The 57,671-nt window shown below is 42.2% G+C and carries 42 protein-coding genes (2 of these 42 cut by a window edge); 15 read left to right on the forward strand and 27 right to left on the reverse strand.

Annotated features, from left to right (window positions below):
• From BIW53_RS04895 to map, 4 genes are all read left to right on the forward strand, one after another.
• On the forward strand, positions 1-591 hold the 3' end of the coding sequence (locus tag BIW53_RS04895) for an NAD(P)/FAD-dependent oxidoreductase (protein WP_070990738.1). 654 nt of this gene lie to the left of the window's left edge; 591 of the gene's 1,245 nt are visible here — the last part of the coding sequence; its start codon lies beyond the left edge, outside the window; the stop codon is at positions 589-591.
• 8 nt (positions 592-599) lie between these two features.
• Positions 600-1,817, forward strand: a complete 1,218-nt coding sequence (locus tag BIW53_RS04900; RefSeq protein WP_070990739.1) for a M24 family metallopeptidase — start codon at positions 600-602, stop codon at positions 1,815-1,817.
• Positions 1,818-1,917: 100 nt separating this feature from the next.
• Positions 1,918-2,148 (forward strand): ParD-like family protein, encoded by a 231-nt coding sequence (locus tag BIW53_RS04905; RefSeq protein WP_070990741.1) that lies wholly within the window; start codon positions 1,918-1,920, stop codon positions 2,146-2,148.
• Entirely contained in the window at positions 2,145-2,933 is a 789-nt protein-coding gene (gene map, locus BIW53_RS04910; RefSeq protein WP_070990743.1) for a type I methionyl aminopeptidase, read from the forward strand. Before BIW53_RS04905 ends, map begins: the two co-directional genes overlap by 4 nt.
• Positions 2,934-3,036: 103 nt before the next feature.
• Here the strand turns inward: map and BIW53_RS04915 are convergent, their stop codons facing one another.
• Both BIW53_RS04915 and BIW53_RS04920 read right to left on the reverse strand, forming a co-directional pair.
• Positions 3,037-5,700, reverse strand: coding sequence for a TonB-dependent receptor plug domain-containing protein (locus BIW53_RS04915; protein ID WP_070990744.1), 2,664 nt, complete (start codon positions 5,698-5,700; stop codon positions 3,037-3,039).
• A gap of 378 nt (positions 5,701-6,078) precedes the next feature.
• Positions 6,079-9,156, reverse strand: coding sequence for an error-prone DNA polymerase (locus tag BIW53_RS04920; RefSeq protein WP_070990746.1), 3,078 nt, complete (start codon positions 9,154-9,156; stop codon positions 6,079-6,081).
• A gap of 241 nt (positions 9,157-9,397) precedes the next feature.
• Between BIW53_RS04920 and BIW53_RS04925 the strand changes: the two genes are divergently transcribed.
• The 6 genes from BIW53_RS04925 to BIW53_RS04945 all read left to right on the forward strand — a co-directional run bounded on the left by BIW53_RS04925 (position 9,398) and on the right by BIW53_RS04945 (position 17,963).
• Positions 9,398-11,926: a TonB-dependent receptor plug domain-containing protein gene (locus BIW53_RS04925; protein WP_070990747.1), complete on the forward strand. Its 2,529-nt coding sequence runs from the start codon at positions 9,398-9,400 to the stop codon at positions 11,924-11,926.
• Positions 11,927-12,280: 354 nt separating this feature from the next.
• Entirely contained in the window at positions 12,281-12,442 is a 162-nt protein-coding gene (locus BIW53_RS20840) for a hypothetical protein (protein ID WP_175442092.1), read from the forward strand.
• A 183-nt stretch (positions 12,443-12,625) separates the two neighbouring features.
• Complete coding sequence (locus BIW53_RS04930; RefSeq protein WP_070990749.1) at positions 12,626-13,588, forward strand: ATP-grasp domain-containing protein; 963 nt, start codon at positions 12,626-12,628, stop codon at positions 13,586-13,588.
• A 126-nt stretch (positions 13,589-13,714) separates the two neighbouring features.
• Positions 13,715-14,731 (forward strand): hypothetical protein, encoded by a 1,017-nt coding sequence (locus BIW53_RS04935; protein ID WP_070990750.1) that lies wholly within the window; start codon positions 13,715-13,717, stop codon positions 14,729-14,731.
• A 13-nt stretch (positions 14,732-14,744) separates the two neighbouring features.
• Complete coding sequence (locus BIW53_RS04940; protein ID WP_070990751.1) at positions 14,745-15,911, forward strand: hypothetical protein; 1,167 nt, start codon at positions 14,745-14,747, stop codon at positions 15,909-15,911.
• A 189-nt stretch (positions 15,912-16,100) separates the two neighbouring features.
• Entirely contained in the window at positions 16,101-17,963 is a 1,863-nt protein-coding gene (locus tag BIW53_RS04945; RefSeq protein WP_070990752.1) for a hypothetical protein, read from the forward strand.
• Positions 17,964-18,000: 37 nt separating this feature from the next.
• On the opposite strand, the gene BIW53_RS04950 is transcribed toward BIW53_RS04945, so the two are convergent.
• From BIW53_RS04950 to sdhC, 10 genes are all read right to left on the reverse strand, one after another.
• A complete protein-coding gene (locus BIW53_RS04950) occupies positions 18,001-19,404 on the reverse strand; it encodes a Y-family DNA polymerase (protein ID WP_070990754.1) in 1,404 nt (467 codons plus the stop codon).
• Positions 19,401-20,084 (reverse strand): translesion DNA synthesis-associated protein ImuA, encoded by a 684-nt coding sequence (imuA, locus tag BIW53_RS04955; RefSeq protein WP_070990756.1) that lies wholly within the window; start codon positions 20,082-20,084, stop codon positions 19,401-19,403. Before imuA ends, BIW53_RS04950 begins: the two co-directional genes overlap by 4 nt.
• A gap of 238 nt (positions 20,085-20,322) precedes the next feature.
• On the reverse strand, positions 20,323-21,195 hold the full coding sequence (gene sucD, locus BIW53_RS04960; protein ID WP_070990757.1) for a succinate--CoA ligase subunit alpha: 873 nt from the start codon (positions 21,193-21,195) through the stop codon (positions 20,323-20,325).
• Positions 21,195-22,361, reverse strand: coding sequence for an ADP-forming succinate--CoA ligase subunit beta (sucC, locus tag BIW53_RS04965; RefSeq protein ID WP_070985316.1), 1,167 nt, complete (start codon positions 22,359-22,361; stop codon positions 21,195-21,197). The genes sucD and sucC overlap by 1 nt, the downstream gene beginning before the upstream one ends.
• Before the next feature lie 178 nt (positions 22,362-22,539).
• Positions 22,540-24,048, reverse strand: coding sequence for a 2-oxoglutarate dehydrogenase complex dihydrolipoyllysine-residue succinyltransferase (odhB, locus tag BIW53_RS04970; protein ID WP_070990759.1), 1,509 nt, complete (start codon positions 24,046-24,048; stop codon positions 22,540-22,542).
• A gap of 10 nt (positions 24,049-24,058) precedes the next feature.
• Entirely contained in the window at positions 24,059-26,872 is a 2,814-nt protein-coding gene (locus BIW53_RS04975; RefSeq protein ID WP_070990761.1) for a 2-oxoglutarate dehydrogenase E1 component, read from the reverse strand.
• A gap of 85 nt (positions 26,873-26,957) precedes the next feature.
• The gene (locus BIW53_RS04980) at positions 26,958-27,677 is read right to left on the reverse strand and encodes a succinate dehydrogenase iron-sulfur subunit (RefSeq protein ID WP_070990763.1); all 720 of its coding nucleotides are present in this window, start codon (positions 27,675-27,677) and stop codon (positions 26,958-26,960) included.
• A gap of 10 nt (positions 27,678-27,687) precedes the next feature.
• Entirely contained in the window at positions 27,688-29,460 is a 1,773-nt protein-coding gene (gene sdhA, locus BIW53_RS04985) for a succinate dehydrogenase flavoprotein subunit (protein ID WP_070990764.1), read from the reverse strand.
• Entirely contained in the window at positions 29,461-29,808 is a 348-nt protein-coding gene (gene sdhD / locus BIW53_RS04990; RefSeq protein ID WP_070990766.1) for a succinate dehydrogenase, hydrophobic membrane anchor protein, read from the reverse strand.
• The gene (sdhC, locus tag BIW53_RS04995) at positions 29,799-30,176 is read right to left on the reverse strand and encodes a succinate dehydrogenase, cytochrome b556 subunit (RefSeq protein ID WP_070990767.1); all 378 of its coding nucleotides are present in this window, start codon (positions 30,174-30,176) and stop codon (positions 29,799-29,801) included. Before sdhC ends, sdhD begins: the two co-directional genes overlap by 10 nt.
• A gap of 399 nt (positions 30,177-30,575) precedes the next feature.
• Between sdhC and BIW53_RS05000 the strand changes: the two genes are divergently transcribed.
• The 4 genes from BIW53_RS05000 to BIW53_RS05015 all read left to right on the forward strand — a co-directional run bounded on the left by BIW53_RS05000 (position 30,576) and on the right by BIW53_RS05015 (position 34,173).
• Positions 30,576-31,862, forward strand: a complete 1,287-nt coding sequence (locus BIW53_RS05000) for a citrate synthase (protein WP_070990769.1) — start codon at positions 30,576-30,578, stop codon at positions 31,860-31,862.
• A gap of 102 nt (positions 31,863-31,964) precedes the next feature.
• Positions 31,965-33,182: an aminotransferase class V-fold PLP-dependent enzyme gene (locus BIW53_RS05005; protein WP_070990771.1), complete on the forward strand. Its 1,218-nt coding sequence runs from the start codon at positions 31,965-31,967 to the stop codon at positions 33,180-33,182.
• A gap of 5 nt (positions 33,183-33,187) precedes the next feature.
• A complete protein-coding gene (locus BIW53_RS05010; protein WP_070990773.1) occupies positions 33,188-33,595 on the forward strand; it encodes a SufE family protein in 408 nt (135 codons plus the stop codon).
• A 350-nt stretch (positions 33,596-33,945) separates the two neighbouring features.
• Positions 33,946-34,173: a hypothetical protein gene (locus BIW53_RS05015; protein ID WP_070990774.1), complete on the forward strand. Its 228-nt coding sequence runs from the start codon at positions 33,946-33,948 to the stop codon at positions 34,171-34,173.
• A 49-nt stretch (positions 34,174-34,222) separates the two neighbouring features.
• Here BIW53_RS05015 and tcdA read toward each other — a convergent pair whose 3' ends face one another.
• The 6 genes from tcdA to BIW53_RS05045 form a co-directional block, all read right to left on the reverse strand.
• Positions 34,223-35,026 carry a tRNA cyclic N6-threonylcarbamoyladenosine(37) synthase TcdA gene (gene tcdA, locus BIW53_RS05020; RefSeq protein WP_070990775.1) on the reverse strand — a complete coding sequence of 268 codons (804 nt, stop codon included), beginning with the start codon at positions 35,024-35,026 and terminating at the stop codon, positions 34,223-34,225.
• A 1-nt stretch (position 35,027) separates the two neighbouring features.
• Positions 35,028-35,693, reverse strand: a complete 666-nt coding sequence (locus tag BIW53_RS05025) for a TIGR01621 family pseudouridine synthase (RefSeq protein WP_070990777.1) — start codon at positions 35,691-35,693, stop codon at positions 35,028-35,030.
• A 45-nt stretch (positions 35,694-35,738) separates the two neighbouring features.
• The gene (locus BIW53_RS05030) at positions 35,739-35,936 is read right to left on the reverse strand and encodes a Trm112 family protein (protein ID WP_070990779.1); all 198 of its coding nucleotides are present in this window, start codon (positions 35,934-35,936) and stop codon (positions 35,739-35,741) included.
• Entirely contained in the window at positions 35,926-36,906 is a 981-nt protein-coding gene (gene lpxK, locus BIW53_RS05035) for a tetraacyldisaccharide 4'-kinase (protein ID WP_070990780.1), read from the reverse strand. Before lpxK ends, BIW53_RS05030 begins: the two co-directional genes overlap by 11 nt.
• Positions 36,907-36,908: 2 nt before the next feature.
• Positions 36,909-38,645 carry a lipid A export permease/ATP-binding protein MsbA gene (gene msbA, locus BIW53_RS05040; RefSeq protein WP_070990782.1) on the reverse strand — a complete coding sequence of 579 codons (1,737 nt, stop codon included), beginning with the start codon at positions 38,643-38,645 and terminating at the stop codon, positions 36,909-36,911.
• 145 nt (positions 38,646-38,790) lie between these two features.
• Positions 38,791-40,980, reverse strand: coding sequence for a DNA internalization-related competence protein ComEC/Rec2 (locus BIW53_RS05045; protein WP_084228072.1), 2,190 nt, complete (start codon positions 40,978-40,980; stop codon positions 38,791-38,793).
• A 54-nt stretch (positions 40,981-41,034) separates the two neighbouring features.
• Between BIW53_RS05045 and BIW53_RS05050 the strand changes: the two genes are divergently transcribed.
• Complete coding sequence (locus tag BIW53_RS05050; protein WP_070990784.1) at positions 41,035-41,541, forward strand: DUF2062 domain-containing protein; 507 nt, start codon at positions 41,035-41,037, stop codon at positions 41,539-41,541.
• Positions 41,542-41,589: 48 nt separating this feature from the next.
• Here BIW53_RS05050 and BIW53_RS05055 read toward each other — a convergent pair whose 3' ends face one another.
• The 9 genes from BIW53_RS05055 to BIW53_RS05095 all read right to left on the reverse strand — a co-directional run.
• Positions 41,590-43,335 (reverse strand): DUF3466 family protein, encoded by a 1,746-nt coding sequence (locus BIW53_RS05055; protein ID WP_070990785.1) that lies wholly within the window; start codon positions 43,333-43,335, stop codon positions 41,590-41,592.
• A gap of 11 nt (positions 43,336-43,346) precedes the next feature.
• On the reverse strand, positions 43,347-45,257 hold the full coding sequence (gene uup, locus BIW53_RS05060; protein ID WP_070990786.1) for an ATP-binding cassette ATPase Uup: 1,911 nt from the start codon (positions 45,255-45,257) through the stop codon (positions 43,347-43,349).
• A gap of 1 nt (position 45,258) precedes the next feature.
• A complete protein-coding gene (locus BIW53_RS05065) occupies positions 45,259-45,489 on the reverse strand; it encodes a glutaredoxin family protein (protein WP_070990787.1) in 231 nt (76 codons plus the stop codon).
• Complete coding sequence (gene rlmKL / locus BIW53_RS05070) at positions 45,482-47,593, reverse strand: bifunctional 23S rRNA (guanine(2069)-N(7))-methyltransferase RlmK/23S rRNA (guanine(2445)-N(2))-methyltransferase RlmL (RefSeq protein WP_070990788.1); 2,112 nt, start codon at positions 47,591-47,593, stop codon at positions 45,482-45,484. Before rlmKL ends, BIW53_RS05065 begins: the two co-directional genes overlap by 8 nt.
• A 59-nt stretch (positions 47,594-47,652) precedes the next feature.
• The gene (locus BIW53_RS05075; RefSeq protein WP_070990789.1) at positions 47,653-48,183 is read right to left on the reverse strand and encodes a cell division protein ZapC domain-containing protein; all 531 of its coding nucleotides are present in this window, start codon (positions 48,181-48,183) and stop codon (positions 47,653-47,655) included.
• Between the two features lie 122 nt (positions 48,184-48,305).
• On the reverse strand, positions 48,306-49,316 hold the full coding sequence (gene pyrD / locus BIW53_RS05080; RefSeq protein WP_070990790.1) for a quinone-dependent dihydroorotate dehydrogenase: 1,011 nt from the start codon (positions 49,314-49,316) through the stop codon (positions 48,306-48,308).
• A gap of 97 nt (positions 49,317-49,413) precedes the next feature.
• Positions 49,414-54,252, reverse strand: coding sequence for an NAD-glutamate dehydrogenase (locus tag BIW53_RS05085; protein ID WP_070990791.1), 4,839 nt, complete (start codon positions 54,250-54,252; stop codon positions 49,414-49,416).
• A 201-nt stretch (positions 54,253-54,453) separates the two neighbouring features.
• On the reverse strand, positions 54,454-56,784 hold the full coding sequence (locus tag BIW53_RS05090) for an efflux RND transporter permease subunit (RefSeq protein ID WP_070990792.1): 2,331 nt from the start codon (positions 56,782-56,784) through the stop codon (positions 54,454-54,456).
• On the reverse strand, positions 56,784-57,671 hold the 3' portion of the coding sequence (locus BIW53_RS05095) for a WD40/YVTN/BNR-like repeat-containing protein (RefSeq protein ID WP_070990793.1). Its footprint extends 111 nt past the window's final position; only the last 888 of its 999 coding nucleotides appear in the window; the start codon falls outside the window, past its right edge; its stop codon occupies positions 56,784-56,786. Before BIW53_RS05095 ends, BIW53_RS05090 begins: the two co-directional genes overlap by 1 nt.

Genomic DNA, 57,671 nt, shown 5'->3' on the forward strand with positions numbered 1-57,671 from the left:
TTTGCGCGCACTGAGATCACAGAGATCACACCAAAGTCCAATCAAGTAGAGCTATTAACTGATAAGGGTGAGAACCTAGTGTTTGATAAAGCCGTTTTGTGTACCGGTGCTTGGAGCAAGCCTCTAGCAAAGCAGCTAGGTTTTAAAGTGCCTCTAGACACTGAGCGTGGTTACCATGCAATGTTGAATGAGCTCGGTGCTTTATCGCGTCCAGTTGCATCTGCTGAAAGACAGTTTATCATCACCCCCATGCAGTCAGGGTTACGATTAGCTGGTACTGTTGAGTTTGCAGGGCTAGATGCACCAGAGCGAAATGAGCGAGCAACCATGTTACTTGCCCATGCTCAGCAACTTGTTCAAGGGCTTGAGCAAAGCCAAGTGACACAAACGTGGATGGGGTGTCGCCCTTCTTTGCCGGACTCCCTGCCCATTATTTGCCGGTCTCCAAAGCACGACAATATTTTATTTGCGTTTGGCCACCAACATTTAGGCCTGACTCAAGCTGCCATCACCGCAAAACTCGTTGGCCAACTATGTATGGGTGAACAACCCGCTCTTGATTTAACCCCCTACAGAATCGATCGATTTTAGGAGTAATTATGACAACTATAGGTATAGGTACACACTCACAACAGCAAGCTCTCGATGCATTAGAAGATATGACCCAAGGGGTGAACGCAATTCAATATGATGAATACTTAGAGCGTATTGCAAAGGCACAGCGTTACATGCAACAACATGGTATTGATGCCATCTACCTCAATGCAGGCACTAACTTGAAGTACTTCACAGGAATGCAATGGTATGCCAGTGAACGTCTTGTTGGCGCAATTCTACCCGCTTCAGGCACTGTTGAGTTTATAGCTCCATCATTTGAAATAGGTTCGTTACTTGATTACCAAGTTGTCGAAGGGCCTATTAACGACTGGCAAGAACATCAAAGCCCATATGCGCTGTTTGCTCAAGTCTTAGAGAAAATGGGTATTAGCAAAAATGCCACTGTTGGCATCGATGAAAGTACCGCGTTTTTTGTAGCTGATGGTATTCGCCTCGAAGCGCCTGAGCTTAACTTAATTAATGCGCAGCCGGTTACAGCTCATTGTCGAATGCACAAATCTGACAACGAGCTAGCACTCATTCAGCGCGCCATGGATATGACTTTAGCGGTTCATAAAGCAACAGCGAGCATGTTACACGAAGGGATCACCACTACCGAAGTTGAAGCCTTCATTAATCAAGCTCATAAAAAAGTAGGCGCACCAGGCAACTATTTCTGTATTGTGTTGTTTGGCAAGGCCAGCTCTTTCCCGCATGGCGTTAAAGAGCCACAGGTCCTGAAAAAAGGCGATATCGTGTTGGTTGATACCGGCTGTAAACTAGAAGGTTATCTATCTGACATTACCCGTACCTATGTATTTGGCGATGCAAACGAGCGTCAGCGTACCATGTGGCAGCATGAGAAAAATGCCCAGTTGGCAGCGTTTGAAGCTGCACAAATCGGCAAGACTTGTGGTGATGTGGACTACGCAGCTCGTAGCTACCTAGCATCAGTTGGCCTTGGCCCTGATTACGATTTACCAGGCTGTCCACACAGAACTGGACATGGTATTGGTTTGGACATTCATGAATGGCCATATTTAGTTAAAGATAACCCACAACATCTGGCCAAAGGCATGTGTTTTAGTAATGAGCCTATGCTTGTGGTTCCTGATGAGTTTGGAGTGCGTCTTGAAGATCATTTCTACATGACCGATCAGGGTCCAAAATGGTTTACACAACCTAGCCACAGTATTGATGACCCGTTTGGGTTGGGCTAATCAGATAATTAAATATCTGTGAAAGGGGCAAATATGCCCCTTTTCTTTTTTTAATTCAAAATATACAATCTATATATAAAACATATATAGGATGTATACTTTGGGTATTGTTAAAATTTCCGATGAACTTCATGAAGAGCTGCGCACAGCGTCGCAAGTGATGTCTCGTTCAATCAATTCACAAGCAGAGTTTTGGATCAAAATGGGTCGCTTAGCTGAACTCAACCCTGACAAAACATTTGCGCAACTCATCCAAGCCGAGCTCGTTCGAGCTGAGCAAATTCATGCCGAGCAAACCTCAACACTTAAAACAACAAGGTGTCACGAATGAGTGAAGTAGTCATCAAAACCGATGAACAAATTGCCTTGATGCGCGAGTCGGGAAAACTATTGGCTCAGGTATTTGTGATGCTTGATGAGGTTGTTAAGCCTGGTATCTCAACCATGGAAGTAAATAACCTTGTGGATCAATTCATAACCAATGATCTTAAAGCCCGCCCTGCATCAAAAGGTCAATATGGCTACCAATTTGCACTCAATAGCTCTGTCAATAATGTGGTTTGTCATGGTATCCCTAACTATTCTGAGGTGCTGACAGAAACCGACATCGTTAATTTTGATATTACGCTTGAGAAAAATGGCTATATTACAGACTCAAGCAAAATGTACGTGATGCCCAATGCCACTGACAGTGCAAAACAGCTTGTGAGCGTAACACAGCAGGCTATGTGGCAAGCAATAAAGTTGGTTAAACCCGGTGCTAGATTGGGTGATATTGGTCATATCATCGCAAAAACAGCACACCAAAATGGTTATAGCGTGGTACGAGAATATTGTGGCCATGGCATTGGCCAACAAATGCATGAGGCCCCCGATGTACTTCACTTCGGTAAACCTAACACAGGTTTAAAACTGCAACCAGGCATGACCTTTACCATTGAACCTATGATCAATCAGGGCAGCGCAAAAACCATCACTAAAGCAGATGGCTGGACCGTAGTCACCAAAGATAAACGCCTTTCAGCACAAACTGAACACACTATTTTGGTCACCAAAACAGGCTTTGAAGTACTCACATTACGCCCAGAAGAAGCTGCATTGATAGCTGGCGAATAATCGCAGGTTAGAAAAGCGTAGCGCTTTCCAACCTCCGTGCAAAAATAAAATGATACAAAAAAGCCCGGCTATACCGGGCTTGTTACTTTTGGTTGTTTAGCAATTAGAACTTGTAGTCAAACTTGATGTAAGCCTGACGGCCAAGGGTGCTGTGTGTTTTAGCATCAATACCCATAGCATCAGAAGGCACGAATGGTGCTTCTTCGTTAAATAGGTTCGCAGCCCCTAACGTCAAGGTTAAGTCTTTAAATCCAATGTAGCTCACAGTTGCGTCATACGTTGTCCAAGAGTCAATCTCGTACTTGTTGCCATCGCTGTCTGCTAAGTCATTGTATGAATCAATAAAGTTGATGTTCAGCGTTGCTAACCAGTCGTTGTTTGCCCAGTCCACACCCGCAGTCCAACGGAATTGTGGATGCTCATGCTCACCATTTAGGTCTTCAACCACAATGCTGGTGTTACCATCATCATCACTTTCAAAAGACTGCTCTTCAAAGTTCAGAGCATAAGTCAGGTTATAGGTAAACTTGAACTCACCCATGCTTTGTGTGTTTAGCGCATACGCAAGGTTGACATCAAAACCATCTGTGTCTCGGCCACCGATGTTAACGAATGTATCGTTGATTCTTAAGATACGACCTAAAGTACTACCCTGCATTGGTGCACGAAGAACTAAGTTAGGATCGGTACTACAACAATCTACTAGCTTTTGCGCGCCTATTTTCTTGATCAAGTCATCTTGATCATAGTTCCAGTAATCAACACCAATACTGAAATCATCCGTCGCCTGCCATACTACACCTAAGTTGTAGTTTTCAGATGTCTCTGGTTGTAGCTCTTTGTTACCTGCAACCACGGCTGTGTACTCTGTTGGTTCACAATCTGCCTCAGCGCCCGTTTGACGACAACGCTCTTTATCGATAACCGAAGGTGACTCATCGGTACGACCTAAGTGAAGCTGTACCAGTGAAGGCGCTCTAAACGCAGTTCCCCATGAACCACGTAGCACTAACGAATCAATTGGTGCCCAACGAAATGCTACTTTAGGGTCTGTTGTTGTACCAAAGTCACTGTAATCTTCATGACGAACCGCCAATTGTAACTCAAGCGTATCAAGCACTGGTACACTGAATTCAGCGAATACAGCTGTATTATCTCTGTCACCGTTTGCTTGAGTCGCTTCCGTTCCGAAAATCTCACCACGTAGGTACTGTGAATCTGGGTTATCTTCAATTTTCTCACGGCGTGATTCAAAACCAAATGCCGCTGCAACATAACCCGCATCTAGCTCGAATAACTCGCCAGAAATCGTACCATCTACTGATTGCATAGTTGATGAACCATAACGCGTTGTTGTAGTTTCAAAGTATGCTAGGCCTTCAGCGGTATTAGTGCTTGGTTCAAACGGGTTCCATAACCCCTTATCAATAGCTTCTTGCGCTAAACGTTTGTTCGGGAAACCATCAAAACCTTTTTCAACTGCGCTAGAACGGATAGTCGAGTATGCAACTTCCCAATCCCAATCATTGTAGTTACCACGTGCACCAATCACAGCACGGTAATATTCTGAATCTACATCTTTTTTACGGTTACCGATATCAACAGTACGACGACGCATTGAAATATCTACACCGTGTAAGAAATGCGAAGGGTCACCAGCCAACGGATGATTTGGGTTATCCCCCATCATCGTTAATTCAGTGAAGCTTGGGCTACCCGCACCTTGAATAAATGTAGAGGCGTGCTGCGCTGCAAACTCAGCAAAGCCCTCAACGCCATCAGCTAGTTCCTGTACACCGTTATAACTAAAGCTTACACGCTCTGTTGATGGAATTAACGACATGTGTGGTGCATAGTCATAACGACAGATATCACCGATAATCATTTCTTCAGGACAGGTATCATTACCCCATACGTCAGCAAAAATAGTTTGGCGAATAGGTGTGCCATCATCTGCTGTGCCAGTCACAGGCAATCGAGCCCACTGCTCATCAGTTAGCATGCCTTTAACCACTTCTACGCTACCAGGAAAGCCTGATGAACTCAGTGAGTTGTTGCCGCCTCTAAAGCGCTGATCAGCAGTCGCTGTATAGTCTCTGTCACCATAGAAAACGTCGCCACGCTTGAAGTAATCCAATGCGAAGTTATGTTGACCTTTATCTGTTGATGAACCCCACAGTAGTGTGAAGTTTTGCTCTTCACCGCCGCCGTCAGCTGTGTCTGATACTTTACCTGATAATTCAAAACCATCTATATCATTACGTAAAATGATATTGATAACCCCGGCAACCGCATCCGAACCATAAGTCGCTGATGCACCATCTTTTAGAATATCGATACGTTTTACAGAAGATACAGGAATGGTATTTAAATCAACGAATGATGTTTCAATGTCTTTTGCGAATGGGCTTACAGCCACACGGCGACCATTAATTAAAACGAGCGTTGAAGATGCACCTAAACCTCTTAGTGCAACACTTGAACCACCGTTTGCCGTATCGTCACTTGAGTTGCCTTGAGTACTAAATGTACCAGCACCTGATACTGGTAGCTTTTGCAGCGCACCGATTAAGTCTGTTGAACCAGTTGCAGCAAGGTCGCCTGCTGAGATTGATTGAATTGGAGATGGGCCTTCCATATCCGTACGTTTAATGTGAGAGCCAGTAACTTCGATGCGCTCAACTTTTTCATCCGCTGCCACTGCCAGTTGTGTTTGGCCTAGTAACATGGCTGCTGACAATGCACTTAATGTAAATATTGGTTTCATTGTTTGCTTTTCCCTGTTGTAGTGTAAGTTATTGTTTTAATTAACCTGTATTGTTCTATCACATATTTAGGCAGTGTACAATTCGACACTTTTCTAACATTTTTCTGTATATAATTTTCATTTGCGCAAGCAAAAGGAAAAATAGAAATTTAAAATCAACAAGTTATTAACTGTATCAAATGCTTTTCAAAAAAAATTTATACAGACAAATTAATGACCAATCATATTTTTTTTAAGACCAAAATGTTACATTTGATGTCTAGCACAAAAGAAATGGTTAAAAATCCACCTAGACTAACAACACGCAATCTATCATTTGTCCCGAACTGAACACTCCATTATTTACATTTTAAAAACAATAAGATGTTTTTTTTCCAACTAATGAAATTGCCTAGAATCACTTTTTAGAGCCCGTAATAAATCACTACGATCGAGCAATCTACCAGCAATAACATGAATGACTTCACCACTGCGCTCTAATACCCCTTTGACCTCTAATATCTTGGCGCTCAAATATGCCTGTTTTTGTGCACGCGCTGTGGCTGACCACACCACCACATTGATGTTGCCTGTATCGTCCTCAAGAGTAAAAAATGTGACTCCAGCTGCGGTACCAGGCGCTTGTTTGCCTGTCACTACTCCAATCACAGTCACAAGTTGTTGGTCCGCTATACCGCTAAGCTGCGCCATACGCGTAAATCGCCCTAATCGACCGGCTTCATCTAATAACGTGATGGGATGTTTATGTAGCGTCAGACCCATAACTGCATAATCCTCAAGCATGTTATCTAGTTCACTCCCCTCACCTAACGGTGCTACAGTTGGCACCTCTGGACTGCCACTATTGGCAAATAAAGGTAACTCAACATCCTTGTTCATCAACTGCCATCGTGCACTGTAACGGCCATCAGAAAAACACGCCAAAGCATTTCCTGAGGCAAGAAGTTCCATAGTGCATGAATCCACACCCACTTTGCTTAGTTGCTGAATATTTTTATATCCCCCTTCAGGGCGATGCGCTAGCAGTGTTTTGATAGCTCTTGCTTTTAGCCCTTTTATCATCCTTAAACCTAAACGAATCGCAAAATTGTGTTTTGATTGAACCACTTCATGATCAAGCTGTGAAGCATTCACACAGACGGGTAAAATAGCTATTCCATGACGCTGTGCATCCTGACATAATTGCGAGGCGCTATAAAACCCCATGGGTAGACTATTTAACAAAGCCGTGTAGAAAAAAGCCGGAAAATAATATTTCAGCCAGGCCGAACTATAGGCCAATACAGCAAAAGAAGCTGAGTGACTCTCAGGAAAACCATATTCACCAAAGCCACAGATCTGAGCAAAAATCTGCTCTGCATAACTCCGTGTATAACCCCTTTGCTGCATACCGTTTAGTAACTTATCTTTAAATTGCCAAAGCTCACCTGTTTTTTTCCAAGATGCCATTGCACGGCGTAGCCGATCTGCCTCGCCACCGCTAAACCCAGCAGCAACCATTGCTAATTTAATAACTTGCTCTTGAAATATCGGTACACCTAAAGTTCGGGATAAAACAGACTCTACATCATCGGATGGATAGCTCACGGGTTGCTCGCCCGCTCGGCGCTGCAAAAATGGGTGTACCATTTTGCCTTGAATTGGGCCCGGCCGTACAATGGCTATTTGAATGACTAAGTCATAGTAGCACGCGGGTTTTAACCTTGGTAACATGCTCATCTGGGCACGAGATTCAACTTGAAAAACGCCCACAGTGTCGGCTTTTTGCAGCATGCCGTAAACCTGGGAGTCATCCCCTAAACGCGTGATATCCGCAATATTCCACGCATAACCAAAATGCTGCGCGATAGAATCAAAAGATTTTCTGATCGCACTCAACATGCCAAGCGCCAAAATATCAACTTTCAGCAATGATAAGCTCTCAAGGTCATCTTTATCCCATTGGATCACTGTACGAGCCTCCATGGCTGCGTTTTCTATGGGGACTAGCTCGTATAAAGGTCCGGATGAAATGACAAACCCGCCCACATGCTGAGAAAGGTGCCTAGGAAACCCCAGTATTTCATTCACCAACTCAATAAAAAGCTGTCCTTGATAAGAATTAGCATCTAATCCCAGTTCACTCAATTGTGATTGCCAAGAGACAAGTTTGTCTCGCCGATTAACCTGTCTTACAAAGTAGTCAAGTTGCGTGCTGTCCATTGCCAGCGCCTTACCCACATCTCGCACTGCGCTTTTAAAGCGATAGCTGATCACCGTTGCAGCAAGTGCTGCTCGCTCCCGACCATATTTTTGGTAAATATATTGGATCACTTCCTCGCGGCGATGGTGTTCAAAGTCAACGTCAATATCAGGTGGCTCATTACGCTCTTGACTGATAAAACGCTCAAAAAGCACCGAGATCTGCCGAGGATCAACGGCTGTTATTTGCAGGCAGTAACAAACCACTGAATTAGCTGCTGAGCCTCGACCTTGATATAGGATCCCCTGTCGTTTAGCGAACATAACCACATCGTGAATTGTTAAAAAGAAATAGGGATAATTCAGCTGCTCTATCAGTAACAATTCTTTTTCTATCAACGCTTCAATGTCATCGGGCACACCATCAGGAAAACGAAGCTGCTTACCTTCATTTACCAAACAGTATAAATAACTCATAGCACTGTGACCTTGAGGGACCAATTCACTGGGATACTCGTATCGCAAACTCCCTAAATCAAAGGTGCACCGTGCTGCAATGTCACAGGCAGTGTCTAGCCACTGACGACTAAACAGTTTACTCAGTTTAACCTTGCTGCGCAGCGCTCGCTCTGTATTTGATAAGAGCTTTTCTCCAAGTTCACTCACAGCGCAGTTATGCCGGATCGCCGTGAGTGTATGTTGTAACTTCTGCCGCTCACTAACGTGCATTAGCACCCCACCACAGGCTGTAACTACCAAAGAGTACTGCTTCGCAAGCTGCTGGCAGTGAAGAATATAAGCTTTGTCGTGATGATTAAGATGCCGCTGCACACCTAACCATACCCGCCCTTGATGATATTGTTTGAGCCATGCAGCCCAATGGGCATCTTGCTCATCAAAGGCTGGTAGCCAAATAATAAAGCACTGTTTTACAGACAGAATGTCCCATAGATTCAGCTCATAACGGCCCTTATCACAGCGTTTTCTCGCATTACTGATCACGCGACATAGCTCCGCATAGGCCTGACGATTAGGACTGAGCAAAACAAACTGTAGCGATTGATATTTAAAAAAGCTGCCTACTATCAACTTAATGGATAGCTTGTTATCTTTTATAGCCCGATAGGCTCGTACCACCCCGGCGACAGAACACTCGTCACAAATCGCCAGCGCATCATAGGCCAAAAAATCAGCTTGTTTGATGAGTTCTTCAGGGTGAGAAGCGCCTTGTAAAAATGAAAAATTACTTTGGCAAAATAGTTCGGCATAGCGCATAAATGAACAAAATACTAAATACTGTACATAAACACAGTATTTAGTATTTTGAGGCAAAGATCAATGATCCAAAAAAGTACACTGAACCTTGGCTGAGCCACATGACCATAACTAAAATCACAGAAAAAATTATTAAATATTTCTGATTTAAAAACAAAGTCATTGCACAGCATTTTTTTTTATGACAACGTGCTGTCGCACGAATTTAATTAGATTAATAACAATCAACAGAGTAGTAGTTATGACAGGACCTATTAAACTTTCTCCAGTGGCGCTTGCTTTATTTGCCAGCACCTGCGCAATGGCCCAACAAGCCAATGACGAAAAAATTGAAACCATTTCCGTACTTGGTTCCAAAGTGTCAAACCGTACCGCCACCGAATCAACCTCTCCAATCGATATACTAGATACTAAGCAGCTCAATAAAGGCGGTTTTACCGAGTTGGGTCAGAGCTTACAATCTATTGCTCCATCGTTTAACTTTAGCCGAACACAAGTCTCTGATGGCTCCGATTTATTTCGCCCTGCAACACTTCGAGGCCTACAGCCAGACCAAACCTTGGTACTGATCAATGGTAAACGCAGACATACGCAAGCCATATTTGGTCTATCTGGCACGGTGGGCGCCGGTGCGGCGGGTACGGATATGAACTCAATCCCGTTAATGGCGCTAAAAAATGTTGAGATTTTAAGAGATGGTGCCGCAGCACGTTACGGCTCAGATGCAATTGCCGGAGTTATCAACTTATCACTGAACGACAGCACGGGCGTAACAACTGGGTTCTTCCAAGCAGGCGCAACTGGCGAAGGAGATGGTGATACATACTCTTTCGGTCTTAACAGAGGTTTTGACTTGGGTAATGAAGGCGGGTTTATTAACCTTTCATTAGAGTACCGCGACGGAGATAGCACCAACAGAGCCGAACACGACACAGGCGGATCATCAACAATAGCACCTGGTGAATTATCGGATGAAGTACGCTGGCGTCAGGGGAACTCAGACACCGAGTTTGTGTCTGTGTTCTATAACGCCGCATTACCTGTTGGCAACAAGGAGCTTTATTCTTTCGCTGGGTTCTCAAACCGTACGGCTTTTGGTAACGGCTTTTATCGTGACTTTAATCGCGCAGAAAGAAACGTCCCACAGGTTTACCCTGACGGATTCCTGCCAAGAATCGACAATGAAGCACAGGATATTTCTTTTGCGGTAGGTTTCAAAGGTGAGCTAAGCCCAGATTGGAACTTTGACTTATCAACCGTATACGGTGAAAACCAATATGATTACTCATCGTCAAATACCATCAATGCTTCATACGCTGCACAGTACTTAGCCCAAAACCCCAGTGCATCGGCGCAAGATATTGCCGACAACGCAGGTCCAACAGGCGGTTACTCAGGTGGTTTTAGATTTGACCAATGGACAACAAACTTAGATATCAATGGTATTATTGATATCTCTGGCGCAGAGCCGATTTACCTTTCGATTGGTGCTGAATATCGCAAAGAAAACTACCAAATTGTACCTGGCGAAGTAGCATCTTATGCCTGTGGTACTGCCAATGCCGACCGCTCATTCCCATCGGTTATCAACCCTGAGGTATTTGCAGACTGTGGCTTTCAGGCCTACCAAGGGCTTAGACCTGATGCTGCCAACAAAGCGGATCGCTCAAGCTATGCACTCTACGTTGAAGCAGAGACTCTACTAAATGAAGACTGGTTGGTAAGCGCTGCGCTGCGTTATGAAGATGTATCAAACTCAAATGACGATACCATCTGGAAACTAGCGACTCGCTATGAAGTAACCGAAGATTTCGCGGTACGCGCTGCGGCCTCTACTGGCTTTAGAGCGCCATCATTACAGCAATCTGGGTATACCGCATTTACCACGACACTCGGTGGCGACGGTGCCTTGGCCACTTCTTACACAGCAACTGCAGGTTCGCCATTCCCAGCTGCGCTTGGAGTCGATGGTTTGAAACTAGAATCATCAGATAACTACAACTTAGGCTTTGCGTGGGACGCTAGCAGTGATTTATCGATCACCTTAGATTTCTATCAAATCAAAATCTATGACCGCATCAACCTAGGTAGCTTTATTGGTGTTGATAGCGATGAGCTACAAAACTTCCCAGCAGCCAATACTGCATTGGCAGCTACGGGAGCTGTACAGGGTAACTTCTTCTCTAACTCGCTAGACTCAACTACCAAGGGCGTGGATTTTATTGCCTCTTACAGCCTTGAGTTGGCAGGGGGAGATTTAGACATTGCCTTTGCTGCAAACAAGAATAAAACAACAATCGATCATGTTAATTCGCCAGCAGGGATCCCCGAGACTATCGCATTAGATGAACAGCGTCGTTCATTCTTAACGCATGGACAACCGCAAGAACGTGCCACATTAACCTTTGATTACCAAAAGGATAAATGGAGCTCTTTAGTAAGATTCAACTACTTTGGCGAAACCGAAGTCAGCTACTTTGCTGGCAAACACATCACGCTACCTGATTTCTTATCACCTACCAACGACTGGCAAGACACCAGTGTGGTTGAATCAGCAGTGCTGGTTGATGTGAATGTAGGCTACCAATTAAACGACAACATTAACCTGTCGATGGGTATTGATAACCTCTTTGACGAAACACCTGATGAGCTCGGTGAAGACGAAGTGCTTAACTTTATCACCAACGGTGCGATGCGCTATCCACTTCGCGCGCTGCCATATGGCTTTGACGGCATGACCTACTACGCGAAGGTGAATTTTAGTTTTTAACTCAGTGTGCAGCGGCGATGATTATGTCGCCGCTGATTTAACACCTGTATTGGCGCTAGCCGAAAAGTACATACGCCTCCAGCTATTACAGTTCATTGTGCCAAGTTCAATGGATATTATCTTCTCTTATCACCAACATCTCCTTACAACAGCTATGTGAAATTTAAATTACCAATTTGTTGACTAAAGGTTAACTTGAGGCTTAAATTGATCTTAAAGCACGGCGCTGCGCTTTCAGACACTAAGAACGGTTGTATCGTGTTTATCTTTTCATGTAGATATTCACGTGTTCTAGCTTTGCAACAAGCAAAGGGTGTCATTTCAACCATATTAGTTTTAATAAGGAATATTAAGATGACAGAGAAAACCACGCCCACTACTTTCGAACCCATTGATTCTGAAGAGTTACTAGCTCAAGTATCAGGTGGTAATTTAGCGCCTTTGAACACTGCAACTTTAACCGACAGTTGTGATAGGAGTGTCTGCGATACCGAATGGGATAACGGACACCTGTAAGTGATTAGTTAATTCAAGCACCCTGTAAAGAGTGGGATTGTATGATTAAACATACTTACAGGTCATGCGGTTCCATTCTTATTCTGGGCTTACTCAACTCAAAGCTTTCATATGTAAGCCTACATTCTATGCCAGTAGTATTTATCGTACTGCTTTTTATACTGATAATGAGCATGACACGCTATGATCTTAATTCTTTCGCAGCTTATTGAGCCTAACACTTCAGAAATTATTGATATTCTCAATTTTTATAATAAGCCTTGGTTTCGTTTAAATGGTGAAGATATCCCTACAAATATTCACTTTGAGTATGATTTAAACGACGGTTCAAAAATTGAAGACGTATCAGGCATAAATAGTATAAATATTTTAGAGCTCGATAAGGTGACCTCGGTTTGGGCACGCCGACGCGGCGCTATTACCCCCAGCCCCCACTTACCTGAGAATCAACAGCGGTTTGTGGCCGATGAATGTTTAACCTTATACAAAAGCCTGGAGAGTCTCACCTCAGCCCAGTGGATGAACAACCCTTGGTGTGACGACAGAGCAAATAACCCTATCGTGCAACTGCGTATCGCAAAAAAGGTCGGGCTAACTATTCCTAATACCACCATTACCCAAAGCAAGACTATCGCTGATAGATTCTATAGTGCTTGTAATGGCGATGTTATTACCAAACGAATTATGAAAGCGCCTATTTCTCATTATGGATTTTCGATGGTTTTTACCAGCCCTGTAACAGAGGAACATGCACAAGAGTTTACTAATTTAGAGCTATGCCCAACGCTACTCCAATCTAGAGTCGACCGGCTACTAGAACTGAGAATAACGGTGGTCGGTAACAAACTGTTTAGCGCAGCCACTGAAATTGACTTACAGAATAAATACAAGGTCGATATTCGAGAATCTGATTTACAAAAAATCAATTATTTTCCCTATCAACTACCCGAAAGTATTCAACAAAAGCTGCTGCAATTTATGACAGAGTTAGGCTTAGTATTCGGTGCGATTGATATGATCTTGACCAAAAATAATGAGTTCGTATTTATTGAATTGAACCCCATCGGGCAATGGGGTTGGGTAGAAAGCGCTACAGGCCTGAAAATTACCGAAGCCGTTGCCCAGTGGCTTATGCTGGAGGACTAACATGCCATTTATATTACTATTTCAAACCAAGCCTATTTCTCACGCTCATCCTCTTACCTACTATGATTGTCTGTATGCAGGGAAAATAGAAAAAAAGCAGTTCACATTTTAGAGGGAGTTATCATAATGAGAATGATCAACAATCCCGCAGTAACGTGGTGTAAAGGATATAAAAATGCGCTGCTGATGCACCTACATGACGAAAAAGTACAGTCCGTTCCGCAGAGTGTGCTTGAGGTTATTGAGTACATTGCGGACAGTCAAAGTACAAACTACCAAGACGTACTGATCCGCTTCAGTGAACATGCTGATGTGGTCAAAGGCTATTTAGACTTTCTATTACAAAAAAAATGGTTGTTAGAAGTTCCCGATTTCGTTGAATACCAACCTATCAGTATCAAACCCAGTGCCATTTTGAAAATCAGGAACTTCTATTTAGAGGTCTGTGATAGCACTTCTTTAGACTGGTTTGAGGATATAGCCCGATGGCTTAGAAAACACAGAGCAACTCATAGCTTAATTGTTCGCTTGTATGACGAAAGTGAAAAAACACAATCAAACGCATCCAATATCATTAAATGTGCTCGACACCTTGGCTATAACCAGTGTGGCATTTTATTTTCTCAACACATTGAGAATAAAAATGCCTATGATGGCATGAGCGATAATCTGGATTTCTTTTTAGCTCAACAAAACGATGCCCACAAAACTCATATTCATGGCGTAGAAGTCATTAAACTCACTAAAGACATTGTTCACAAAGGCAGTCACTTACAGTCGAATTTATATAGCTGTAGACACAATAAGCTTGGTACCTATCGCGCCGATAATATTTTTATCGATAAAAATAAAGCAATTTACCCACACCCTTTTGATCTATATTTTTTTGGTAAAGCAAACAACAGCTCGTATTTAAGCCAAGTGATTGATAGCCCCAAAGCGCATTCCTATTTCTTTATGAGCAAAGACAAAATAGATAAGTGCCGTATTTGCGAATACCGTCTAAGCTGTACTAACTCTTTATGGAATAGGCAGGATAAACATATTTTAAGTTCTGCACCAAATAATTGTACCTATGATCCAGTACAAGGGCTTTGGCACGACATGCCTGTTACAAATACTGCTTGCAACCTAGAAGCATAAGAGAGCAAAAATAATGAACAGAGTCGTTTTACTGCTTTTTGTTTTATTCAAAACTATTGATGCTGCTGCTATTGAGCTTCACCCAGAAGTGGTTGCAATTCAAAAGGATTTAATTAACTTAAGCACACATAAAAATGTAGGGGAAGTGTTTGAACGCCATCAAAACGTGCTCAGTGAAAACAACTTAGATACACAATCTCGAGACTTAATTCATCAATTCATTGCCACGTATTTTTCTTTTATTGGTTTACATCAACGGGCAGAACGCCTGTACCAGTTCGGTCAATCTATTTCACAACAGCAAGCTTTAGACAACTTTACTGCGTATGATGCACTGGATGAGATCACCGCGCTTGCCAAAAAAAATAGATTACTTATGGTAAATGAGGCGCATCACATTCCAAAACACCGATGGCTTACCAAAGAGCTGTTAATACGCCTAAAAAGAGAGGGCTATTCATATTTAGCGCTTGAAGCACTGGCTAAAAAAGACGAACAGCGTATCAATAAGCAAGGCTATGCCACTAATAAAAGTGGTATATATATGCGTGACCCCGCATTTTCAGAACTTATCAGCGTTGCTAAGGAGCTTGGCTATACCCTCGTCAGCTACGATAAATATAGCTATGATAGAGAAAAAGAAGGTGCTGAAAATATCATCAACAAAACATTTGCGCTCGACCCTGACGCCAAAGTCATTGTGCATTGTGGTTATAGTCATATTGATGAAAAACACAAGCTAGCCAGCATATTAGCTGCAAATCTGCATATTGACCCATTAACCATTGATCAAACTGCGCTGTTATCTACACACATTCCAGACATATATAAGAATACGCCGGTTGTCTTTAAGTCTGACACAGAGCAATATTGGCAACCAACAAACAGTCATTTTGACATTGCCGTTTACTGGCCTGCACAAACTCAGATCACTAACAGACCAGCATGGTATATGGCAAATCATCAGCGCCAAAGGTTAAACGAAACATGGTGTAACAATGCTTTCCCATGTTATGTAGAAGTGGTTAACAACATAAATGAGGCAATACCATTTGATAGGTATTTGTGGTTAAACCCAGCTATTCCTGCATCCGTGCGGGTACGGGCTGGAGACTCTATTTTTGTATATGATAAATTCGGTAAACAAGTTCGACAACTAAACTCACCTTTTATTAAATAACAGCCTCTTCATCAGAAGAGTTTGATTAACCTGTAATTATAATAAAAACTACTCTTACCGCTTGTAGGATAAGGGCCTGCTGTGAGTAGCTAAATCTCCCTAGATTAATTAGTATTTTCTAAAACCAGACAAACACTCTATAATTCCGACTTTTGAAACAATCTGAGCATTTTTAACTCTAGGAAAGAAATGAAAAACTATGCATTCTTAGCATTGGCTGTCTCAATGTTAGCTGGCTGTGGTGGTGGCTCTGACACTAACTCAGATGGCTCTCCAACAACACCAAAAAATAACTTACCCTCTTTAAGCGGTGAATTCGTTTTAACAGGCAAGGCGAACGTTTCATTCTCTGGTTCTTTTAACGCAAAAGACTTAGATGGTGATGCACTAACGGTCAGTTTTGAAGACCAACCTGACTGGCTGGAATATACCTTTTCTGGCAATGAGTTAACACTATCAGGCGAGCCAAAGCTAATTGATGTAGATACTTACACTACTAAAGTTATACTGAGCGATGGTAAACAAAGCCAAAACTACTCATTAAACATCAACATCGCGGATGACCCATCTGCATGGCAGCCACTCCCAATTACAGCTGAAGAGCTTGCTGGTGCTTGGCAAAGTGAAGAGCATAATGTTGCTTTTATTGTTGCTGAAGACGTCAGTACTAGTAGTGCAAACATCGGTTATCTAATAGAGGGTGACAAAAAGTACATGGTTAATTATCAATTGTCTGATGGTATTAATCTAGGTTTATTGGACGAATATGATTACTCGACGGTAGAGGACACTAGACAATTTGAAGTCATTGCGAAAAGTGATACTAAACTGCGACTTGTGGCAAACGTAAATGACCAGAAGAAAGCTTTTAATTTTAGCCCCGTCAACAAAGCTATAACTGAAAGCTTTTCTTTTACTCCAACGTTTAGCAATGATACCTGGTTCTCTGGTGGCCACATTGATTTAGATAGCAATGAACAATCAAATATTCATGTGGCAGTAGCGCTTCCTCGTTTATCTCATCTGGCACACAGTTCATATGACTACAATGTAAGTGTTACAGCTTCTTATAATAGTGAAACAGCAGAATTTACACCTATATCTCCAGTTACCACTAGTTACTGTTGGAGGATTGAAAACCCTTTTACTTTTGACTGTCCCAATTTAAGTGTCAAATTTAGTAAAATCAAAGTGCTGGGGGTGTTTAACGATACTTTGTTTTACAGCGTAACGCACCACTATGAAGCGGACCTTTCAGAAACTCAAAAAAGAGCGCTCCCACTTCTAGCTAACTTTTTAGACCAACAATATACTTCTGTTTATGCTGAAAAGTTTAAAAAAATCGAGAAAATAGCTAGACCCAGTATTGAAGTGGGTCAAACCTATACAGGCCGCATATTGCTAAGAGATCCTGATACTCATGTAGAACTCAATGGAACTTATTACCATAGTGGCAGCGGCACCTTTACGCTCACCAGCGAAAATACAGGTTCATTCACCATCGAATTAGCTGACCATTCAGCCCAAGAAACCAAAGAGTTTACCTATGAGTTGACAGAAACATCAATAAATATTTTCTATGATGGTAAAACAACACAAAGACACTTCTATAAATTACCAAATGGTTTAACAGGCATCACTGAACCTTATGCGGATCAGTATGAAAGTAAATTTGATATCAGACCTTTTGTTGCTGTACAAGAGCTTAGTATGGAAGACAGTATGGGGACTTTCATCTCTACGGGTTCATCAACCAGCTCTTACAACTTAGGCTATGACAAAGTAACAATTCGATATGCAGAAAATAGTGAAACTGTGCTGCCAAGCCGTTGGGAGCAAGATGACAGTGTTACCTTTGTGGATGGTTGTCATCATTACAATACCATTGCTGAGTGTGAACAAATGGCTCAAGATAATGAGGATCATATCCCTTTATACTACCGTAACCTCAAGCTATTGTATGCCGATGGTGACTACTATCTATTTCAAGATTCATTTAACTCAGAGGGTGATGCTTTTCAAAGTTACAGAAGTTTTAGAAAAGTAAACTAACCTTTTATGCGGCTGCCCTACTGCGCAGCTGCATTTACTAGCAAAATATCCCTTGCACAAACCATTGCTGTGATGGCTCTTTGTAGACCCATAACCACTTTCCCTGCTCGTTTCGAGCAATATAATAATCTCTAGCCACCGCTTGGTTATCCCACCAGCCAGTGCAGATCCGCTCGGGTCCAGAGTAGATAGTTACCTTTTCTTGTAATGGAGCAACCTCAGGTAATAACATGCTCGGCCGTTGTAAGTCTTTTATGCGTGTTTGTTCAGTAAATGAATGTGAAGGGTCAACAAAGTGAAATGCCCGCTCAGGTCTATGATCAGAATCGATTGTAACTCCCTGTACAGAGCACTCACCTAATTTCGCTTGTAACTTTGCAATTAACGCGGGTATTTCTGATTGTCCTTGCAGGCTTTGGAACAATTCATTATTTACACATTGGTTATCCAGCAAATACTCGGCAGATAAAGTGATTGCCTGAATGGGTGCATTGAGTGATATATTGGAAAGCTTTAACTCAATTAATGACTGCCATGCATGGGCACGGCTCTCCCCTGCAGAGATAGCGACTTGTATCAATACAGGCTCAGCGTCTCGCAATTGCAACGTTAATAAGACTTGCTGAGCAAGCTTATTACGCTGTCGCAAGAACAATTCTAACTGTTTGAGTAGCTTTGCCATCGGCTTTGCAAGCCATTGCAAATTTTCGAGTTCAAATAACAAAGTAAGATGACGGGAAAACTGCTCCTCTGGTACATAAAATATTAAAGGATATTTTAGTTGCCCCTGTAAGCGACCCACATAATGCACCAGCTCAATATCAAAGCGTTTCGCCAGCTCACTGACCGGAATACACAATAATTGTGAAAGTTTGGTTATTCTAACCCGCCTTAACTGCTCACACGTCCGTTCAGACAAGTCAGTCTGTAATAAATCAAAACTGTTTATGCTACTTTGCAGTAAAGATTCGTCATCCGTTATGATATCTGATTGCCCCCTTGCAAGTAGCCTTGCTGCCAATGCCGAGTAACCAGTAGCATAGTGATAATTAAGATCTAAATGTGATAAATGCGCTTGTATGTGCTGCCAATAAATCGTTAAACCCTGATATAAAGACAACATGTTGCTCACTTTAAGCAAAATACCGTCTGGTGGAAACAGGCTAATATCTGCCGTCACTAGATACAACCACTGCGCAATTTCTTGCAATCTCGCTTGCTCTGCTTGTTCATCATAGGCTACAACTTGTAACTTCTCAGATAAACTAGCTGCGCTTGCAAGGCCCATTCCTACTGTGATGCCTGACTGCTTTGCTAATGTGCAAACCTGTACCACTCTATTACTGTGGCCATTCACAATGACCACAGGAGTTGAGTTGTGAGATAGTGTTAAACTGTCCAGCTGTAAATGTTTAAAATGTAGATATAACCAAAGTGTCATTTTGCATACCGCACCGGTGTCGGAAACACCGCCACATTACTTGCCTCTCCTTGCTCTGGTACTAACTGCGGCCAATAATCTGCCAAGCTAAGAATAAAGCTTTCCTGAGGCCAACCTCCCCTTTGTTTTTTAACTTTAACAGCGATGCCTTGTGGCTGCGCTGTCAACTGTAAGCACAGCGCAACAGGTAACGAAAATTGTTGTTCACATACAGACCTGAATAAAAACAAGGTGCTCCCCCCCTGCTCTGATGCCAGCTGTAAACGTTTCGCCTGAGAAATACTTAACGAGTTATGCCACAGCAGAACGTTGCCGCATCCTCGGCTTTTCAAACATTGCTCTGCGGCCCATAACGCATCAATTGCACAGTTGGTATTGGTGAACAATAGCTGTTTGTGATCAAACCCTAAGTGATAAAACTGATGCGCATTAACGACCCCCGGTGGATTGATAAATACAATCAAACGGTTATCCTGCTGCAAATAAGGTAACCAAATCTGTAGCTCGCCAATCCCGCAGTCCGCCTGCACCTCTATCATTCCCTTTTTAGGTAAACCACCTTGTAGCTTAGTATCTAATAATGAAATACCGGTGCTAATCCGCTCTGACGACAGATGAGCATGGCTACTACCTTGCCATATCCACTGCCGATGCTGTAATAAATCAATTATTTTACTCATTTCAGACAAAAACAATTTATACTGTATATATAAACAGTATAATTACTAGAACGTAAACTGCAAGATCAAAATATGAGCAAGACTTAACTCTAGGATCTCTAACCTGCTACATATGAGTTGATTGGGTGAAGTTAAATGAAAAGCAAACATGACAGCTTAGAACGAGCTTAGTATAAAAACAAAAATGCCAGTCATAAGGACTGGCATTTAATATCACTTTAAAAAAGCTGGGAGGTTATTACCAACCAGTTTTCTCTTTTAGAGCAGCACCGATATCAGCTAGTGAACGAACAGTCTTAACGCCTGCCGCTTCTAGTGCTGCGAACTTCTCATCTGCAGTACCTTTACCACCTGCGATGATAGCACCAGCGTGACCCATACGCTTACCAGCAGGTGCAGTTACACCAGCAATGTAAGATACTACAGGCTTAGTTACGTTGTGCTTGATGTACTCAGCAGCTTCTTCTTCAGCTGTACCACCGATCTCACCAATCATTACGATTGCTTCTGTTTGTGGATCGTTTTGGAACATCTCAAGTACGTCGATGAAGTTAGTACCTGGGATTGGGTCGCCACCGATGCCAACACACGTAGATTGACCGAAACCAGCATCAGTAGTTTGTTTAACTGCTTCGTACGTTAAAGTACCTGAGCGAGAAACGATACCTACTTTACCAGGCTTGTGGATGTGACCAGGCATGATACCAATCTTAGTTTCACCCGGAGTGATAACACCTGGGCAGTTAGGACCGATCATACGAACACCAGTTTGGTCTAGCTTAACTTTCACGTCAACCATGTCTAGTGTTGGAATACCTTCAGTGATACAAACAATAAGCTCGATACCTGCATCGATAGCTTCTAGGATTGCATCTTTACAAAAAGGAGCTGGTACGTAGATAACTGATGCTGTTGCGCCAGTAGCTTCTACAGCTTCACGTACAGTGTTAAATACAGGTAGACCTAGGTGCGTTTGACCGCCTTTACCAGGAGATACACCACCAACCATTTGCGTGCCGTACTGGATAGCTTGCTCTGAGTGGAAAGTACCTTGACCGCCAGTGAAACCCTGACAGATTACTTTAGTATCTTTATTAATTAATACAGACATTATTTGCCCTCCGCAGCAGCAACAACTTTCTGTGCAGCATCTGTTAGAGATTCTGCAGCGATAATGTCAAGGTCAGAGTTAGCTAGAACTTCACGACCTAGTTCAGCGTTAGTACCTTCTAAACGTACAACTACTGGTACTTGAACGCCAACTTCTTTAACCGCACCAATGATACCTTCAGCGATCATGTCACAACGTACGATACCACCGAAGATGTTAACTAGTACTGCTTTAACATTGTCATCAGAAAGGATGATCTTGAATGCTTCTGCTACACGCTCTTTAGTCGCGCCGCCACCAACGTCTAAGAAGTTAGCTGGCTTACCACCGTGTAAGTTTACGATGTCCATAGTACCCATCGCTAGGCCTGCACCGTTAACCATACAACCTACGTTACCGTCTAGAGCAACATAGTTAAGCTCGAAGCTTGCTGCGTGAGCTTCACGCGCATCTTCTTGTGAAGGATCGTGGAATTCACGGATCTTAGGCTGACGGAACAATGCGTTGCCGTCTACACCAATTTTACCGTCAAGACAGTGAAGGTTGCCTTGATCAGTGATTACTAGAGGGTTGATCTCTAATAGTGCGAAATCGTGGTCGTTAAACATAGTTGCAAGACCCATGAAGATCTTAACGAACTGTTTAATCTGTGCTGGGTTTAGACCTAGTTTGAAGCCTAACTCGCGACCTTGATAAGCCTGAGGGCCAACTAGTGGATCAATTTCAGCTTTATGAATTAGCTCTGGTGTTTCTTCTGCAACAGTTTCAATTTCAACACCACCTTCAGTAGATGCCATGAAAACAACTTTGCGAGTTGCACGGTCTACAACAGCACCTAGGTATAATTCGTTCGCGATGTCTGTGCAGCTTTCAACTAAGATCTTAGCTACTGGCTGGCCTTTTTCGTCTGTTTGGTAAGTTACTAAGTTTTTACCTAACCAGTTTTCAGCAAATGCGCGAATTTCTTCTTTGCTATCAGCAAGCTTAACACCGCCTGCTTTACCACGGCCACCGGCGTGTACTTGACATTTAACTACCCATTTGTCGCCGCCGATTTTAGCAGCTGCTTCTACCGCTTCTTGAGGTGTATCACAAGCGAAACCCTCAGATACTGGCAAACCATAGTCGGCAAATAGTTGTTTTGCCTGATACTCATGCAAATTCATGATGCTTTATCCAATTTCTTATACTAAAAAAGCTGAATATTTATGCAAATAATCAGCTATCCCAAATTGCGCTCCTAGTATAGATCCCAAGGCTTAGGATGAAAACCCTAGTTAGACCAAAGGCGCAAAAAAAAAGCTGTATGAACGAACATACAGCTTAATATCTAATCAATTATGATTATACGTCTAGTAATAGACGTGTAGGATCTTCTAATAGCTCTTTAATTGTAACTAAGAAGCCTACTGATTCTTTACCGTCGATTTGACGGTGGTCATAGCTGAGTGCCAAATACATCATAGGTAGGATTTCTACTTTACCATTCACAGCCATTGGGCGCTCTTGGATTTTGTGCATACCTAGGATTGAAGACTGAGGCAAGTTGATGATTGGCGTTGAAAGTAATGAACCAAACACACCACCGTTAGTGATAGTGAAGTTACCACCAGTCATGTCATCTACTGTTAATTTACCGTCACGGCCTTTAAGGGCTAGTTCACGGATGCCTTTTTCAATCTCAGCAACTGATAACTTGTCACAGTCACGCAATACTGGAGTTACTAGACCACGAGGTGTAGATACAGCAATGCTGATATCGAAGTAGTTGTGATAAACAATGTCATCGCCGTCGATTGATGCGTTAACTTCAGGGAAACGCTTAAGCGCTTCAGTTACCGCTTTCACATAGAAAGACATGAAACCTAAACGAATACCATGACGCTTCTCAAATACTTCTTGGTACTGCTTACGAAGGTCCATGATAGGCTTCATGTTCACTTCGTTGAAGGTCGTCAACATCGCTGTTGAGTTTTTCGCTTCAAGTAGACGGTTTGCAATAGTCTTACGTAAACGAGTCATAGGTACACGTTTTTGTGTTCGGTCACCCATTGGCGCTGCAGGTGCAGATGCTGTTGAAGCTGCAGCTGGTTTAGCCGCTGGCGCTTTCAAGAACGCGTCAACATCTTCTTTGGTGATGCGACCACCTTTACCTGAACCTTTAATTTTAGATGCATCTAAGCCTTTCTCAGCAATAAGACGACGTACAGATGGTGTTAACACATCCGAGCTCTCATCTGACGAAGCTGAATCTGACTCTGATTTAGACTCAGACTTTTCGCTTGAAGATGCAGCTGGAGCAGCACCGGCTTTTATCTTACCGATCACTTGCTCACCAAGTACTGTGTCACCCTCTGCGTGTAGATGTTCACCCATTACACCATCTTCTGGTGCAACAACTTCTAATACTACTTTATCAGTTTCAATATCAACCAGGTTTTGATCGCGGCTTACCGCTTCACCTGGTTGAACATGCCAAGTTGCGATTGTAGCGTCTGCTACTGACTCTGGAAGTACAGGTACTTTAATGTCCACTTCTTTACCTTCTGATGCTGGCGCCGATGACGACGCTGCTGGTTGTTCATTTGATTGAGCTGGTGCGCTTGCTTTCGCATCTGGTGCACCTAAAATTGCGATAACTTGTTCGCCAAGAACTGTTGCGCCATCTGATTCTTTGATCTCGGTGATCACGCCATCTTCTGGAGCTACAACTTCTAATACAACCTTGTCAGTTTCAATATCTACAAGGTTTTGGTCACGAGTTACAGTATCACCAACGCTAACGTGCCAAGTTGCTACTGTAGCGTCTGCAACTGACTCAGGAAGAACAGGAACCTTAATTTCGGTTGTCATCTCTTATCCCTTATTTCTTAATTGTTAATGCGTCAGCAACTAACGCGTTTTGTTCTTTAGTATGTGTTGACATGTAGCCACACGCTGGTGCTGCCGATGCTTTACGGCCAGCATATGTTAGGTTCGCCCCTGCTGGAATTGCATCCCAGAAATGGTGCTGAGAGCAATACCAAGCACCTTGGTTTTGTGGCTCTTCCTGACACCAAACAAAGTTTTTAACGTGCTGGTAACGTGCCATAATCTCGTCCATTTCCTGATGTGGGAATGGGTATAATTGCTCAACACGCACGATAGCAACGTTATCAAGCTCTTGCTTACGACGCTCTTGTAGTAGTTCGTAGTACACCTTACCACTACAGAAAACCACACGCTTAACGTTTGCCGGATCGATATCATCGATTTCGTCAATCATGTTATGGAATACACCTTCCGCTAACTCTTCAAGTGAAGACACAGCTAACGGATGACGAAGTAAAGACTTAGGAGTCATCACAATCAATGGGCGACGCAGTGGACGAACTGATTGACGGCGTAACATCGCATAAACTTGTGCTGGTGTTGATGGCACACATACCTGCATGTTGTGGTCCGCACAAAGTTGTAAATAACGCTCTAAGCGCGCTGAGCTGTGCTCTGGGCCCTGACCTTCATAACCATGAGGAAGCAACATAGTTAGACCACATAAACGACCCCACTTCTGCTCACCTGAACTTAGGAATTGGTCAAATACAACCTGAGCACCATTTGCGAAGTCACCGAATTGTGCTTCCCACAATACTAACGATGTAGGTTCAGCAGTTGCGTAACCATATTCAAACGCCAATACAGCTTCTTCCGACAACACAGAGTCGTAAACTTCGAATGAACCTTGTTGCTCATTGATGTTTTGAAGAGGAAGGTAAGTCGACGCATCGTTTTGATTATGAACAACAGCATGACGGTGGAAGAAAGTGCCTCGGCCTGAGTCCTGACCGGTCATACGAATGTCTACACCTTCGTCAACCAACGTTGCATAAGCAAGTGTTTCAGCCATACCCCAGTCTAGTTGTTTCTCGCCTTTTGCCATTGCTTGACGATCGTCGTAAATCTTCTTAACGCGAGATTGGGCTTTATGATCTTCAGGATAAGTAGATACTTTTTCCGCTAACAACTTTAATTTTTCAACTGACAGTTTCGGATCGTAAGCAACATCCCAATCATGGCCGACAAATTTAGACCAGTCTGATGAATGCTTAGTATCTGGTTTTATTTCCTCAACTACACACACGCCCTTATCTAAGCCATTGCGATACATTTCGCTAAGTGCTTTGGCATCATCCGCGCTAATAACACCTTCTGACACTAATTGATCTGCGTAGATCTGACGTGGCACAGGGTGCTTTTTAATTTTCTGATACATCAACGGCTGTGTAGCATTTGGCTCATCGGCTTCATTGTGACCATGACGACGGTAGCACACTAAATCAATCACTACATCGCGACGGAACTGATTACGGAAATCAAGTGCAACTTGTGTTACAAATGCAACAGCTTCAGGGTCATCTGAATTAACATGGAAGATTGGTGCCTGCACCATTTTTGCAATGTCTGTACAGTAATCAGTAGAACGTACGTCTTCTTGCTTTGAGGTTGTAAAGCCAACTTGGTTGTTAACTACGATACGAATTGTACCACCTACACCAAACGCACGCGTTTGAGAGAGGTTGAATGTTTCTTGTACAACGCCCTGTCCTGCAATCGCAGAATCACCATGGATCGTAATTGGTAGTGCTTTTGAGCCTGTCTTACAGCCTAATCTATCCAGACGAGCACGTACAGAACCCATAACTACCGGGTTAACAATCTCAAGGTGAGATGGGTTAAATGCTAGCGCCATGTGTACATCACCGCCTTGCGTTGCAAAGTCAGATGAATAACCCATATGATATTTAACATCACCAGAGCCTGCTAATTCACCGTATTTACCTGCAAACTCGTCAAACAATACTTGTGGGTTTTTACCCAGTACGTTAACAAGTACATTTAAACGACCACGGTGTGCCATACCAATAACAGCTTCTTGCTGACCGCTTTCACCTGCGCGATGGATCAGTTCTTTAAGCATAGGTACTAACGCATCGCCACCTTCTAGTGAGAAACGTTTAGCACCAGGGAATTTTGCGCTCAGGTACTTTTCTAGACCGTCTGCTGCAGTCAGGCCTTTTAGAATGCGTAGTTTTGCTTCTTTACTAAATTGAGGCTTTGAGAAGGTTGATTCTAGGCGTTGCTGTAACCAACGTTTTTCTTCTGTAGAAGTGATGTGCATATATTCGGCACCAATTGAACCACAGTAGGTGGTTTTCAATGCTGAATATAAGTCTTTAAGCTTCATTGTCTCTTTGCCACTGGCGAAAGAGCCAACGTTATATTCTGTCTCTAAATCCGCATCGGTTAACTCGTGGTAGTCAAGCTCTAAATCGCGAACTCGCTCACGTTTCCACAGACCAAGTGGGTCTAGATTGGCGTTCTGGTGACCTCTAAACCTAAATGCGTTAATTAGTTGCAGTACGCGTACCTGTTTCGCGTCACTTGTACTATCAGCTGCAACCACTACTTCTCTGTGTTTGTTTTTTGCAAGTTCAGCAAACTGCTGTCTTACTTGTGAATGCTTAACATCTACATCCACACCATCAACTTTAGGGAGTTGATCAAACACTTCTCGCCACTCTTCTGGCACTGAAGTCGCATCGTCAAGATACGCTTCATACAGCTCTTCTACATAAGCTACGTTTCCGCCGTACAAATGCGAAGATTCTAGCCATGCCTTCATCACACCTTCGTGCATTTATTAGCCCTTTTCTCTAGCGCAGAAATTTAATTAATAACAAGATGGCATGCGCATGCATGCCATCTAAGGATTTAAATATGTATTAAACCGAACGATTTAACAACATAGATTTAATCTGACCAATGGCTTTAGTTGGATTCAAGCCCTTTGGACATACGCTAACACAGTTCATGATACCGTGACAGCGGAATACGCTGAACGCATCGTCAAGGTCAGCCAAGCGTTCTTCAGTTGCTGTATCGCGGCTATCAGCCAAGAAACGATAAGCGTGTAGAAGACCTGCAGGACCGATGAACTTGTCTGGATTCCACCAGAACGAAGGACATGACGTTGAACAACACGCACATAAAATACACTCGTATAAACCGTCTAGCTCTTCACGCTCTTCAATACTTTGAAGGCGTTCTTCACCACCAGTTGGCTTATCGTTGATTAAGAAAGGCTTAACCTTCTCGTATTGAGTGTAGAACTGGCTCATATCAATAACTAAGTCGCGGATTACCGGAAGACCTGGTAACGGACGTAGAATGATTTTGCCTTTACCGTTCTTTTGTAATGCTGAGATTGGTGTAATACATGCTAAGCCATTTTTGCCATTCATGTTTACACCATCAGAGCCACAAACACCTTCACGACACGAACGACGGAAAGATAATGTTGGGTCTTGCTCTTTCAGTAGTAAAAGCGCGTCCAACACCATCATGTCACGGCCTTCTTCTACTTCAAGCTTGTAATCCTGCATACGTGGCGCATTGTCCACATCAGGATTATAACGATAAACAGATAATTCTAAAGTTGCCATCGCTGTGCTCCTAGTAAGTACGTGCTTTAGGTGGGAATGCTTCACGAGTTTTAGGTGCGTAGTTAACTTCACGCTTACTCATGCTTTCCGTTACTGGGTTATAAACCGTGTGGCATAACCAATTTTCATCATCACGATCTGGATAATCAAAACGTGAATGTGCACCACGACTTTCTGTACGGAAGTTTGCTGCAACAGCTGTTGAATATGCAGTCTCCATAAGGTTATCAAGCTCTAGACACTCGATACGCTGCGTGTTGAACTCAGTTGACTTATCATCAAGACGCGCGTGCTGCAGGCGCTCACGAATTTCTTTAAGCTGCTGCAAACCTTCAGCCATCGAGTCACCTTCACGGAATACCGAGAAGTTAAGCTGCATACACTGCTGTAGGTCTTTTTTGATCTGAACTGGATCTTCGCCCTGACCTTTCGCTGAATTTTCCCAACGATTGAAACGAGCAAAAGCTGCATCAACGTCATCACTAGAAGCTTGTTTTGACACTTGTGCGTCGGCTAGGTATTGACCTAGGAAGTTACCAGCTGCACGGCCAAATACTACAAGGTCAAGTAGTGAGTTACCACCTAAGCGGTTTGCACCGTGTACAGATACACATGCAATCTCGCCTACTGCGAATAAACCTTCTACCAGCTTGCCGTTACCGTTTCCATCAACACTCAAAACCTGACCGTTAACGTTAGTTGGTACACCACCCATCATGTAGTGACATGTTGGGATAACTGGAATTGGCTCTTTTGCAGGGTCAACGTGTGCGAACGTCTTAGACAAGTCACAAACCCCTGGTAGACGTAAGTTCAGTGTCTCTTCACCTAAGTGATCAAGCTTAAGCTTAATGTGTGGACCCCAAGGACCATCACAACCACGTCCTTCACGGATTTCTGTCATCATCGAGCGAGCAACAACATCGCGTGACGCTAAGTCTTTCGCGTTTGGAGCATAACGTTCCATGAAACGTTCGCCGTCTTTATTAAGAAGGTAACCACCCTCACCACGACAGCCTTCAGTAACCAGCGTACCTGCACCAGCAATACCTGTTGGGTGGAACTGCCACATTTCCATATCTTGCATCGCAATGCCTGCACGAGTTGCCATACCAACACCGTCACCTGTGTTGATGTGAGCGTTCGTCGTAGATGCAAAGATACGACCGGCACCACCAGTTGCCAATACAACAGCTTTAGATTTGAAGTAAGTTACTTCGCCTGACTCGATATCAATAGCTGTACAACCTACTACATCACCATTGTCATTCTTTACCAAATCTAATGCATACCACTCAGAGAATACGTTAGTTTTATTTTTAACGTTCTGCTGGTACAAGCAATGAAGCAATGCGTGACCTGTACGGTCCGCAGCAGCAGCAGTACGTGCTGCTTGTTCACCACCAAAATTCTTTGACTGACCACCGAAAGGACGTTGATAAACACGGCCGTTCTCGAAGCGAGAAAATGGCAGACCCATATTTTCTAATTCAGTGATAGCTTCAGGACCTGTTTGACACATGTATTCGATAGCATCTTGGTCTCCGATAAAATCAGAACCTTTTACCGTATCGTACATGTGCCATTCCCAGTTATCCTCATGAGAGTTTCCTAGCGCTACAGTGATACCACCTTGCGCCGAAACTGTGTGAGAACGCGTTGGGAAAACCTTTGAAATCAAAGCACAAGTTTTACCAGATTCAGAAATCGCAAGCGCTGCACGCATACCAGCACCACCGGCACCTATTACTACAGCATCAAATTCACGAGTATTATATTTCACTTAAACACCCCACAGAACAAACAGACCAATTGCTACGTAAGCAAGAGCCATTAGGTTTAATACGAAGCCAAGTACTGAACGCATTGTTGAGCACTTCACATAGTCTGTTAATACCTGCCATAAGCCGATACGTGTGTGTACCATGATGCACACTAAAGTAACGATTGTCGCAGCTTTAACAGCTAGATTTGAAAACAAACCTTGCCATGCTTCGAATGTAAGTTCTGGTGTTAGAAGTAAATAACCAACAATAAATACTGCATATGCTGCAATTACTAATGCGGTTGTACGTAATGAAACGTAATCTTGTACGCCGTCACGCTTGAGAGTTGCTTGATTTAAGACCATATCCACACTCCTGCTAGAATTGCTACTACCACAGAAAGTGCAATCGCAATTTTAGCGCTGCTATTGCCCGACTCTAATTCTTCCCAGTGACCCATGTCTTGGATCATGTGACGAATACCACCAATTAGGTGATACGCCAATACGCTGACGGTGCCCCATGCAATGAACTTTGCAATAAAGCCACTAAAAAGGCCCTTTACAAATTCAAACCCTTCAGGAGAAGAAAGAGACTCAGACCAAGCCCAAATGACAAAAGTTAAAGCGAAGAACAATGCTACACCAGTAATACGATGTAGAATCGACGCTTTAGCCGTTGCCGGCATAGATATAGTCGTAAGATCTAGATTTACAGGTCTTTGCTTTTTCACAGTTACTTGCCCATCTTGCCCACAAAGGAGCTCATCTACTTGTTTTTATAAAACCCATTTGCACGACATGCACAAATGGCACACTCTAAATAAACCTGTTTTTCCAAAAGACTCATCCGTTTTTCGTAAAAATAGGTTTACCCACAGACGATACGGTATAAAACCTTTGACAGTATATAAGGCCGTGAGTGCTTTTACAATTCTTGTTTAGATTGAGATGCTTGCGAATTAGCCAATGGTATAATATTTAAACTGGCTAGAATATTTATTATACATATTTGCATAATTCTCAGAAAAATTGACTTTCCACCCCGGTTTTACGTTAAAATGATCAGAATTTGCTTAACATTAGAATCACAACATAACAATCAGAATTGTTATTTCATAGGAGATAAATAGATGGCAGATAAAAAAGCCACAGTACATATTGAAGGTCACGATCCGATCGAACTACCGATATATTCAGGCACAGCAGGCCAAGATGTAATCGATGTTCGTACCCTAGGTGCTCACGGCCACTTCACATATGACCCAGGTTTTATGTCTACCGGTTCGTGCGAGTCATCTATCACCTACATTGACGGCGGGAAAGGCGTATTGTTACACCGCGGCTATCCAATTGAACAGCTAGCTGAAAACTCTAACTACATCGAACTTTGTTATCTTTTACTAAAAGGTGAGTTACCGACAGCTGAACAACACGCTGAATTTGCAGATGAGATCACACGCAATACCATGTTACATGAGAAAATTGCGGTATTTTTCCAAGGTTTCCGCGTTGACTCTCACCCAATGGCAATGCTTTGCGGCGTAGTTGGCGCATTGTCATCGTTCTATCACGATGATTTAGATATTTCAGATGCAGATCAACGTCACCGCAGCGCTGTTCGTCTAATTGCTAAACTGCCGACAATCGCTGCGATGGCGTACAAGTACAATGTAGGCCAACCTTTCGTTTATCCTAGAAACGACCTAAGCTACGCAGAAAACTTCCTACACATGATGTTCTCTGTGCCTGCTGAGAAGTACGAAGTAAACCCAATCCTTGCCAAAGCAATGGACAAAATCTTCATGCTTCACGCTGACCACGAGCAAAATGCATCAACGTCAACAGTACGTCTAGCAGGTTCTTCTGGTGCTAACCCTTATGCTTGTATTGCTGCTGGTATTGCCTCTTTGTGGGGTCCTGCTCACGGTGGTGCAAACGAAGCATGCTTAAACATGCTAGAAGAAATCGGCTCAGTAGATCGCATTGACGAATACGTTGCTAAAGCAAAAGATAAGAACGACCCGTTCCGTCTAATGGGCTTTGGTCACCGTGTTTATAAGAACTTCGACCCACGTGCAACTGTAATGCGTGAAACTTGTCACGAAGTGCTTAAAGAGCTAAACATTCAAGATCCATTGCTTGACGTTGCAATGAAGCTTGAGCAAATCGCGCTAGAAGATCCTTACTTCATCGAGAAGAAGTTATATCCTAACGTAGATTTCTACTCAGGTATCATCTTGAAAGCGATTGGCATTCCAACAAGCATGTTTACGGTTATCTTTGCGATGTCTCGTACTGTAGGTTGGATTTCTCACTGGGATGAAATGCTATCTCAGCCAGGTCACAAAATCGGTCGCCCTCGTCAGCTATACACGGGCTACACAAACCGCGATTACACACCTGTATCGAAAAGATAATCACACGATTATTGTATTAAGGCCGCCTAGTGCGGCCTTTTTTATTGGCATTAATGTAAAATCTCATTAAAATCGCCGCTCGATTTAGCTAAGGACCTTTGCATGAGTGATATCACACAGCTGAGAAAAGACTTCCCAACATTAAAGCAGACCATAGAAGGTCATCCTTTAGTCTATTTAGATTCGGGAGCCACCAGCCAAAAGCCCCAGGCCGTGATCGACGCAGTCAACCTGTTTTATACTAAAAACAACGCAAACGTACACCGTGGTTTACACACATTAAGTGAAGTAGCCACGACACAATACGAAAAGGTACGAGAAAAATTAGCTCGCTTTCTTGATGTTAATGCAATGGAGTGTGTATGGACCAGTGGTGCGACACACAGTATAAATCTGGTTGCTGCTGGTTTGACATCACAGCTTAGTACAGGCGACGTTATTTTGATCACTGCGCTTGAACATCACGCAAACATCGTGCCTTGGCAGCAATTAGCTGCACGTACAGGAGCAAAATTAGAGATAATTTCGGTTGATGAGCATGGTGTCATAAACTCTGATTTAGCATTAGCCGAAATTCAAAAGTCGAAACCTAAGGTATTCGCCTGCTCACATGCATCAAATACGCTTGGTAATATCCAAGACGTACAAGCTTTTGTCGCCAAAGCAAAGGAGTTAGGAGCAATAACTTTGGTCGACGGCGCACAAGCGTTTTTGCATTTACGTCCAAACTTACGCCAGTTAGATTGTGACTTTTATGTACTGTCTGCACACAAAGCCCTCGGCCCGACAGGATTAGGAGTGCTATATGGTAAATACGAGTTGTTAAATGCGCTTCCTGTTTACCAAACTGGCGGAGAAATGATCGACACAGTAAGCTTTACTAAAACAACTTTTAGGCAAGCTCCCGCAAAATTTGAGCCGGGTACCCCTAACATTTCTGCGGTGCTGGGTTTCGGTGCAGCTCTGGACTACCTCAATGCCATTAACTTTGATGCACTACACCAATACGAACAAGGTTTGTATCAGTACCTCATACAAAGGCTACAAAGTATTGACGGGATAAAAGTCTATGGAGATTTGAAAAATAACATTGGCACCGCCAGTTTTACTTATAAAAATGAACATCACTATGATTTGGCCATGCTACTTAATAGCTATGGTGTCGCCGTGCGCAGCGGCCACCATTGCACACAGCCGTTAATGCAAACATTAAACTTAAACGGTACAATTCGCGTCAGTCTAGCGTTTTATAATAACCGTTGCGATGTAGATGCATTTATAAGCGCGCTCACTAATAGCATTGAGTTGATAGAAGGATAGTATTTGTGACGTATCAAGAGATCTATACCAAACTAGAGAAATCCCCAAGCTGGCAGCACAGCTACCGAGAGATCATGCTATTAGGCAAGCAATTACCAGCGTTACCTGAACCTTTAAAAACCGAACAAGCCCGTGTAAAGGGGTGTGAAAGCACTGTGTGGCTGCATATCGATTTAGATGAGCAACAGCAACACTTGTTATTAGTTGGAGACTCTGACACGCGTATCGTTAAAGGGTTACTATCAATTGTGCTGGCGCTTTATAATGGCAAAACGCCTATGCAGGCCCTCGAAATAAATGCCTACAAGGAGTTTGAAAAACTCGGCCTGATCAAACACCTTAGCCCATCAAGAGGGAATGGCATTAAAGCTATTGTTGATACTATTCAACAACAAGTGAGTCAGTGGGCTTAAAGCCCCACTCATAGGCAGACAATAGTCTGCCACTAAAACTGAGCCTGAACGCTTCATTTCTAATTTAGTACACGATAATTTATTCATACTTTGGAACTAATGATCACATAAGATAGTTGTTTGATATGACATTAAAAAGGAGTTTTAATGAGAAAATTAGTTTACCCCTCTTAGTTATTTTACCTTTCTTAAGTTATGCCTCAACGGACAAACTAAATGGAAAGTGGAAATGCAGTCAAAGTTATGTTGTCGTAATACCAATTTAAATACGACAAACACCAAAAAACAATGCATCAGGGCGGTTAACTTAAAGCTCTTCTCCTAAAGCGACATCTAGCTTCAGCTATACCGTGACCGGTGAGGTACCTATTCTAGGTGACGCTTCTATAATCACTCAGCCAACAAACATTAAAGCACACAAGCAAAAAGATGAGTTAGGTATTGTAACTCCTGAGTCTTTAGCAGATTTCATGAGCAATAAAGAGCCATCTGAAATGGCATTCGAATTTACGGATAGCAACCACTTAAAAATTGAATTTGGCACAGGTAAAACTTCGTCGTGTACGCGAATTGAGTAACAACAAATGTCTGCACTAAAGATAACAAGTAGTACAAGCGCTTAGTTTTTTACTGGGCGCTTGCTTGCTTAGTTTTCTTATCTAAATATTTACGAATAGCTTTTGATGCTGCAAAAAAGCCAAATGTGCCAGTAACCATAGTGGCAGAGCCAAACCCTGTGGCGCAGTCCATATTTTTGCTTCCATCCGCCTGTTGCTTTGCCATACACACCTCACCCGCTTCAGTTGGGTAGACCAACTGTTCCGTCGAATACACACAATCGACCCCAAACTTGCGCTTTGGATTGGTTGAATAGTTGTAATTCTTCCTAAGCAAGTATCTAACTTTTGCCAATAAAGGGTCTTGGGTAGTCTTAGCAACATCGCCAAATTGGATCTGACTTGGATCTGTTTGCCCACCAGCACCGCCTGTGGTGATGACAGGGATCTTACGACGTTTACAGTGAGCTATGAGTGCAGCTTTTTCTTTTACAGCATCAATACAGTCGACAACGTAATCGAAGTCAACTATGTGCTCAGCAATGTTATCCAACGTGATAAAATCATCCACTAATGATACCTCACAGGCTGGATTGATTTGCTTGAGGCGCTTAGCCATTGCTTCAATCTTTTGCTCACCTATCGTAGCTGATAATGCGTGAATTTGACGGTTGACATTGGTCACACAAATATCATCAAGGTCAACTAAACAAATTTTACCAACGCCCGTTCGCGCTAACGCTTCAGCTACCCAGCTACCTACACCACCAATACCGACAACACAAAAATTTGCTTCTGCCAGCCACTTACACTGTTGCTGTCCGTATAAACGTTGGATACCACCAAAACGCAACTGGGTTTGTTGATCAGTCATACTACCACTCTAACTGCCAAGGGTTTTGCCATTTGGCAAAATCCACATGATTAATTAATTTTGAAAATAGCCCTACGGGTTGAGGCATCGCAACATAGGTTTTGTTCTGGCCTTGCCAGTTAAAACGCAAGGCATAGGCATGTAAATACACCCTGTCACTGACTACACCACCATAAAGCTCATCACCCAATATGGGTGCCGACAAGCTCTTTAATGCCACTCTGAGCTGATGTGTTTTACCTGTAAACGGCTTCAAAATACAAGCCCTTAAACCACTTTCTACACTCATGCTGTAAAAACGTGTGATTGCAGGGTTCTCGGAAGATTTTAGCAACTTATATGCACCACGCCTGGCTTTGCTCATATCGCCTTTGATCCAGCCTTGTTTTTTCTTCGGTTTATCTGTCACTAAAGCTAGATAGGCCTTATCAATCGCCCTATTTGCAAATAGCTCACTGAGTTTATTTGCACTGGCGCTGGTTTTGGCAAGGATCAGCAACCCAGATGTGACTTTATCCAAACGATGAACAGCATATAGCTTGATGCCAAGCTGCTGTTCAAGTTGAACCACAAAGCCAATACCACTTTCACTGTGAAAGCTAATACCCGCAGACTTGATGGCAATAACATAGTCAGGTTCATTCACTAATACTTGGATCTCAGGCATGGCTATATAACCAGTTGAGAAAACGATATTTTGAAAAGCAGATAATTATGAATGCCACTTTTCCACTTCATCTAAACTGAGCTCTCGAGCTTCGTTTTCAAGCAACACAGGAATGTCATCACGAATTGGGTAAGCCAGTTTCGCCGCAGTGCTGATAAGTTCACTATTTTCTTTATCATACTGAAGCTTTCCCTTACAAACTGGGCACGCAAGTATCTCTAAAAGTTTTCTGTCAAACGCCATGATAAATCTCTTTTTGTAGTAGAAGTTGTTTCAATCTTGATTGCAAAGCTTCACTAGGCTTAGCATCAACCCTTAAATAGTACCAATTGTCTTTGCAAAATGCCTGACATTTAACCGCATCTTTCTCGGTCATAAAAATCGTACTGTCGGAGTATTTATGAAAGTCATCCGAACTATATGCGTGATGATCCCTAAAGTGTATACACTTTTGTAGCTCAATACCGTGCTCTTTTAGACTTAACTCAAAGCGTTGCGGATTACCTATCGCACTTACAGCCACCCCGCTATTATGGTAATTCGGGCAACTTTTATTAGTTTTCACTGAAAATATGCCCGAGCTGTGTAACTGATAGTTAATTGTAGCGCGCCCGCCATTTTCAATGACAAGATCAACTTCTGATAGGCGAGACGGTAATTCTCGTAATGGACCTGCAGGAAGCAAACAACCATTCCCAAAACGACGTTCAGCATCAACAATACATAATTCCAAATCCCGATGCATTTTATAATGCTGCAAACCGTCATCCGAAACTATAACGTCTACATCACAGTTTTGTTTAATGTAGTCACAACTGGCTTGTCGGTTTGCGCCAATCACAACAGGGCAATTTAACCGAGAAGCAAGCAGAAATGGTTCATCGCCCGCCTCCTCCACTGAACTAGTTTGGTCAACTAAATATGGGTAGTAAGGCGCATTTGAGCCATAACCACGACTGATCACCGCAACTTTTAAACCTAGTTGCTGTAGATAAGGCACCAGCCACAACACAAATGGGGTTTTTCCATTGCCACCAATACCTATGTTACCAACGATGATGACAGGAACGTGTGCCTTAAATGCCTTACTGTAGCCAGACTTGAAGCACCAACGACGAGATGTGCTAATAAGCCAAAACAGCGAACTCAACGGCAACAATAAATAGGTAAGTAGGCTTTTTGGTCTATACCAACTACGCTCAATCACGTTCACACTCAAGCCCCATGCTGCATTTTACAAAGTGCCGCATAAATGCCTTGTGATGCTAGCAACTGCTGATGTGTACCCTGCTCAACTATCTGGCCTTGCTCAAGTACGTAAATACGATCTGATTTTTCTATTGTCGACAGACGGTGAGCAATTACGATTGAAGTTTTATCGGCCATTAGAGAATCCAAAGCATCTTGAATAAGACGTTCAGACTCAGTATCTAATGCTGATGTTGCCTCATCTAAAATAAGGATCGGTGCATTTTTCACAATCGCACGAGCGATAGCAATGCGCTGGCGCTGTCCACCTGAGAGCATAACACCATTTTCACCAACTAAAGTATTTAATCCATCAGGTAAGGACTCCACAAACTCCCAAACATGCGCCTGTTTTGCAACTTCAATTAGTTGTTGTTCAGACAAAGGGCTATCCAGACCATAAGTGATGTTGTTGGCTATGGTGTCGTTAAATAACACTACCTGTTGAGACACAACGGAAAACTGGCGACGTAGCTCTTTAAGTTTATAGTCCTGAATTGGCGTACCATCGAGTAATATTTTTCCAATTTCTATGTCATAGAATCTTGGTAATAAATTCGACAATGTAGATTTACCCGAACCAGAACGCCCAACCAAGGCAACTCTCTCCCCTGGCTTAATGTGCAAAGATAAATTTCTGATAACGGGCTCTTGTTTGGTTGGGTAACAAAAGGTAACGCCCTCTACCTCAATTTCACCTGAGCATGATGGTAACTCTAATATGCCAGTATCGTTTTCAAGCGGTGTATCTAAGATTTCAAATATACTTTGTGCAGCTGCTATGCCACGCTGTAATTCGCCGTTAACGTTTGCCAACTGTTTAAGCGGCCTCAACATCATCATCATTGATGACAGTAACGCCACAAATGTACCAGAGGTAATCGTATCAATCATGGATGGCATAGCAATGATCGCTAGGATCAATGCCATTGCGCTGGCTGCTAAAATTTGGATAACAGAAACACTCAGCGCTCTGGTGGCATCCATTTTTACTCTTTGCTGGCGATTATGATTGTTAACCTGTGCAAAGCGTCCAATTTCTTTATCTTGGCCTTCAAAACCATGGATCACTTTATGCCCTGCAAGCATTTGTTCAGAGCCACGAGTTACCTCACCCATTGCGTCTTGAATATTTTTAGAGATCTTACGAAAACGCTTTGAGACGATATTAACAATGAGCGCAACAACAGGAATAATGACTAAGAAAATAGATGACAACTGCCAGCTAGCATCAAACATAACCACAAGTAAAAAGACTACAAATGCCCCTTCTCTGATCATCACTTGTAATGCTCGGGTTATCGCTTGTTGAACCTGTTCTGTGTCAAAAGTTATTTTTGAAATCATGTCGCCATTGGAGTGTTGATCATGAAATGACACAGGTAAAAATAACATATGCTCGAACAGCTGCTGTCTAAGTTTACGCACCACCTGTGAACCAACATAGCTTAAACAGTATGAAGCCATATAGTTGAAAACACCTCGCCCAAGCACCAAAGCGATAACAATTAAAGGTGCCCATGTAAGAACGTCCGTATTGCGCTGTGTCAAGCCTTCATCAATAAACGGCTGCATCAATTTGATAAACAGAGCATCCATAGCTGCGTATCCCAACATACCTACGATGGAAAATATCGCGACCATTTTGTAATCAAAGGTATACTTAAGTAGCCGTTTGTAGATCTGTTTGGCACTTTGCTGCATAAGAACTCTCTGCTTTAGAAAAACCCGTCTATTGTACTTGTGCACCGTACAAAAACAAAATGGTATGTGGCCAAAATCAATTGTTTAACTTCAAAAGCGTCGTCTTATCTCCACTTTGGTCAACATTCATTCGATTTACAATGCGTTATAAAAACCAATACCGGGGCATTTTTCTCGCTGATTCTATGTCCATGCGCGAATCGCTAATCTTAATTCGAATATGTCCCTCGTAAGCAGTATCAAACAATTCAGTGTTTTGCTCTTTGTAGCGCTGAACGACTGAATCATGAGGAAGGTTCCACATTGAATAGAAGCTCCGAGAAATAATCGCGACTTTTGGTGTAACCGCTTGTAAAAAAGCCTGACCTGATGAAGTTTTACTGCCGTGATGAGGGACGAGCAAAATATCACTGCGTAACTTTTTATCATATAACTCAACCAACCTACGCTCAGCCTCTTGCTCTATATCTCCCGCTAGCAGCAAAGAAAACTTTCCATCAGTTATTCTTACAACACAAGAGTTGTTGTTGTCACTGTTCATCACTTGCAATGGCCATAGCGACTCTACGGTCAGCTTCCCCATGGTTATTGACATAATATTACAATGTGAGTCGGGGGCTGAATTATGAAACTTACCTAGCGGGGCATAGCCGCTATAGCTTAGAAGCTCTTTGAGACCACCAATGTGGTCTTGATCTGAGTGGCTCAAAATTACATGTGTCAAACGTAACTGATATTTTTGTAAATATGGTTGTACAACACGTTCAAACAAGGAGAAGCTATCAAAATATTTAGCGCCTAAATCATATAGTAACGTTTGCCCATTTTGCGACACCAAAATAGACGTACCATGGCCCACATCAAAAATGTCTATTTGCCAGCCAATATCTGGTTTTAGATAGCTGTTCCCTACTGCTACAAGAATTGGTATAACCGCAAGCCAGCGCCACAATATAAAATGTACACCCAGCAACAGAGATAAATAAAAGACAACTACAAAGTGCCAATCAAATGGTATAGTTTCCAGCCAACCTGAATTTGCCAGTGTATCAGTGCATATCTCCAATACCCAGTTGACTGTATGATCAAAGAAGTTATACCAGTGTGTGTTTAGATTAAAGTACAAAAATGCAAGCACAAGAAACAAAGCGGGCAGTAGCAGAAAAGTCAGCAGTGGGATAAAAATCAAATTAGTAAATACAGATCCAAGACTAACACCATAAAAATAAAAGCTACTTACTGGCGCTAGAATCACGCCTAGAACTAACTGCAAAACCAATAACCTGAGCAAGAAGTGACTTGACTTTAAACGATTAGAGCTTGAATTTGCGATGGCGAAAATAACGTAAACTGCAATGAATGAAAAATAAAGCCCTGGGTTTAATAGCGCAAATGGATCGAACAACAGCACTGTACATAGAGCGAAAAGCAATGTTCGATAATTTACAACGCGCCATGCATACACATAAGCGGCCACCAGAACGGACAACATGATGAATGCCCGAAATGCTGAAACACCAAAACCACTGAGAAACACATAAAAACCAGCGAAAAACAGACCGTTCAATGTGTGAAGAACATTAATGTTCCGTTTTTGTTCACTTGCTTTGAAACAAAAGCTTAGCGAAAAGGCTAGCAACTTACTAATGTAGAAAAATAGACCATATACGATCCCTACATGTAATCCGGATATGGCCAACATGTGACTTAGCCCTAGACGCTGCATTATCTGCTTGTCTTCGTAATCTATACGAGATTTGTCTCCACTGAGTAAGGTGTAATAAAGCCATGATAATTTAAAATGCTCTACTCGTTGCCATAACCATTGCCGATACCCCCTCGTACTGTCTAATGACGTTGTTTTACTCACCACCAGTTTTGATAATTTCCCCTTAAACTGAACATGACGAGTAAACGCATACAACTCACTATTAAAGTTGTCGAAGTTTCTCCTACTTCTATATGGCTTTAATTTTGCTGATGCAGAAAAAAGTGCACCGATAGGTGGTGAACCGTGTGATGATGTTATGGAAACATTAGCTCTTATGGTGCGAAACCATGCAATTTGATTCCCTTCGAGTTGAGTTAACTGAACTTGAAAGTAGTCATGACCTAACTGTTTCTCTATCACTCCACTGACGCTAACTAGTTGAGAATTTGTTTCTTTTACATCAATTGGCTTATAAAATAAGCAATAATGTACCTGAACTGAAAAAATAGCGAAAATAAACCCTAACAAAACTAGCCAAAACGGCTTAAAATAACGGGCAATGAGCACAAGAAACAAAACGCTGCAATAAAACTGCCATCGCTCGTAAAAAAATACGGTGAGCATGCAGCCAAATGTAAACCCATACCCCAAGAGAACTGAAGTATATGGTTGCACACTATGGCTAAAAAAACGATCCAACGCTTTTTACCTGATCACAATAAGATCAAACAGCAAAAGTCATTGAAAATATTTGGTCGTTTATTACATGACGCCAATTTATGGCATTTAAACCGCCGCTCCGCACGGGGAGCATTCTCTGTAGGGTTATTTTTTGCGTTCATCCCTGTTCCTTTTCAGATGGTACTTGCGGCAGCATTTGCAATTCCCTTTCGCGTCAACTTGCCGCTGTCGGTGGCTCTGGTTTGGCTAACCAACCCTTTGACTATGCCACCTATTTTCTACTGTTCTTATCTGGTCGGCGTATTTGCACTTGGTCAAGAAACCCAGCCTTTCCACTTTGAAGCAAGTTGGGAGTGGCTATCACAAAGCCTTTCTACTATTGGACCTGCTTTTATTGTTGGGTCTTTGATCTGCGCAAGCATCGCCTCTGTTATTGGCTATTTTGGTATTGATTATCTATGGCGCCGCTCTGTTAATAGAGCCTGGTCTTCAAGGCGCTCTTAATAAACAATAGACAATAAAAAAGCCCTTACGGGCTTTTTTATTGTGGGATTAAGATGAACTTCTAGCAAGCGTTAGCTTACGTCTTCTCAACCAAACAAATGGTAACGCGAGTAAACTCAAAACTGACCAACTACCAGACTGGCGTTCATAAGTTTCAGCTTCTGGTGGTGCACAATCATCAACTTCTCCGTTTGGATTTGGCGTCAATAATACCGGCAATGTTACTGACTCATACTCAATCTCACCCTTGCTGTCTTTCTCAATATTACCTAGTCTATCTCTGCGCTCCACGGTCTTAGTCGCGATCGCATAAATATGGTTAGATTCAGTAATTTTTATAGCTTCAGCAATAGTGTATGGAAAGTTGTTACCATTACTATCTTTACATGGTAATAAATCATTTATATTAGTGATCTTTGTATCACCAATTTTATAGATAAAACCTTCTCTGCGACGGTTACTACTATTCTTTTCAATTTCTGCTTGGCCAATAATATAGCCCGCATCATTAATATCTGTAGCCACCGTTTTTGAACCTTTAAAAAAGTAAGGTAGCTGTACATATTTGTCTTCATTTAAATCGTAATAAAATGCGTACTGGTCAAGAACTGAACCTCTGATATTCTCAGCCATATAACCGACAGCAATATTGTTATTATTGATATCTGTCGCTTTACCTAATTCATACCAGTTTTCTAGTGTCTTAAATGGCTTAAACTGACCACCTTCAAAGTAACCAGCTACACCATACGGATAAAGATCGTCACCCTCACGATATGGTGAATAGCCTACCGCTATACCCGACTTATTTGTAGCTAAAGCTGCACTAACAAAGGCATCGTTCTCATCGTCTTTTGGTGTTAAACCCAGCCCTAGATTTGCGGTACTTACCACATTGAAGTTCTCATCCAACTTCCACTGGAACGCTCTCAAATCATAGAATTGACTAGACAATTGTCTTTGCCATGCGCACACTGCTAGAGGTTCATCTTTATCGTCACAGTTCTCATCATAGTTATTTTGGCGATTTTCAGGGATGCCAACACTGCTTTGACCCACAACCAAATACCCACCGTCGTCCAGCTTTTTGATATCGTTTGCAATACTAAAACCACCGTGCTCAGAAAACTCCGGTGCCAGTGTAATTTTCTCACCTTGTGGGGAGAACACTATACCTCTTGAGTTCCAATCACGCACAAAGAACGTCTCAGCTTCTGACTCACCCTCAGGAGTAAATGTTGTTTTAGAGAAAGGCGCAGACCCCCACCCAGCTATCACTCCATCTTCACTGATTGACGTTAAGTAGTTTGACACTGAACGAGTCAAGCCATTAGTGTCTTGTGTTTGCACATCGAACAAAACTTGTTCTTCTGCAGACACCGCATCAATATTCAATGCTATGCGGTCCTGAATTTTTTGATACTTTGCATTGTTGGCTCTACCGCTTAAAAAGCCCAACATAAAGCTATTCGCATCAGCATTCGTAGCCGCAGCACCATTTTTTATATCTTCTAACGTAAAAGAAATCTCTTCATCAATAGTTTCATAGCTGTCTTTTGTATTTTCATAGGCATCTTTGATATCTGCATCTTCAAAGTCTATATACGATATATCTATTGGAAGGTTAAAAATACTCGATGCTGCACCGATGATTTCACCTTTATCGTTCACATCTGAAATAAAAGTATACTTCGCCCCTTCAAAGCGAGGAAGCTCAGATAATGTATATGTTGCTCCAAGGGCTTGACCACTAAGGCCGGCCAAAATACTTGCAGCTAAAACTGTGTGCTTCATTTTTATCCTTACTACTGATTCTGTAATGCTTCTAATTCTTCCCAGCGCTCAAACGCGGCCTCAAGCTTCGACTCAAGCTCAGCTAAATCGTTCAACGCAGTTTGTGTCGTTTGTGAGTCTTGTTTAAAAAAGTCTGGCGCATTCACAACTTCTTGCTGCTTTTCTAGTGCTTGTTCAAGCTCTTCTACTTTACTTGGCAACTGCTCCAATTCAAGTTTTAATTTGTAACTCAATTTGGTTGTTTTGTTACTGGTCTTTGTCTGCTTGGCTTGCTTTTCAGTTTCTTGTTTATGTTGCTTTTCAAGCTCTTTAGCCTGTGCTTGACGGTGCTCAAGATACTGTTCATAGTCAGAATAACCACCAACAATATCCGTGATCTGACCGCTACCTTCAAAGGCCCAAACCGAGTTACAGGTATTATCAATAAACTCACGATCGTGACTGACAATCAAAATCGTACCTTGATATTGGTTGATTATATCTTCAAGCAACTCAAGCGTTTCAATATCTAGATCGTTTGTCGGCTCATCCAGAACTAACACATTTGATGGCTTTAAAAATAGTTTCGCTAACAATAAGCGGTTCTTCTCCCCACCAGATAAAGCTTTAACCGGTGTTCTTGCTCTGGCTGGCGGAAATAAAAAGTCCTGTAAGTAACCTAACACATGGCGACTGCGCCCGCCCATCATAACTTCTTGCTTACCCTCAGCAACGTTGTCTTGCACGGTTGCTTCTTCATCAAGCTTTTCACGATATTGATCAAAATAAGCCACTTCAAGGTTAACACCCTGCTTTATTTTCCCTTCATCGGCATCCAGCTTACCAAACAGTAATTTGAGTAAAGTTGTTTTACCAACCCCATTTGGGCCTACCAAACCAACTCTGTCACCGCGCATCACCAGCGTTGAGAAGTCTTTTGCAATGACTTTGTCTTTAAAAGCATGATGAACATGTTGTGCCTCAAAGACCAACTTTCCGGAGCGCTCTGCTGTTTCAATATTAAAATCAGTTTTACCAACTTGCTCTACACGCTGCTTGCGTTCATTACGTAGAGCCTTTAGCGCTCTAACACGCCCTTCATTTCGGGTTCTTCTCGCTTTGATCCCTTGTCTGATCCAAGTTTCTTCTTCTGCAAGCTTTTTATCAAACAAAGCATTTTGTGTTTCTTCTACTTTTAAATCATGCGCTTTTTGTTCTAAATACTTTGCGTAATCTCCTGGATATGAGACTAGTTTGCCGCGGTCAAGGTCTAAAATACGAGTAGCCACTGCTCGTATAAAAGCCCTATCGTGTGAAATAAATACAATCCCACCTTTAAATTCTTTTAAAAACTGTTCAAGCCAAATAACACTGTTCATATCTAAGTGGTTGGTTGGCTCATCAAGTAAAAGTAAATCTGGCTCGCTGACCAATGCTTTGGCAAGCGCAACTTTTCGCAACCAACCACCAGATAATTTTTCAAGGCGCATGTTGCCTGTCAATTCCAGCTGGCTTAAAACCAATTTTATACGGCTTTCGAAACGCCACGCGTCGGCTGTCTCAATCTTGTTTGAAAGCTTCTCAAGCTTGTTCAAAAGAGATGCTGATTGATCTGTTTGTAGTGCTTCACTTACATGGTTAAATTCAATGAGCAGCTCAGCTATGTCAGGTAGACCATTGGCTACATAGTCAAAAACAGAGCCTACAGCGCCTTTTGGAGGGTCTTGCTCTAAGCGCGAAACCTTTAACTCACCAACACGGTTAATTTCACCATCATCTAGCTGCACCGCGCCGTCGAGCACCTTAAGTAAAGTTGATTTTCCGGCCCCATTACGACCAACAATACACACCCTTTCTCCTGCTTCGATGACAGCATCAGCATCGTCCAACAGCGGGTGTGTGCCAAACGCTAATTGCGCTTTTGATATTCTGATTAAATCCATATTATTCTACGAGTTGTTGAATTTGTTCTAGTTCGAACGGCCAATATATAGCCTGTCCATCACGGGTTCTTTTTATTACTGGGATCGAAGTTTGATAAGCGTCCATTAGCTCTTTGTCATCAACTATATCAACATGCGCAATATCATTAGCACTCAATACTTGTAGTGCTAACTCATGGGCTTGCTCACACAAATGACACCCTTGTGTAAAATACAAAATATACTTAGCCATGGGTTATCAACCAACTGTTATGAATTTGCTTATTTCTCTTAAAATCAGGCGATAATGTTTGCTCTGAAATGTTCTCAGCTTTTAACCCTAATCCCATCAAACCAACTTCATCCATTTTAAAACCGCGTTTATTATTGGAGAAAATTAGGGTTCCTTTTGGACTTAGGATTTTTTTAATCCAAGTCATCAACTGAATATGATCTCTTTGCACATCAAATACCTCTTTCATTCTCTTTGAGTTTGAAAAGGTAGGTGGGTCTAAAAAGATTAAGTCATATTGACCTTGTGCGTGCTCCAACCATTTTAAGCAATCAGCCTGCTCAAAGCGGTAGCGTGGGTTTTTCAAATTATTTAACGCAAAGTTTTCTTCAGCCCATTTTAAATAGGTTTTCGACATGTCAATTGTTGTTACTGACTTAGCCCCCCCTAACGCGGCATGAACCGATGCAGAACCAGTGTAAGAAAACAAGTTTAGAAAGCGTTTATCTTTAGCATGCTCTTGGATGTAACGACGCGCTAGACGGTGGTCTAAAAACAGCCCTGTATCGAGGTAATCAAACAGGTTGATTTTAAATTTGGCACCAAACTCCTCTACCGTATCATAACGATGTTGTTTATCCATCGCGGTATATTGAGACTCGCCCTTTTGCTTCTTGCGTACCTTTACCGCTATATCTTCTGGCGAAATATTGAGCTGCTCGGCGGTTAAAGTGATTACATCTTGCAAGCGCTTTTGTGCTACCACATCATCAATCTCTTTTGGTGCCGCATATTCAAAGATAACTGCTGAATTGTTATATACATCTACCGCAACATTGTATTCTGGAATGTCAGCATCATACACGCGATATGCATTAATTTGTTCTTTCTTCAGCCAGCTTTTAAGCGCTTGTTTGTTCTTTTTCAAACGGTTAGCAAAAGCTTGGGAACCTTCGAAATTCAGCCCCGTCTTTTGCTCATTTTGTGAAACTTGGCGCTCATTCAATTCGTATAAATTTAACTCGACATCGATAGGCCCATTTTTGAACTTGTAGCGCTTATCGCGTGAAAGCTTGAGTAGTTTAAACAAGCTATCATCGGTACCCAGTAGCGCTAGACGCCAATCTTGAAAGTACTTCTTAAAGGCAATTCCCATGTTGCGATATAGATTGACCAATTCAGCCATTGAACCCAAACGCTCACCGTATGGAAGGTTACTCAGCACAACTCCCGGACGCTTTGCGACCTTATTTAAGATATTTGCATCTTTTGTTGAGAACTTGATATGGTCACTGACTCCCGCTCTTTGCGCATTCTGCTGAGCAATATTGATAACTTTATCATCCAAATCAGATCCGATGATCCAAAGCGTATTATCAACTTCAGCTGCCTTTACCTGCGCTTTTATCTCGTCAAACTTAGCTTTCCTAAAGCTAGGTAGGCGTTTAAAAGCGAACTCTCTATTGGTATTAGGATAGATATTGTTGGCCATACAAGCCGCTTCAATTAGTAATGTGCCTGAACCGCAACAAGGGTCAAAAAGTGGACGAGACGTGTCATCTAGCCAGCCACTTCGCTTTACCAATGCAGCAGCTAAATGCTCTCTTATGGGTGCTTTACCTTGACGGGTACGGTAACCTCTGTCAGATAAACGTGGACCTGAATAGTCGATATATAAAGAGCAACTTTGCCTATTTAACTTAGCAATAACACGAATATTGGGTTCGGTTTTGTCCACGTTTGGGCGTTGTTCATACAAGTCATTAAAGTAATCTACGATGCCATCTTTTATCACTAGGCCCGAAAACTGCGTGTTCTTAAGTTCGTTATTTGTACCATTGAATTCGATAGCAAAAGTTTGAGTCGGACCAAACCAATCTTGCCAAGCTTGAAATCGTGCAAACTTATACAGCGCATCCTTGTCTTTTATATCCTCGCTTTCGTCAATCAGTAACATAACGCGTGTAGCAAAGCGCGTTGTTAAACAAAACTTTTGAGCTGCTAGGTTATCGGCGTTGAACCTGACTGAACCAACACTTTGCTTACCCAGTTCGAGGCCTGCTTGTTGAAGTTCTTCTGCTAAGAGATGTTCGATACCAATAGATGTGAGCGCGATAAATTGCAATGTACTAACCCTTTATATTCAATTACCCGCGAGTATAACATAGGTTAGAGAGAGCTTGATCACGCCATTTGGGAAATTTTATTGCAACTTATGAGTGGATGAACACGATCGTTCAAAACTTTGATAGCTTGAAATTGTTCAAGCTCTAAATTCTCATCCAAAGCAAACTTTGGACTCAAACTGATGCACAAGCATGCACCATCTACTTGTTCAACTATAAAGAAATCACCTTCTTGCTGAGCTGAACGTAACCGTACAATAGCTTCGGTACAAGGCTGATCACCAGTATAAGACTCAAAAAACCAGCTTTTTGCCTGAACAGGCAACAAGTAGAATTTGGCTGCTGTGGCGTTTAATGCAATTTGACAGCATTGAGGTTCGGACCAGATGCTAAAGCTACGCAAGTATGCAAATACATTTTGATAATATGCTGCTTCGTTGATGCTAAGGTGGGGGTTACTATGGGCGTCTTGAGTAAGTTGGCGCAAGCGAAACGGTGTGCAGAGAATCAACTCTTCACCTAAATCTACAAGCAAACGATTTCTTTGGCGACAACTAATCCATTGCCACTCTTTAGATGCTTGCAAAATCGACCTCCTGCCTACTATTTTCTTTTTTTGAATAGTACGCAGGAGTATAACGAAAAATTACAGGCTGTAAAAATATTTATAAGAACAATTTGTTTACGATCATTTGGTTATATAACTGATCCTTATAACCCCTCAATGATCCTTTTTACCAAACCTGGACCTTCATAAATGAAACCTGTATAGACTTGCAAAAGTGAGGCTCCGGCGTCAAGCTTTTCTTTCGCCGATTCAGCTGAATCTATACCACCCACACCAATAATAGGTAACTTGCCTTCTGTAATACGCTTTAGTTCACTGACCACAAAAGTTGATTTCTCTCGAACAGGACGCCCGGATAAACCGCCAGCTTCTTGGGCATGCTCTAGTCCTTGCACCGCTTCACGCTCTAAGGTAGTGTTGGTTGCTATCACTCCGTCAATGCGATTTTTTACAAGCGATTCAGCTATTTGTGCAACTTGAACAGCATCGATATCAGGCGCGATTTTTACGAGCATTGGCACTGATTTACTATGCTTTGCTATCAAGTCCATTTGTTCATTCTTTAAACTTTGTAGTAGGTCGTCTAAAGCATCACCATATTGTAAATCACGAAGACCTGGTGTGTTAGGCGAAGAAATATTTACGGTAATATAAGACGCGTGTTCGAATACTTTACGCATACAATGAATGTAATCGTCCTTCCCTTGTTCATTTGGCGTATCTTTATTTTTACCAATATTGATCCCAAGGATCCCATCATATTTAGCCGCTTTGACATTATTTACTAAATTATCAACGCCTTTATTATTAAAACCCATACGATTTATTATCGCGTGAGCTTGCGGCAACCTAAAAATGCGAGGTTTGTCATTACCAGCTTGTGGTCTGGGCGTTACCGTACCTACTTCAATAAAACCAAAACCCATTTGCGAAAATGCGTCGATACATTCAGCATTTTTATCTAACCCAGCGGCAAGACCGACTGGATTTTTGAACTCTAAACCAAGGAAGTTTACTGGTTTATCAGCAACAGATTGCGACCACGCCATACTAAGTGGTGTGTGTGCAAAACGGCGCAAGTTACCTAATGCAAATTCGTGTGCCCACTCGGCGTCACGGCTAAACATATAGCGGCGCGCAATATCATAAAACATGAAAACTCCTTAAAGATCCTAAGTAACATACGTCTGCAATTAAGATGCAGATAAAAAAATACCCCAGCAAGGCCGGGGTATTTTAACGATTTAAAAATTATTTGGTAGTGTCGCAGTTGTGACTTAACAACATCAACTCACGTAATGCCACAGAGAACTTGGCAAAATCATGGCTCTGTGAAGTCTTGAACTCTTGCAACATTTGCTGCCAACGATGTAGCAATGCAGTCTGATTGTCCATCCATTGCTCAATAAGTGCATTGACGTCACTTTCATCACCTTCAAAGCTATTTAAAACCACTTCTGATAATGAACGCTGTTGCCAATCTAGCTCTTCTCGATACGAGGCACGCGCAAGTGCTTGCCAGTGATTCGATACTGGTTGTGCCGTAATTTGATCTAAGAACCAATGTAGGCCCATGCTTGCACCTAGTTTAAAGTAAGTATGTGAGACCACCTCTACTTTTCGACCAGAATTATGAGCAACTTCTGCCAAGTCCATGACTGAGAATAAACTTGAAAGTGACACAATACGCATTGCTATATCACTTGGTACACCCTGCTCTTGCAACTTCTTAGCATTTGTAAGAATTGAAGCGCTTTCAGTCTCAACCATATAACTGTGTAAATTTTTACTCACATCTTTAAACACTGGAGCAAAGAATTCGATAGTCTGTTCAATCGTCAGAGCCTTATTACGATGACGTAAGAACCAGCGTGTAGCACGGCGAACCGTACGACGTAGCTGATACAACATTTCAGTTTGTACTGCCGCAGGGATCTTATTATCAAGTGCAGCAATGGCTCCCCAGGTACTCTTCATTTCAAAGATTGCGCTAGCAATAGAGTAACACAGTGCAATTTCACTATCGGTTGCACCCGTTTCTTCATTCATGCGAACCATGAAATTCAAGCCCATGTCGTTAACGATATTGTTTGCTAACTTAGTCGCGATAATTTCTTTACGTAGCGGATGGTTATCCATAGCTAAATTGAACTTTTCACGCAATGGTACAGGGAACGAATTAACCAGTAATTGACGGTAATATGGGTTTTCCGACACATCATCAACTACTAGCGATTCTTTCAATACCATTTTAGAGTACGAAACAAGCACGGAAAGCTCAGGACGAGTTAGATCTTTACCAGCAGCAGCTCGTTCTGCCAACTCTTCATCTGTAGGTAAGAACTCAATTGTGCGATCTAGCTTACCTTCTTTTTCTAGCGCATGAATAAAGCGTACTTTTTCTTTTAAAGTTGCAGGACCTTTAGACTTAGTAATAGACAGTGTATGCGTTTGACGATAACAATCCGCTAATACTAATTCAGAAACTTCATCAGTCATTGAGTAAAGTAATTCATTACGCTGTTTCTTCGTTAAATCACCCTCAGCAACTAAGCCATTAAGTAAGATCTTAATGTTAACTTCGTTATCTGAACAGGCAACACCACCCACATTATCAATAAAGTCGGTATTGATGCGGCCACCTTTGCCAGCAAACTCGATACGACCAAGTTGAGTAGCACCTAAGTTACCACCTTCACCGAATACTTTAGCGCCCAATTCTGCACCATTGATACGAAGTGCATCATTAGCACGGTCACCAACATCAGCATTCGTCTCTTTAGAGTGCTTAATGTACGTACCAATACCACCGTTCCAAAGTAAATCAGATGGCATCATCAACACAGCTTTAATCAGCTCGTTTGGAGTCATGCTTGCTTTTTTGGTGCCTAGCATTTTCTTCATTTCTGGCGTTAAAGTGATCGACTTCGCTGCACGTGAGAAAATGCCCCCCCCCTCAGAGATGAGCGACTTATCATAGTCTTCCCATGATGAACGAGGTAACGCAAATAAACGCTCACGCTCTTTATATGAACTTGCTGCATCTGGTGTCGGGTCGATAAAAATGTGCATGTGATTAAACGCAGCCTGCAGGCGAATATGCTTAGACAACAACATACCATTACCAAATACGTCACCGGCCATATCACCAATACCAACTACAGTGAAATCTGTAGTTTGACAGTCAATATCCATTTCCCTAAAGTGACGCTTCACAGATTCCCAAGCACCTTTTGCGGTAATACCCATTTTCTTGTGGTCGTAGCCTATTGAACCACCTGAAGCGAATGCATCACCTAGCCAGAAGTTATAATCTTCTGCGATTCCATTAGCGATGTCAGAGAAAGTTGCAGTACCTTTGTCAGCTGCTACCACTAAATATGGGTCATCTTCGTCGTGGCGTACAACGCTTAACGGAGGTACGATTTCACCATGAACGATATTATCCGTGATATCTAATAAACCGCGAATGAAGATCTTGTAACATTCCTGCCCTTCTTTAAAGAACGCTTCACGCTCAGTTGGCAGTTGTTTACAGACAAACCCACCTTTCGAACCCACTGGCACAATAACGGTATTTTTAACTTGTTGCGCTTTAACCAAGCCCAATACTTCGGTACGGAAATCTTCACGTCTGTCAGACCAGCGCAAGCCGCCTCGAGCAACTTTACCACCACGTAAATGAACACCTTCAACGCGTGGTGAATATACAAAGATTTCAAAAGCAGGCAACGGCAACGGCATATCTGGAATGCCACTTGATTTGATCTTAAATGATACGTAAGACTTGTTACTACCATCTTGCTCTTTTTGGAAAAAGTTAGTACGTAACGTAGCGTTGATCATGTCAACATATAAACGAATGATTCGATCATCATCTAAATTTGCAACGTTTTCGAGCTCTGCGTAAATATCATCGATCGTTTTATCAATTGTTTTTTGCGCAGCAGGTTTTGCTGGTGAAAACTTCTTGACGAATAAATCTACGATCTGAGCTGCAATATGTGGATAATGGTCAAACGTACTTTCTATGTAACTTTGAGAGAAAGTTACGCCAATCTGGCGCATGTATTTGGCATAAGCTCTTAAGATTGACGCTTCACGGCCTGTTAAACCGCCTAGCAGTACCAATCGGTTAAAACCATCGTTTTCAAGTCGGTTATGCCATACGTTGGTCAAAGCAGCACGAAAACGTGCAGACACTTTGTTGAAGTCCGAAATGCCTTTACTGTCGAGTAGCATTGAGAAGTCCATGATCCAGTTAACCTGACCATCGCTAGACTTAACTGCATATGGAGTTTCACCGATCACACGCAGACCAAAATTTTCAAGCATTGGCATGACATCAGATAGATGAATTGGCACATCTTTGTGGAACAGGCTTAAACGCACGATTTGTGAGTTTGCTTCTTCTTGAGGGCGATAAAACAACATATCTAATTTGTTGTCATCATCAAGCTGCTCTAATTTTTCAATATCAACTACTGAAGCACTAGGTAAAACTACATCTTTGTACGCACCAGGGAACGCAGCAGAGTATTTTCTGAACAATTCGTTACCGCGCGCTTCACCAGCGCTTTCAAGTAACGCGTCATGTAATTTATCTTCCCACGTACGAGCGGCTTCAACTAAGTTATTTTCAATGTCTTTCACGTTATATTCAATATTGTTGTCAGCTACGCGCACTGTGTAATGCGTACGTGCAAGCGTAGACTCAGAGAAATAAGTAGTGAATTCAACTTTTTCTTTTGATTGGAACGCATTGGCCAACAATTGTTGAGTTTCACGTCTAAGTGCTGTGTTGTAACGCTCTCTTGGTACGTAAACCATACAAGAGAAGAAACGACCATAGGTGTCTTTGCGCACGAACAAACGACACATGTCACGTTCTTGAACTTGCAGTACACCTGTAGCTACTTCCAAAAGCTCAGACTCATGAGCCTGCACTAATTCGTCACGTGGGTAAGTCTCTAAAATATTTAACACAGCTTTATAGGCATGCGTTCCTTGTGCAAAATCACACATTTGCATGATGCGGTCAATCTTGCCTCTTAGCACAGGCACATCGGCCGCACTGTTATTATAGAAGCTGGAGGAGAATAAACCGATAAAGCGGTCCTCTCCTATCACATTACCTTTATCGTCAAAGCGTTTAATGCCAACATAGTCAACATATGCAGGACGATGTACACGTGAAAGAGAGTTTGTTTTTGTAAGAATTAGCAAGTTATTGCTACGAGCTTCTTTACGTGCAACTTCGGGAAGTTCTGACAACAAACGACCTTGTTCGTCAGCTGACTTTTTCATTAAGCCTAGGCTAGTACCAGCGACATGTTTAAGCTCGTAGTCACCCTGAACTGGACACAGGTCATATTGACGATAACCCATAAAGGTGAAGTTATCTTGCGTCAGCCATTCTAAAAATTCTAGTGCTTCGGTTACTTCACTTTCTTCACATTGAAAATGACGCGTTGGAAGTTCTTTGATCACTGATTTTAGCTTGTCGCGAATAGGCAACCAGTCTTCGACAGCTAAAGACACGTCTTGTAGTACAGACTCAAGCTCTTTTGTGAAAGACTCAATGTCTTTTTTGTCTGTTTGACGGTCTATTTCAATAAAGAACACAGTTTTTGTCGAAGACGACTCCTGTTCAGCCTTTAAGTTTGAAATAGCAGTGATTTTTCCGGCATCATCACGTTGTACCTTTAGCGGGCAATGTAACAGTAGGTGTGAAACTATATTTTCACGATTCATTGCCATACGTACTGAGTCAACCAAGAAAGGCATATCTTTGGCAATAATCTCTACGATTGTATGTGATGACTGCCAGCCATCTTTTGCAACTTCAGGATTGAATACGCGAATTATCGCATCATCTGAGTTGTTTTTTTCGAGAGAATTCCAAAGACTAAGTGCAGCACCATACAGGTCACTATCGTTACGATTAGCCAAGTCCTCTTTAGACATATTGCTGTACAAGGCTTTGGCAAATGTTTCAACGAGTGACACGTTCTCTGCATGAACTTTCTTGTGGATCAACTTACATACGTTATCTAGGATAACTGATGCTGGACCTTCATTTTGTGTCATATGTGTTCCTTAATCTATACCACCTTTGAACGGTAGATTATTTGTACAGCTGTTTATTAGCGTGGAGTCAGTTGAATTTTAACCTTTCTGACGCTAATAAACAGCTTTTTCGATGAAAACATTTTAAGCTTTTCAGCTATTTGCTCATCTATTCACAAAATATAGATATAAATGATCATTCACGGCTATTTAGGAGCACATTTATTCACGATTTTTTCTCTGGTCAGTCCAGAGTAAAGTACCTATAGCAGGTAATAACAGTACAGCTCCTAGCATATTTACCAAAAACATAAACGTCAGCAGAATACCCATATCAACTTGGAACTTGAGCGCGGAGAAAATCCAGGTACTCACACCAATCGCCAGTGTGATACCCGTGAATAGTACCGCACTACCACGTTCAGCTAACGCGTTGCGATAGGCAACTGCTAAAGGGATCCCCTGCTTCAACTGCCCCATCATTGATGACAAAATATAAATACCATAGTCCACACCAATACCGACACCTAAAGCTATCACTGGTAACGTAGATACCGTCAGACCAATTTCCAATTTTACCATCAACGCCTGGGCCAGCGTTGAAACTATGTATAGTGGCAAAACAACAGCAATTGTTGCTTTTATGCTTCTAAAACTTAACAAGCATAGAATAATTACCGCTCCATAAACATAGATCATCATGGGTAATTGCGCTGCAGACACTGATTCATTAGTGGCTGCCATTACCCCAATTGGCCCTGATGCAAGCCTAAACTTCACATTCTCAGTATTTTCTTCTAAAGCAAATTGCTTAATGTTCGAGATAACATGGTCAATCGATTCCGCTTTATGGTCTTCCATAAAAATGATTATCGGCATTACCGAGCAGTCACCATTGAGTAAACCTGTACTGGTCTCAACACGCGAGGTTGCCTGCACCAAAGAGGCACTGTTTCTTGGCAGCATTTGCCACTTTTGGTTCCCTTCGTTGTAACCTGCATTTACAGCCTGAGCCACAGAGCTTAGTGAAACGGCAGATTGCACACCCGCTAAGTTTTCCACTCGCCATTGAAAACGGCTGATGCGTTCCATGGTATCGTGTTCAGTACAAGCTGCGGGATACGCCTCCACGATTACTTTAAGAATATCTGATGAAATAGCGTAACGATCAGAAATTAAAAAAGTGTCCTGATTGTAGCGCGCATCCTGATGCAGCGCAGGAGCGCCGGCGTGTAAGTCTCCAATACGCATGCTTTGTGAATACCAATAGCCAACAGCAAATAAAACGGCTGAAACAAGCAAGATAATCCTTGCCCACTTTTTATCCGTAGTACAAACCAACGCTTCTCGTAGCTGAGTAAATACAGCGTGAGACTTAGAATTACCATCATCTAATCGCCTGATCCTGCTAGAGTTAAAGTAGGAAGCCAAGATTGGAAGTAAAACCAAGTTTGTGAAAATGATTACAGCTACACCTAAACTTGCTGTAATAGCCAACTCTCTAATGATGCCAATATCGATAGCGAGCAATGTTAAAAAACCGACGGTGTCAGACAACAATGCAATACCACCAGGAATTAAAAGAGCTTTGAAACTCGCTTCAGCTGCAACCTTGCTTGATACTCCTTGTGCAACCTTCTTACCAATAGAATTGATCATTTGCACGCCATGACTAACGCCAATTGCAAATACCAAAAATGGCACCAAAATAGACATCGGATCGAGTCCAAAACCAAGACTGGCAAGTAAACCCATTTGCCAAACAACGGCAATAATAGAGCACATAATGGGAAGTAATGTCAGTTTGAAGCTTTTACAAAATAGCCAAACCATAACAAATGTGAATGCGATCGCTAGGGCAAAAAACAACACTACACCTTTGGCACCGTCGGCGATATCTCCTGCCATTTTAGCAAAGCCGATAATATGAATACTCACTTTATCGTTACTAAGTGGCTCGCGGATCTGTGATTCTAACTTCTTTGCGAACGCTAAAGTATCAAGCTTTTCTTGAGTTTGAGGGTCAATCTCCATAAGCTGCGCACTTACCATCGCACAGCTATAATCACTGGCTATCATGCGCCCTACAACATTGGCTTTTTCAATATTCTGTTTTACAACCGCTAGACCTTGCTCTGTTGCAGAGAAATTAGCAGGAATGATTGGGCCACCAGCAAAGCCATCTTCCACCACTTCAACAAACCGTGCGCTAGGTGAGAAAATAGAGTTAACTAATGGGCGGTTTACCCCAGGAATAAAATACAGTTGATCATGTACCGCTTTCAATTGTTTAAAAAATTCGGGGTTGAAAATATCTCCATCCCTGTCACAAACAGAGATCAAAATGCTATTTGCCCCACCAAATTGTTTTTCGTGCTTGAGATACAGCTGCATGTATTCATGCTGTAATGGTATGTTTTTATTAAATGATGCGTCTAACTGAATTTGAGTTGCTTTATATCCTAACAAACCAGTCAAAATGGTAAACAAAAACAGTACAGCTAAACGGTGGCGAAACACCACGTATTCTAATTTATTCAAAACGGCTTTCATTACTTCTTAGCCTCCCAAATTTTCAGCCCTTTCTCAGTGGCTAAAACTAACTTATTCTTGAATGTAACGGCCGAAAGAATCGCATGACCGCTACTTAACTGTGAGTGCTTAACTTGTCCGTTATCGTAGCTAAATAAGAAACCGCTATTGGCAAGCAGATACAGGCTATCATTGAAGTTCACAACCGAGTTAATAGTAGCTTTAACTGGTATGTCAATTTGGCTAAATTCTAAATCTTCCCTATGGGCAATAAAGGCATTACCGCGCAGACCTGCAACCACAATTTGTTCATTCCCATATGGCGCTACTGAAAAAAATGATCCAGGGTAGAATTCATCTAATCTTTGCCAGCTTTTCCCCATATCTTTGCTATGCGCTACCAAGCCCATTTCACCAGCTAGGTACAGTTGCTCACGGTGAATTAGCAACCGATTAAAGTGTGGCAGAATAAATTTCGTTTCTTCTTCATAAGCTTGGGGATCATCTTCTTTAAGCCCTTGCAAATACTCTTTATCATCGGGGTGCACAAAATCATCTATAAAGCGCTTTTCCCAACTCTTTCCACCATCGTTGGTTTGATAAAACATGCCATATGCACCAACAGCAAAACCCGTATTTTCATCAACAAACTCTATATCTAAACAAGGTTTTTGTTGTTGTGGTAAATATTGCTGGATTTGCCAGGTTTGACCATTGTCACTACTAAATAAAATGCTGCTATCATGCCCACATGCCCATGATTTATCGCTTTCTAATGATGTGACAGCAGTCAGTAAAGACTGAACTGGAACTTTAGCCTGCTGCCAGATTTTACCATCTTTACTGGTTACCACAGTGCCGTGCTTACCTACAGCGATTAATGTTCCCCCACTGTTCACTATATCTGT

The organism is Pseudoalteromonas byunsanensis, from assembly GCF_001854475.1.
Lineage (GTDB): Bacteria > Pseudomonadota > Gammaproteobacteria > Enterobacterales > Alteromonadaceae > Pseudoalteromonas > Pseudoalteromonas byunsanensis.

What these genes read in the sequence shown, in the direction of transcription:
- sucC (WP_070985316.1), bottom strand. Translation starts at nt 22,361, where the DNA reads ATGAATTTGCATGAGTATCAGGCAAAACAACTATTTGCCGACTATGGT.
- sucD (WP_070990757.1), bottom strand. Translation starts at nt 21,195, where the DNA reads ATGTCTGTATTAATTAATAAAGATACTAAAGTAATCTGTCAGGGTTTC.
- BIW53_RS04945 (WP_070990752.1), top strand. Translation starts at nt 16,101, where the DNA reads ATGAAAAACTATGCATTCTTAGCATTGGCTGTCTCAATGTTAGCTGGC.
- odhB (WP_070990759.1), bottom strand. Translation starts at nt 24,048, where the DNA reads ATGACAACCGAAATTAAGGTTCCTGTTCTTCCTGAGTCAGTTGCAGAC.
- BIW53_RS05005 (WP_070990771.1), top strand. Translation starts at nt 31,965, where the DNA reads ATGAGTGATATCACACAGCTGAGAAAAGACTTCCCAACATTAAAGCAG.
- BIW53_RS04940 (WP_070990751.1), top strand. Translation starts at nt 14,745, where the DNA reads ATGAACAGAGTCGTTTTACTGCTTTTTGTTTTATTCAAAACTATTGAT.
- BIW53_RS05065 (WP_070990787.1), bottom strand. Translation starts at nt 45,489, where the DNA reads ATGGCTAAGTATATTTTGTATTTTACACAAGGGTGTCATTTGTGTGAG.
- BIW53_RS04915 (WP_070990744.1), bottom strand. Translation starts at nt 5,700, where the DNA reads ATGAAACCAATATTTACATTAAGTGCATTGTCAGCAGCCATGTTACTA.
- BIW53_RS05000 (WP_070990769.1), top strand. Translation starts at nt 30,576, where the DNA reads ATGGCAGATAAAAAAGCCACAGTACATATTGAAGGTCACGATCCGATC.
- BIW53_RS04935 (WP_070990750.1), top strand. Translation starts at nt 13,715, where the DNA reads ATGAGAATGATCAACAATCCCGCAGTAACGTGGTGTAAAGGATATAAA.
- BIW53_RS05025 (WP_070990777.1), bottom strand. Translation starts at nt 35,693, where the DNA reads ATGCCTGAGATCCAAGTATTAGTGAATGAACCTGACTATGTTATTGCC.
- BIW53_RS05050 (WP_070990784.1), top strand. Translation starts at nt 41,035, where the DNA reads ATGGCTAAAAAAACGATCCAACGCTTTTTACCTGATCACAATAAGATC.
- BIW53_RS05055 (WP_070990785.1), bottom strand. Translation starts at nt 43,335, where the DNA reads ATGAAGCACACAGTTTTAGCTGCAAGTATTTTGGCCGGCCTTAGTGGT.
- pyrD (WP_070990790.1), bottom strand. Translation starts at nt 49,316, where the DNA reads ATGTTTTATGATATTGCGCGCCGCTATATGTTTAGCCGTGACGCCGAG.
- BIW53_RS04900 (WP_070990739.1), top strand. Translation starts at nt 600, where the DNA reads ATGACAACTATAGGTATAGGTACACACTCACAACAGCAAGCTCTCGAT.
- BIW53_RS05090 (WP_070990792.1), bottom strand. Translation starts at nt 56,784, where the DNA reads ATGAAAGCCGTTTTGAATAAATTAGAATACGTGGTGTTTCGCCACCGT.
- BIW53_RS04920 (WP_070990746.1), bottom strand. Translation starts at nt 9,156, where the DNA reads ATGCGCTATGCCGAACTATTTTGCCAAAGTAATTTTTCATTTTTACAA.
- BIW53_RS05045 (WP_084228072.1), bottom strand. Translation starts at nt 40,980, where the DNA reads ATGCTCACCGTATTTTTTTACGAGCGATGGCAGTTTTATTGCAGCGTT.
- BIW53_RS04950 (WP_070990754.1), bottom strand. Translation starts at nt 19,404, where the DNA reads ATGACACTTTGGTTATATCTACATTTTAAACATTTACAGCTGGACAGT.
- BIW53_RS05030 (WP_070990779.1), bottom strand. Translation starts at nt 35,936, where the DNA reads ATGGCGTTTGACAGAAAACTTTTAGAGATACTTGCGTGCCCAGTTTGT.
- BIW53_RS04975 (WP_070990761.1), bottom strand. Translation starts at nt 26,872, where the DNA reads ATGCACGAAGGTGTGATGAAGGCATGGCTAGAATCTTCGCATTTGTAC.
- sdhD (WP_070990766.1), bottom strand. Translation starts at nt 29,808, where the DNA reads ATGGTCTTAAATCAAGCAACTCTCAAGCGTGACGGCGTACAAGATTAC.
- BIW53_RS20840 (WP_175442092.1), top strand. Translation starts at nt 12,281, where the DNA reads ATGACAGAGAAAACCACGCCCACTACTTTCGAACCCATTGATTCTGAA.
- BIW53_RS04980 (WP_070990763.1), bottom strand. Translation starts at nt 27,677, where the DNA reads ATGGCAACTTTAGAATTATCTGTTTATCGTTATAATCCTGATGTGGAC.
- uup (WP_070990786.1), bottom strand. Translation starts at nt 45,257, where the DNA reads ATGGATTTAATCAGAATATCAAAAGCGCAATTAGCGTTTGGCACACAC.
- BIW53_RS04930 (WP_070990749.1), top strand. Translation starts at nt 12,626, where the DNA reads ATGATCTTAATTCTTTCGCAGCTTATTGAGCCTAACACTTCAGAAATT.
- map (WP_070990743.1), top strand. Translation starts at nt 2,145, where the DNA reads ATGAGTGAAGTAGTCATCAAAACCGATGAACAAATTGCCTTGATGCGC.
- BIW53_RS04925 (WP_070990747.1), top strand. Translation starts at nt 9,398, where the DNA reads ATGACAGGACCTATTAAACTTTCTCCAGTGGCGCTTGCTTTATTTGCC.
- imuA (WP_070990756.1), bottom strand. Translation starts at nt 20,084, where the DNA reads ATGAGTAAAATAATTGATTTATTACAGCATCGGCAGTGGATATGGCAA.
- msbA (WP_070990782.1), bottom strand. Translation starts at nt 38,645, where the DNA reads ATGCAGCAAAGTGCCAAACAGATCTACAAACGGCTACTTAAGTATACC.
- BIW53_RS05085 (WP_070990791.1), bottom strand. Translation starts at nt 54,252, where the DNA reads ATGACACAAAATGAAGGTCCAGCATCAGTTATCCTAGATAACGTATGT.
- tcdA (WP_070990775.1), bottom strand. Translation starts at nt 35,026, where the DNA reads ATGACTGATCAACAAACCCAGTTGCGTTTTGGTGGTATCCAACGTTTA.